Source organism: candidate division TA06 bacterium B3_TA06 (assembly GCA_005223075.1).
GTDB lineage: Bacteria > Hydrothermota > Tepidihabitantia > B3-TA06 > B3-TA06 > B3-TA06.
On record NJBO01000001.1, the window covers coordinates 171,708 to 229,378 of the forward strand.

51 protein-coding genes and 1 tRNA gene (2 of these 52 cut by a window edge) are annotated in these 57,671 nt (G+C 53.3%); 23 read left to right on the plus strand and 29 right to left on the minus strand.

Translation table 11 applies throughout. From position 1 onward, the window contains the following. The 3 genes in view from CEE36_00850 to CEE36_00860 are tightly spaced (at most 32 nt apart) and all read left to right on the plus strand, a layout consistent with a single transcriptional unit that may run on beyond the window. A protein-coding gene (locus CEE36_00850) for a hypothetical protein (protein ID TKJ44320.1) crosses the window boundary here: on the plus strand, positions 1-522 show its 3' portion. 285 nt of this gene lie to the left of the window's left edge; only the last 522 of its 807 coding nucleotides appear in the window; the start codon falls outside the window, past its left edge; the stop codon is at positions 520-522. A 12-nt stretch (positions 523-534) separates the two neighbouring features. Further along, a complete protein-coding gene (locus CEE36_00855) occupies positions 535-1,131 on the plus strand; it encodes a hypothetical protein (GenBank protein ID TKJ44321.1) in 597 nt (198 codons plus the stop codon). Between the two features lie 32 nt (positions 1,132-1,163). Next, positions 1,164-2,543 carry a hypothetical protein gene (locus CEE36_00860; protein TKJ44322.1) on the plus strand — a complete coding sequence of 460 codons (1,380 nt, stop codon included), beginning with the start codon at positions 1,164-1,166 and terminating at the stop codon, positions 2,541-2,543. Between the two features lie 30 nt (positions 2,544-2,573). Here CEE36_00860 and CEE36_00865 read toward each other — a convergent pair whose 3' ends face one another. From CEE36_00865 to CEE36_00875, 3 genes are all read right to left on the minus strand, one after another. Next, positions 2,574-2,927: a hypothetical protein gene (locus tag CEE36_00865; protein ID TKJ44323.1), complete on the minus strand. Its 354-nt coding sequence runs from the start codon at positions 2,925-2,927 to the stop codon at positions 2,574-2,576. A 15-nt stretch (positions 2,928-2,942) separates the two neighbouring features. Then, on the minus strand, positions 2,943-3,821 hold the full coding sequence (locus CEE36_00870) for a hypothetical protein (protein TKJ44324.1): 879 nt from the start codon (positions 3,819-3,821) through the stop codon (positions 2,943-2,945). A gap of 200 nt (positions 3,822-4,021) precedes the next feature. Further along, positions 4,022-4,105, minus strand: a tRNA-Leu gene (locus CEE36_00875). Positions 4,106-4,646: 541 nt separating this feature from the next. Between CEE36_00875 and CEE36_00880 the strand changes: the two genes are divergently transcribed. The 3 genes from CEE36_00880 (at position 4,647) to CEE36_00890 (ending at position 8,033) form a co-directional block, all read left to right on the plus strand. Then, entirely contained in the window at positions 4,647-5,639 is a 993-nt protein-coding gene (locus CEE36_00880) for a hypothetical protein (GenBank protein TKJ44325.1), read from the plus strand. 183 nt (positions 5,640-5,822) lie between these two features. Further along, on the plus strand, positions 5,823-7,028 hold the full coding sequence (gene rocD / locus CEE36_00885; GenBank protein ID TKJ44326.1) for an ornithine--oxo-acid transaminase: 1,206 nt from the start codon (positions 5,823-5,825) through the stop codon (positions 7,026-7,028). 39 nt (positions 7,029-7,067) lie between these two features. Further along, the gene (locus CEE36_00890; GenBank protein ID TKJ44327.1) at positions 7,068-8,033 is read left to right on the plus strand and encodes a hypothetical protein; all 966 of its coding nucleotides are present in this window, start codon (positions 7,068-7,070) and stop codon (positions 8,031-8,033) included. A gap of 399 nt (positions 8,034-8,432) precedes the next feature. On the opposite strand, the gene CEE36_00895 is transcribed toward CEE36_00890, so the two are convergent. Both CEE36_00895 and CEE36_00900 read right to left on the minus strand, forming a co-directional pair. Further along, positions 8,433-9,194, minus strand: coding sequence for an SAM-dependent methyltransferase (locus tag CEE36_00895; protein TKJ44328.1), 762 nt, complete (start codon positions 9,192-9,194; stop codon positions 8,433-8,435). Positions 9,195-9,196: 2 nt separating this feature from the next. Then, the gene (locus CEE36_00900) at positions 9,197-9,937 is read right to left on the minus strand and encodes a hypothetical protein (GenBank protein TKJ44329.1); all 741 of its coding nucleotides are present in this window, start codon (positions 9,935-9,937) and stop codon (positions 9,197-9,199) included. 403 nt (positions 9,938-10,340) lie between these two features. Between CEE36_00900 and purQ the strand changes: the two genes are divergently transcribed. After that, the gene (purQ, locus tag CEE36_00905) at positions 10,341-11,135 is read left to right on the plus strand and encodes a phosphoribosylformylglycinamidine synthase I (protein ID TKJ44330.1); all 795 of its coding nucleotides are present in this window, start codon (positions 10,341-10,343) and stop codon (positions 11,133-11,135) included. Between the two features lie 238 nt (positions 11,136-11,373). Here purQ and CEE36_00910 read toward each other — a convergent pair whose 3' ends face one another. The 3 genes from CEE36_00910 to purL form a co-directional block, all read right to left on the minus strand. Next, a complete protein-coding gene (locus CEE36_00910; protein TKJ44331.1) occupies positions 11,374-11,796 on the minus strand; it encodes a hypothetical protein in 423 nt (140 codons plus the stop codon). Positions 11,797-11,901: 105 nt separating this feature from the next. Beyond that, positions 11,902-12,690 (minus strand): hypothetical protein, encoded by a 789-nt coding sequence (locus CEE36_00915; GenBank protein ID TKJ44332.1) that lies wholly within the window; start codon positions 12,688-12,690, stop codon positions 11,902-11,904. Beyond that, entirely contained in the window at positions 12,690-15,542 is a 2,853-nt protein-coding gene (purL, locus tag CEE36_00920) for a phosphoribosylformylglycinamidine synthase subunit PurL (GenBank protein ID TKJ44333.1), read from the minus strand. The genes CEE36_00915 and purL overlap by 1 nt, the downstream gene beginning before the upstream one ends. Positions 15,543-15,743: 201 nt before the next feature. On the opposite strand from purL, the gene CEE36_00925 reads away from it, so the two are divergent. Both CEE36_00925 and CEE36_00930 read left to right on the plus strand, forming a co-directional pair. Continuing rightward, the gene (locus CEE36_00925; protein TKJ44334.1) at positions 15,744-16,898 is read left to right on the plus strand and encodes a hypothetical protein; all 1,155 of its coding nucleotides are present in this window, start codon (positions 15,744-15,746) and stop codon (positions 16,896-16,898) included. Positions 16,899-16,900: 2 nt separating this feature from the next. Further along, a complete protein-coding gene (locus CEE36_00930) occupies positions 16,901-17,455 on the plus strand; it encodes a hypothetical protein (GenBank protein ID TKJ44335.1) in 555 nt (184 codons plus the stop codon). Here CEE36_00930 and CEE36_00935 read toward each other — a convergent pair. The 14 genes from CEE36_00935 to CEE36_01000 form a co-directional block, all read right to left on the minus strand. Next, complete coding sequence (locus CEE36_00935; GenBank protein ID TKJ44336.1) at positions 17,452-17,901, minus strand: hypothetical protein; 450 nt, start codon at positions 17,899-17,901, stop codon at positions 17,452-17,454. The two genes, CEE36_00930 and CEE36_00935, sit on opposite strands and share 4 nt — an antisense overlap. A gap of 28 nt (positions 17,902-17,929) precedes the next feature. Continuing rightward, positions 17,930-19,945 (minus strand): hypothetical protein, encoded by a 2,016-nt coding sequence (locus CEE36_00940; protein ID TKJ44337.1) that lies wholly within the window; start codon positions 19,943-19,945, stop codon positions 17,930-17,932. A gap of 411 nt (positions 19,946-20,356) precedes the next feature. After that, entirely contained in the window at positions 20,357-21,775 is a 1,419-nt protein-coding gene (locus CEE36_00945; protein ID TKJ44338.1) for a hypothetical protein, read from the minus strand. Positions 21,776-21,993: 218 nt separating this feature from the next. Next, positions 21,994-22,668, minus strand: a complete 675-nt coding sequence (locus CEE36_00950) for a hypothetical protein (protein ID TKJ44339.1) — start codon at positions 22,666-22,668, stop codon at positions 21,994-21,996. Then, the gene (locus CEE36_00955; GenBank protein TKJ44340.1) at positions 22,665-23,924 is read right to left on the minus strand and encodes a hypothetical protein; all 1,260 of its coding nucleotides are present in this window, start codon (positions 23,922-23,924) and stop codon (positions 22,665-22,667) included. Before CEE36_00955 ends, CEE36_00950 begins: the two co-directional genes overlap by 4 nt. A gap of 62 nt (positions 23,925-23,986) precedes the next feature. Continuing rightward, the gene (locus tag CEE36_00960; protein ID TKJ44341.1) at positions 23,987-24,913 is read right to left on the minus strand and encodes a hypothetical protein; all 927 of its coding nucleotides are present in this window, start codon (positions 24,911-24,913) and stop codon (positions 23,987-23,989) included. Further along, positions 24,858-25,802: a tRNA pseudouridine(55) synthase TruB gene (truB, locus tag CEE36_00965; protein TKJ44342.1), complete on the minus strand. Its 945-nt coding sequence runs from the start codon at positions 25,800-25,802 to the stop codon at positions 24,858-24,860. The genes CEE36_00960 and truB overlap by 56 nt, the downstream gene beginning before the upstream one ends. After that, positions 25,736-26,692, minus strand: a complete 957-nt coding sequence (locus CEE36_00970) for a hypothetical protein (GenBank protein ID TKJ44343.1) — start codon at positions 26,690-26,692, stop codon at positions 25,736-25,738. Before CEE36_00970 ends, truB begins: the two co-directional genes overlap by 67 nt. Continuing rightward, positions 26,658-27,017 carry a ribosome-binding factor A gene (gene rbfA, locus CEE36_00975; protein ID TKJ44344.1) on the minus strand — a complete coding sequence of 120 codons (360 nt, stop codon included), beginning with the start codon at positions 27,015-27,017 and terminating at the stop codon, positions 26,658-26,660. The genes CEE36_00970 and rbfA overlap by 35 nt, the downstream gene beginning before the upstream one ends. Continuing rightward, positions 27,017-27,301 (minus strand): hypothetical protein, encoded by a 285-nt coding sequence (locus CEE36_00980; protein ID TKJ44345.1) that lies wholly within the window; start codon positions 27,299-27,301, stop codon positions 27,017-27,019. Before CEE36_00980 ends, rbfA begins: the two co-directional genes overlap by 1 nt. Continuing rightward, positions 27,298-29,445 (minus strand): translation initiation factor IF-2, encoded by a 2,148-nt coding sequence (locus CEE36_00985; protein TKJ44346.1) that lies wholly within the window; start codon positions 29,443-29,445, stop codon positions 27,298-27,300. Before CEE36_00985 ends, CEE36_00980 begins: the two co-directional genes overlap by 4 nt. Further along, positions 29,445-31,133 (minus strand): hypothetical protein, encoded by a 1,689-nt coding sequence (locus CEE36_00990; protein ID TKJ44347.1) that lies wholly within the window; start codon positions 31,131-31,133, stop codon positions 29,445-29,447. Before CEE36_00990 ends, CEE36_00985 begins: the two co-directional genes overlap by 1 nt. Next, the gene (locus CEE36_00995; GenBank protein ID TKJ44348.1) at positions 31,134-31,586 is read right to left on the minus strand and encodes a hypothetical protein; all 453 of its coding nucleotides are present in this window, start codon (positions 31,584-31,586) and stop codon (positions 31,134-31,136) included. It abuts the gene before it with no gap. Then, positions 31,570-33,270: a proline--tRNA ligase gene (locus CEE36_01000; GenBank protein TKJ44349.1), complete on the minus strand. Its 1,701-nt coding sequence runs from the start codon at positions 33,268-33,270 to the stop codon at positions 31,570-31,572. The genes CEE36_00995 and CEE36_01000 overlap by 17 nt, the downstream gene beginning before the upstream one ends. 578 nt (positions 33,271-33,848) lie before the next feature. Here CEE36_01000 and CEE36_01005 point away from each other — a divergent pair. Then, positions 33,849-35,252 carry a hypothetical protein gene (locus CEE36_01005; GenBank protein TKJ44350.1) on the plus strand — a complete coding sequence of 468 codons (1,404 nt, stop codon included), beginning with the start codon at positions 33,849-33,851 and terminating at the stop codon, positions 35,250-35,252. Positions 35,253-35,505: 253 nt separating this feature from the next. On the opposite strand, the gene CEE36_01010 is transcribed toward CEE36_01005, so the two are convergent. Beyond that, positions 35,506-35,691, minus strand: a complete 186-nt coding sequence (locus CEE36_01010) for a ferredoxin (GenBank protein TKJ44351.1) — start codon at positions 35,689-35,691, stop codon at positions 35,506-35,508. Between the two features lie 131 nt (positions 35,692-35,822). Here CEE36_01010 and CEE36_01015 point away from each other — a divergent pair, with 131 nt between their 5' ends. Beyond that, positions 35,823-38,114 (plus strand): hypothetical protein, encoded by a 2,292-nt coding sequence (locus CEE36_01015; protein ID TKJ44352.1) that lies wholly within the window; start codon positions 35,823-35,825, stop codon positions 38,112-38,114. 3 nt (positions 38,115-38,117) lie between these two features. Then, positions 38,118-38,540, plus strand: coding sequence for a secondary thiamine-phosphate synthase enzyme (locus tag CEE36_01020; protein ID TKJ44353.1), 423 nt, complete (start codon positions 38,118-38,120; stop codon positions 38,538-38,540). A 37-nt stretch (positions 38,541-38,577) separates the two neighbouring features. On the opposite strand, the gene CEE36_01025 is transcribed toward CEE36_01020, so the two are convergent. Continuing rightward, the gene (locus tag CEE36_01025) at positions 38,578-39,954 is read right to left on the minus strand and encodes a hypothetical protein (protein TKJ44354.1); all 1,377 of its coding nucleotides are present in this window, start codon (positions 39,952-39,954) and stop codon (positions 38,578-38,580) included. A gap of 181 nt (positions 39,955-40,135) precedes the next feature. Here CEE36_01025 and CEE36_01030 point away from each other — a divergent pair, with 181 nt between their 5' ends. From CEE36_01030 to CEE36_01040, 3 genes are read left to right on the plus strand one after another with little or no spacing between them, the layout of a single operon-like run. Continuing rightward, positions 40,136-41,173 carry a 4Fe-4S ferredoxin gene (locus CEE36_01030; protein ID TKJ44355.1) on the plus strand — a complete coding sequence of 346 codons (1,038 nt, stop codon included), beginning with the start codon at positions 40,136-40,138 and terminating at the stop codon, positions 41,171-41,173. After that, entirely contained in the window at positions 41,170-43,110 is a 1,941-nt protein-coding gene (locus CEE36_01035; GenBank protein ID TKJ44356.1) for a hypothetical protein, read from the plus strand. Before CEE36_01030 ends, CEE36_01035 begins: the two co-directional genes overlap by 4 nt. Continuing rightward, positions 43,107-43,796 carry a hypothetical protein gene (locus CEE36_01040; protein TKJ44357.1) on the plus strand — a complete coding sequence of 230 codons (690 nt, stop codon included), beginning with the start codon at positions 43,107-43,109 and terminating at the stop codon, positions 43,794-43,796. The genes CEE36_01035 and CEE36_01040 overlap by 4 nt, the downstream gene beginning before the upstream one ends. A 244-nt stretch (positions 43,797-44,040) precedes the next feature. Here the strand turns inward: CEE36_01040 and hypE are convergent, their stop codons facing one another. The 4 genes from hypE to CEE36_01060 form a co-directional block, all read right to left on the minus strand. Further along, complete coding sequence (gene hypE / locus CEE36_01045) at positions 44,041-45,048, minus strand: hydrogenase expression/formation protein HypE (protein ID TKJ44358.1); 1,008 nt, start codon at positions 45,046-45,048, stop codon at positions 44,041-44,043. After that, positions 45,038-46,147, minus strand: a complete 1,110-nt coding sequence (locus CEE36_01050) for a hydrogenase formation protein HypD (protein TKJ44359.1) — start codon at positions 46,145-46,147, stop codon at positions 45,038-45,040. Before CEE36_01050 ends, hypE begins: the two co-directional genes overlap by 11 nt. Further along, on the minus strand, positions 46,140-46,373 hold the full coding sequence (locus tag CEE36_01055; protein TKJ44360.1) for a hydrogenase assembly protein HypC: 234 nt from the start codon (positions 46,371-46,373) through the stop codon (positions 46,140-46,142). The genes CEE36_01050 and CEE36_01055 overlap by 8 nt, the downstream gene beginning before the upstream one ends. A 207-nt stretch (positions 46,374-46,580) precedes the next feature. Next, entirely contained in the window at positions 46,581-47,525 is a 945-nt protein-coding gene (locus CEE36_01060; protein ID TKJ44361.1) for a hypothetical protein, read from the minus strand. Between the two features lie 206 nt (positions 47,526-47,731). Here CEE36_01060 and CEE36_01065 point away from each other — a divergent pair, with 206 nt between their 5' ends. From CEE36_01065 to CEE36_01090, 6 genes are all read left to right on the plus strand, one after another. Next, positions 47,732-48,394: a hypothetical protein gene (locus tag CEE36_01065; protein TKJ44362.1), complete on the plus strand. Its 663-nt coding sequence runs from the start codon at positions 47,732-47,734 to the stop codon at positions 48,392-48,394. A 7-nt stretch (positions 48,395-48,401) separates the two neighbouring features. Then, positions 48,402-48,887, plus strand: coding sequence for a hypothetical protein (locus CEE36_01070; GenBank protein TKJ44363.1), 486 nt, complete (start codon positions 48,402-48,404; stop codon positions 48,885-48,887). 209 nt (positions 48,888-49,096) lie between these two features. Continuing rightward, on the plus strand, positions 49,097-50,122 hold the full coding sequence (locus CEE36_01075; protein ID TKJ44364.1) for a hydrogenase: 1,026 nt from the start codon (positions 49,097-49,099) through the stop codon (positions 50,120-50,122). Beyond that, positions 50,119-50,988 (plus strand): oxidoreductase, encoded by an 870-nt coding sequence (locus CEE36_01080; GenBank protein TKJ44365.1) that lies wholly within the window; start codon positions 50,119-50,121, stop codon positions 50,986-50,988. The genes CEE36_01075 and CEE36_01080 overlap by 4 nt, the downstream gene beginning before the upstream one ends. Further along, positions 50,988-51,911, plus strand: a complete 924-nt coding sequence (locus CEE36_01085) for a hypothetical protein (protein TKJ44366.1) — start codon at positions 50,988-50,990, stop codon at positions 51,909-51,911. The genes CEE36_01080 and CEE36_01085 overlap by 1 nt, the downstream gene beginning before the upstream one ends. A gap of 8 nt (positions 51,912-51,919) precedes the next feature. Next, a complete protein-coding gene (locus CEE36_01090) occupies positions 51,920-53,212 on the plus strand; it encodes a sulfhydrogenase 1 subunit alpha (GenBank protein TKJ44367.1) in 1,293 nt (430 codons plus the stop codon). Between the two features lie 101 nt (positions 53,213-53,313). On the opposite strand, the gene CEE36_01095 is transcribed toward CEE36_01090, so the two are convergent. Beyond that, the gene (locus CEE36_01095) at positions 53,314-53,925 is read right to left on the minus strand and encodes a hypothetical protein (GenBank protein ID TKJ44368.1); all 612 of its coding nucleotides are present in this window, start codon (positions 53,923-53,925) and stop codon (positions 53,314-53,316) included. A 140-nt stretch (positions 53,926-54,065) separates the two neighbouring features. On the opposite strand from CEE36_01095, the gene CEE36_01100 reads away from it, so the two are divergent. Both CEE36_01100 and CEE36_01105 read left to right on the plus strand, forming a co-directional pair. Further along, positions 54,066-56,726, plus strand: a complete 2,661-nt coding sequence (locus CEE36_01100) for a hypothetical protein (GenBank protein TKJ44369.1) — start codon at positions 54,066-54,068, stop codon at positions 56,724-56,726. A 696-nt stretch (positions 56,727-57,422) separates the two neighbouring features. Beyond that, positions 57,423-57,671: the beginning of a hypothetical protein gene (locus CEE36_01105; GenBank protein ID TKJ44370.1), read on the plus strand. 528 nt of this gene lie beyond the right edge of the window; 249 of the gene's 777 nt are visible here — the first part of the coding sequence; its start codon is at positions 57,423-57,425; its stop codon lies off the right edge, out of view.

Genomic DNA, 57,671 nt, shown 5'->3' on the forward strand with positions numbered 1-57,671 from the left:
GCCTTTACTGACAGGGTCGGAGAGTACGAAGAAAATGACTTATTCCTTGCCACCGACACCAGCGGAGAGATGGTAGTCCATCGTTTAACCGAACAGGCCGTTAACTATAGATTTCCTGTGATCAGACTCGATGAAAATGACAATGTTCACATAGCCTATTCAGAAGGCGAAGTGGGTGAATTTCACGAGGACTGGATCCATTACGGGTATTTTGAAGAAGGTGAGTTCAGATCTGAGGTTGTGGCTGAACACATGATCGGAACCTACAATTTTGATTTTGTGCTTTCCTCAGACGGAATACCTCATGTATTTTATGGGTTCTATACCGATAGCGATGGAAAAGGTTTAATGCACAGTTTCCGTTCGGTTTCAGCAGAGTGGCGTGAAGAAATAATCCTACAGCATCCCCGGGTGGTGCCTTATAACCCGTCCGCAGCTATAGACGAACACGGTAAGTTTCACGTGTCCTGGGATCTCAATTCGAGTTACATACTCTATGCTACTGATAAAAGCGGGTCTTGACAGGATGAGTGGGTGTCGGACAGCTTCGAAACCTATGGGTATAATCTTGAATCGTGTGTTGCTTTAGATCCCACAGGTAATCCCCACGTGGTCTGGTCTTTTGCCCCGGAAGAGGATGATTTTTACGATATCCACTATTCAAGAAAGATTTCTGGCATCTGGACAGAAGAGCCGGTAACCGAGACACCGGAAAGATACGAAGAATCTGAGGACAACCACTACTTCCTGATCGATGCTGCAGGTTATGGACATATGGTTTTTACAGGCTATGAATTAGCAGGTGAAGACGAGATTGCGGAAATATACTATGCTAAGAGCACCGAACCCCTTGAAAGCAGTTTCATTTGTGAAGACATTCCAATTCAATCTTTGGATAATCTAGAAATCTGTGGTTCATCCGTTGTGTTGGCTTTGATGCGGGAATCAAACGTTCAGATAAATCTATATGATGCGTCGGGACGTTTAGCTGAGATGGTTTTCTCCGGAACCTGTTCCCCCGGCAGTCAATCAATCCCCATTGAGGCTACTGGATTGTCCTCCGGTGTTTATTTCGTGCAAGCCAGAATCGAGGAAAAGAAAACTACTGCCAAGTTTCTACTGATTCGTTGATTTAGAGGGACTTGTATATGTCATTGAGAGTATTGCTTTCATCATTGCTTCTGATAGGCATATCTGTTGGTGTAGAATGGGAAACACAGTACATTCTGGAAGACCCAGACTATTATTACTACAATCCGATGGTGACTTTAGACAATCAAGGCAAGGTGCATATTGCATACATCCATTGGGATCATGCCGTTGATACGGGTAATTTGAATGTCATCTCCAATCAAAGCGGTGAATGGATATCTGAGACTGTTGCATCCGTTAATTATCCCATTCTATGGGGTGACCTTTACGATATCGAAGTGGACAGCCAGGGTAACCGATACCTTTCTTACATTGAGTATATCAGCAAGTTCCGGATCTATCTTTGGTTAGCCACCGATACCTCCGGGGAATTTGAAAGTGAACGGATAGGAACCCCCTTTCCCTATTCTCAAGGTTCACAAAGTATTGAATTAGATGGGAATGATAATCCCTTCATAGCCTTTCTGCAATTCAACTATAACACTTTTGAACTTGAACTACGTTTCGGTTGGTTTGAGCAGGATAGCTTTGTATCCGAAAGGGTAGTTTTAGATAGCGTAGATAATGAATCTTTGGGAAACCTGCTTTTGGAAAAGGACGGCACGCCTCATATCATCTACGTAGGTTATGAACACCGATTATATCATGCGTTTAAAACTGACGAGGTCTGGGATAAGGAGAGAATCTGGTATTTCCTTCCGTTACGGCCTTCAGCAGTGATGGATACCGATGATTTTATTCACGTCATCTACAGGTCAGGGGATTGGTCCATCCGCTACGCCCACAATAGAGAGGGAGAATGGATTGACGAACACATCATAGCTACTTTCAGGTGGGGCTACGACATAACCTGTATAGATATAGATCCTGATGGAATCCCTTGTTTTGTCTGGACACACGGTACTTCAAATGAAAATAGGCAACAAACCGATATCTCTTATGCACGTCAGCTTGAAAATGGCTGGTTCGAAGAAACAGTTACAGAAACCCCTAATGTTGTTGAGATTCCCGGAGAACATAACTTTTTCAAAATAGATAAAGCAGGGTACGCTCATTTGGTGTACGAGTACTGGGACAGAGAATTCAGTAAATTGGCATATGCCAAATCGAAAGCCCCCTTGTTTGTAGCCGAGCAGCCGAATGAGGTCAATCCGTTTGATCTGAGGGTTCGTGGATCGACTGTCCACTTTAGCTTACCTGAGGCTTCCTTGATCCGCCTTGACCTCTACGACGCCGTAGGCCGCAGGGTGCGGTTGCTTGCGTCAGGTGTCTATAACTCAGGCCAGCATTCGATTCCTATCAACTCCACCGGGCTCCCGGCAGGGGTTTATTTCATCCGTCTTGAATCGGCGGATCGCACCTCAAGCGCCAAGTCCGTACTTAGCAGATAGTATCGCTGACAATCAAATTCGGGGGCGCTTCTAGGGACTTGCCTTTACCTCAAGGGAGATGCTTTCAGAGTCTATCCACCCCTCCCCATCGCTCACGGTTACGGTAATCGTCACGATTAAGTTGCTGGTTACCGATTCAGGGGCTGTCCAACGAGCCAACTCGCCGAAATTCTCGATCTTCCCCCAATCGGCCTGCCAAACATAGGTTAACTCAGCCCCCAGCGGATTGTAAACGTAGCAGTGCAGGAGTGTGCTTTCACCCGGCGCAAGAGAAGGGTTATCAGCCGTGACCCTTTCGATCTCAGGACCCACAGGCTCGCAGAAAAGCACAAAAAGAAGCACACTCAAAAGAGCAAGGATCATCCAAACTTGCTTTTGTCTCATCACTTCCTCCTTCCTTCACTGAGGGTAGGTTGAGACAAGCACGGTATAAGGATCGAGATAGTTGAACGCTACCTCGCCCTCGCCGTATGTTGGATAGAAACCTCTGGCGTCCGTTACCTCAAGGAACCAGTCGCCTGGCGAAAAGCCAGAACCGGTAAGATCAAAGACCGCTACAGTATCCTTGATTTCCTCGAACAGCTCTCCATCGGGCAGATAAAGACTCATCAAAGGCTTGCAGTCGCCTCCAAGGTCTTTGATTGTTACGTAAAGATAGGTGGTATCCTCAAGCTCCAAGCGGTAGAAGTCAGGAAGTGAAGCCATAGGCGTAAGGGTGTCTGAGAAGGCATCGCAAAGATAAGCTCCGGTTGTTTCTATTCCCAAAAGCACCGGCGTGGCCGATGCGGTGTCGTCGTCAGGTTCAAGGGGATCGTTGATGTTGGATGAGGTTATCTCGAGGCTGTATCTATAACGGTCGCCTGCAGGATCGCCAATCGGGGTTATGCGAAGGTAGTAGGTCTGGCTGGGGCGGCTGGCAACCCAGGCTGAGGGCAGGAGTTTAGAATCACGTGAAGATACAAGCGGGGTCTGGTTTTCACTTAAGAGTTCAGCTTTAAGGTAGAAGGAGGTGCCGGTCGGTTCGAGGAGTTTGACCTTTACAACGATTACTGAAGCGAAGGCCTTTTTTGGGCCGATGCCGAAGTGAAAGACCTCTGCAGGGTCGTCTGCCGGAATGGTAAATTCCTTTACATAGGGCAGATTGACGTCCCAGGCGGTCTCGATGGTGTTGTTGTCAGTAGGATCAGGCGGCGTAGTAGAGTCGTCGTTATCGCAGGCCAGGACAAACAAGCCGGTTGCCAAGACAAAACTTATAAAAAGCGAGACTTTCCTTTGCAACAAGGCCTCCTTTTACCGATTAACGAGAAAGGATACCCTCTGCTTCTTTGCTGTCAAGGGGATCACTCCTTTATAAGTGAGGCTGAGTTAACGTCGGCCCCTACGTTTTTTATCCTGCGATCTTTTGACCTCTGGTCAAAAGGAGCATTTATTCTCGGGGTCCCCGCGGCGTTACGAAGTAACGGCGTGTGGTAATTAAATGCCGAGAGGGGGAGTTGAACCCCCACGGGGTTGCCCCCACTAGCTCCTGAAGCTAGCGCGTCTGCCTGTTCCGCCATCTCGGCATTATTACAAATCTTTTCGGTAGATGGCTCCTTTTTAGTTCAGGCAACTTCGTCGCCTGCGTTCGCTGCGACCTTCGTCCGCAGCTCATGTCCGCCATCTCGGCATTATTACAAATCTTTTCGGTAGATGGCTCCTTTTTAGTTCAGGCAACTTCGTCGCCTGCGTTCGCTGCGACCTTCGTCCGCAGCTCATGTCCGCCATCTCGGCTATTATTAAATCTTTTTATGTTGATGGCTTCACCCTTTGGTCAAGCAACTGCGTCGCTTGCGTTCGCCACGACTTATACCCGTGGCTCACGTCCTGCCATCTCGGCTTCTATCAGCTTCGAGAAAAGAAGTCTATACAATCATGCCGGAAAGTCAAGCAGCTTAGCCGGTTGCACTCGCCTCGACCTACGGCCCATACTCACGACCTCCATCTCGGCAAGTTCGATGTCGGCACTCTTTGATAAAGCAACTACGTCGCTTCCGCTCGCTCCGACCTTCTCCCAGAGCTCGCGTCAACCCTTGCGTTCGCTCCCCTCTTGAATACAATAAATCAATGTTCCGTGCTTACTCCCGGCGTGTAGATCGACGCCTATTCAGCGCTATCAACCGATGGCTTGCCCAGCGTGGTGACCGCACCGATCCCATAAAGCTTCGCCGCTTCACCGCAAGCGCTGAGAAAGCGAGCCCTGAGGAGTTCTTCTCTCTATCCAAACGAACCCGTGTTGAACTCAAAAGAACCTCGGAGTATCCCCTAAGCTATACGTTCCGTTTCGACTCCCCCTTGTCTTCAGGATACGGTGAGAACGACTTGGCGCAAGGAGAGTTTTTTCCCAAACATCACCTCTCTGCTCCGGCGGTGATAGTGCTTTCAACCTGGCTTGAGGGAGCGACCGATTACTCGCGTTTGGCGCATTGGATCGGACTTTCCGGCCGCAATCTGTGGGCGATGGACCTTCCCTACCATGGGCGCCGCGCACCTCGAGAAACCCGTTCCGGCGAGCTTGCCATCACCGCAGATGTAGTGCGTACCCTTCGAGCCGTCAGACAGGCGGTTTGCGATGCGCGCGTTTTAATAGGCACACTTTGGGAGTTGGGATCAAGGGATATAGCGATTCTGGGTTTCAGCCTGGGCGGCTGGGTTGGTTCTTTGCTTGCACTTGCAGAACCTAAGGTTTCAAAAGCACTGCTCCTCACCCCGGTCGTGCGGCCTGAGGAGCTCTTTCTTAATTCGCCTCTCTTTAGTGCCCTGCGCAACGGCGTGCGAGAGCAAGACAGGGTTCAGGTCTTCAACAAGCTCCGCCACCTCTTTTTACCTGTGCATGGAATGCCGGTGATAGATCCAGAGCAGATCCATCTTATCGGCGCGCACGAGGACCCGCTTGCGCCACCGGACTCTTTAAGGGAACTTTCGTTGGGTTGGGGGTGCGGCGAGGATATACTTCCCGGCGGACACATAACCGTTTATCTCACCGGCCGGCTCTGGCGCAGGATATTCAGCCTCCTACACCCCAACCAGTCGCTACGCAACTGGTCGGGGATCCCTTAAAATGCTCCTTTTGCCTACGGGCACACTTGTTATCTTAGTGCACGGAGTGCACTAAGATAAAAGATCGCGATTAAATCCACGTGGCGTTGTCTAGCGACGGCGTGGGGTAGGTTCGGTTGACATACGCGCCTTCCCTGGCTAGACTTTGCAGGCTCACGAAAGTCCCTAAATCAAGGAGAGAAGATGTCAAAGACACAAGAAATTCTTGCCCAGACAGAAAGATACAGTGCCAACAACTACCACCCGCTGGATGTGGTTTTAAGTAAGGGCGAAGGCGTATGGGTGTGGGACGTAGATGGTGCGAAGTACATGGACATGCTGGCCGCCTACTCCGCGCTCAATCAGGGACACAGACACCCCAAGGTCCTTAAGGCGATGATCGAGCAGACCGAGCGCATCACCCTTACCTCGCGGGCGTTCCACAACGACATAATGGGAGAATTTCTCGAAAAGCTTTGTAAGGTCGCAGGTAAAGAGAAGGCCCTGCCCATGAACACCGGTGCCGAGGCGGTGGAGACCGCGATCAAGGCGGCCCGAAAGTGGGGATACAAGATCAAGGGCGTTCCCCCGGGCGCAGCCGAGATCGTAACCTGTGCAGGCAACTTCCACGGCCGCACCACCACGATCGTCGGCTTTTCCACCGAGCCTCAGTACCGCGACGGATTCGGCCCCTTCACCCCTGGATTTGTGACCATCCCCTACGGTGACATCGAAGCACTCAAGAACGCGATCAATGAGAACACGGTCGGCTTTCTCGTAGAGCCCATCCAGGGCGAGGGCGGGGTTGTGGTTCCACCTGAGGGATATCTAAAAGAAGCGGCTGAACTCTGCAAAAAGCACAACGTTCTCTTCATCGCCGACGAGATCCAGACCGGACTGGGCCGCACTGGTAAGATGTTCTGCTGCGAGCACGAAAACGTTGTTCCCGATATCTACATCCTGGGCAAGGCCCTAGGCGGCGGGGTCTATCCGGTTTCCGCTATCATCTGCAACGACGACATCATGCAGGTCTTTACCCCGGGCGATCACGGTTCCACGTTCGGGGGGAACCCCCTCGGCTCCGCCGTCGGCTTGGCAGCGCTGGATGTTCTTATAGAAGAAAAGCTCCCCGAGCGCGCGGCTGAGCTTGGCTCCTACTTTATGGACGAACTCCGCAAGATCGACTCCCCACACGTTGACCATGTGCGCGGCAAGGGTTTGATGATCGGTGTGGTCATCAAGGAAAGCTCGGGCACAGCTCGTCCCTTCTGCGAGAAGCTCAGAGATGAGGGCATCCTGGCCAAGGAGACCCATCACCAGGTGATCCGGTTCGCGCCGCCTCTGGTTATCACCGCCGAAGAGATCGACTGGGCGCTGAAAAGAATCAAAGAAGTGCTCCTTTTGTCCTAACGGACAAAAGATCGCAGACAAAACAATCTGGAGTGTCTGATGAACCGATTTGTATCTTCCGTTAGAGCCGCGTTTGTTTTTCTGCTGCTCGCAGGATGCGGGGATGATCTTCCCGATCTTGACTTTCGCCAGGAGATGGTGGATTTCGTTATCGAGATCTCTGATTACGCTGAGTCAGAAGACTCTACCTTCCTCATCTTCCCCCAGAACAACCCTGATCTTTGGTCCGAAGAGGGCTATCTTGACGCAGTGGACGGCATCGGACAGGAGGAGCTCTACTACGGATACGACGGTGACGGCGTTGCGACACCTGCCGAGGTCACATCAGAGTGGGAACAGGAACTGAGACACTTCCGGGATGCGGGCAAGCTGGTGCTGACCGTGGACTATCCATTCGACGATCCAGAGACTCCATCCTTCACCCCCCAGATCAGATCAAAGATAGACAGTGCCTACTCCAGATCGCAGACTCAGGGTTTCGTTTCCTACTGCGCGGTGCGTGAATTGATCTCGATCACCGTAAATCCCGGACACGAGCCGGAGCCGAATATGGAACCGATCACCTCCCTTGACGACGTTAAAGACCCCATCTACATCCTTCAGCATGGGGAATCGTTAAGCCGATCAAAGTTCTTGGACTCTTTGGCTTCTTTGTGGTTCGACCTCATAGTTATGGATCATGCGGACGACGACGGACTTTACACATCCGCTGAGATCTCTGGTCTCAAAGAGAAATCCGGCGCCATAATCTTGGCATATATGTCCATAGGCGAGGCCGAGGACTACCGCTTCTACTGGAAGGAGGAGTGGGACCGCAAACAGGATCGGCCGGAGTGGATCGAGGAGGAAAATCCCGACTGGGAAGGCAACTATCTGGTGCGCTACTGGGAGGATGCCTGGAAGCAGATAATCTTCGGTACCGACTCCTCGTATCTAGACGTAATCATGGCCCAGGGTTTCGACGGGGTGTACCTGGACAAGATCGACTCATATAGCTCCTTTTAACCTCCGGTTAAAAGATCGCGGGTTGTTGGAAAACGAAAATGACCGGTTGTTGCGGCCATTACCGATTTTATCCTGCGATCTTTTTCGTCCCTTAAAAGGGCGAAAAAGGAGCATTATATAGTCCCCGCGGTGTTAGGTCCTAACACCGCGGGGCAAAGGAAGCGGCCTATTCCCGCAATCCCACGTCACCCTGCGGCCGCCTCCCGACTCCTCTATCCTAGTTAAGCTTCAAGGAATGTCAAGGCTTGAATGTTCCTTATACCCTGAGAAGGAATCACGGTTTTCTGGCAATAAACAGCATCTCGCCCTTCACCCCACACGGCTGCTTCGCATCCATGCGGGGACCCCGATTTTATGCTCCTTTTTGCCTGTGGCAAAAAGATCGCAGATAGAAATAATTCAAGGTTTTCTGGCGATGAATAGCATTTCCCCATCGTGTCTGAATTCAGACCGCTCATAATCGCCGTAGAGGACCTCGACCTCCAGCCCTGCTTTCTCAAGCAAGAGCTCCGCTTCGAACCGCCACAGGTAGCGAACCGGGAAACGCCATACTTTACGGCGCAGATTGCCATCCTTGTCAGTCCAGTCGTAGATACGTTCTACGTTAATCATCTGGTTGACGTGGTCACGGGTTACCCGCTCGATGCGGGTGAGGAATCCATTGTCCGTTTCTTTGGTCCCTAGTGAGTAAAACATCCTCTTGTTGACCAGCCGCTCGTATGAGGGGGCAAACAGGGAGAGAACGAAGCGTCCGCCCACCTCAAGATGTTTTGCCACGCATGCTAGACAAGCCTCCTGATCGGCCCGGGGTTCCAGATGCTGGAAGGAGCGGAATGGGATGATCACTAACGGGAAAGTCCGACCCAGATCGAACTCCCTCATGTCACCCTGTACCCAGGTCAGAAGCTTTTGAGCGTCTTCAGACAGTTCATGAGCCTTCTTACGGGCAATCTCAAGCATCCCTTCGGATATCTCCAATCCCACCACCTCGAAGCCTGCCCTGGCAAGCTCTGTTGATACCCTGCCCGTGCCAGATGCCAACTCAAGCACTGGCGAGCCTTGTTCCCGCGCTAAATCCAGGTAGAAATCGACGTCACCCACATCGCCGGTTTCAACATCGTATACCTCTGCTACGCGGTCAAACACATGTTCTTGTTCCATGCCTACTCCTTTATAGCCAGAACCTTCTGCCGGCGATTGTCCCAGGTTAAGGGTTCCTTATCCAGGGTTCCCCACGCATCTTTGAATTTCAAGCCATGTCGTGCAAACAGATCAACGAGCTCGTGCAGGGAGTATATCCTGTGTTTGATCTTTCGTTCGACCTTCCTGCCCTTGCCCATAAAGGTCCAGATTGCGGTGGCGTAAGAGGTTGCGAGGTCGAACTCTCGTTCTTCCAGAATGTAGTCGCCTTCGTATTCAGACCAGCCGCGCCTTTGGAAGTTTCTCACGATCCAGTCCCGGTTCACGATATCCATGAGGAAACGACCGCCCGGCTTGAGTGCACGAAAGACACCGGCTATCACCTTCTCGTTCTCCTCACGAGAGCGGAAGAAGCCGAACGAGGTGTAGAAGTTGAAGACCGCGTCCAGTTCCTCGTTAAAGGGCATATCCCGCATGTCGGCCTGCACGAAGTCAACGTTCAGCCCTTCGTTCTTTGCCTCGAGCCCGGCATTTTCGATATAGAGCCCAGTCAAGTCCAGGCCGGTAACGTGCGCAAAACCTCTGCGTGCCAGCTCCAGAGCATGACGACCCATACCGCAAGCCAAGTCAAGGACCTTTGAATCCTTATCTATCTCTAATACGTGGACTATGAAATCCGTCTCCTTTTTGGTTTGTTCGGGGTCGATGGATTCAAGGCCAAGTCTGCCCCATCGTTCATCGAACACTTCTTCCCACCACGCCATATTTATCTCCTTTCGGTTAGGTGGTTTGTTTGTCTTCCCCGACTTCCGATCGGGGTCCCCACACGAGTGCGAAGCAATCGTGTGGGGTGAAAAAAATTACCCCCGCCGGTTTTCATCGCCGGCGGGGGCAGAATCTCCTTACTATCCCGTTAAGGAGCCTCGACCTGACCGGCGCCAGCGGTGGTGATTACCACCACAGCAAGGCACAGCCCAAAATTACCGTCGGACGGCATCTGAAGCCTGGTCAAGTCAATACTTCTCATAGCCCGAATTATACCTAAGGGATGTACGTTGTCAACGTAAATATCTGTATGTTGGAAGGCTCTTGAGTGATTATTCATATCCCACTCGTTAAAGGGTGAAGACAGTGTTGACAAACAAGTCGAGTTAGGTAGACTCGGGTGTGGAGGCATCCTCACTCAAGGTTCTTGTTCTTGCCGGACCCGGCACAAACTGCGACGCGGAGACGCTCTTTGCGTTCCGTCATCTTGGCTGTAATGCCGATGAAGAGACCCTGCGTATGCTCTCTCGTCACCCTGAAAAGCTTGCCGAGTATCAAATCTTGATCTTACCCGGCGGATTCACCTACGGCGACTACGTGGGTGCCGGGATGCTTTTCGCCGCGGATCTGCGCCACACTATAGGCGATGAGATCTTAAGGTTTCTTGCGGAAGGCAAGTTTATCCTCGGAATCTGCAACGGCTTCCAGGTGCTTGTTAAAAGCGGACTGCTGCCGACTTTTGAAAAACCGTTCGAGAAGCCTTCGGTCACGCTTGAGGCAAACAAATCCCTGCGTTTTGAGGATCGCTGGGTGCATCTTAAGTCCGAAGGCAAGAGCTTCTGGACTTGTGGTTTGCCCAAGATAATCACTTTGCCTGTGGCGCACGCCGAGGGGCGCTTTCTTGCCCGTGACAAGAAGGTGTTGCATCGTTTGCAAGCTGAAGGTCGGGTTTTACTCCGCTACTGTGGCGGAGATGGTGCCTCACCTAAGTACCCTGAGGACCCCAACGGATCCGAGGATCACATTGCAGCGATTACCGACTCCACCGGCCAGGTTATGGGCATGATGCCTCATCCCGAGAGGTTCATGCTGCCCCAGCAGCATCCTTCTCACACGCGGGGGGAGTCTCGTGGCAAGCCGGACGGGTATCTTCTCCTATCCAATCTTGTGAAGGAAGCCTGCAGCCGATTCAGCTAGGCGCTCTTGAGGAAAGCATGATCGTTTGCTGTAGATATAAGTGAGGCCGCCATCACCCGCTCTAAAAAATAGGTGGGGGGGCCTAAAGGGCTAAGGGATATCTGGGGTGTTACGGGTGTTATATCCTTAGATGTTCTGGAGCGTTAGCTCCAAGTAATAATGAGAATACCCTATGAGATACAATAAGTATCTCAAGGGGCAGACTCTGCCCCGAAGGGGTACGGGGTGTTACGGGGTGTTACCCTGGGTATGTAGGCGGCGATGCGGATTGATCCGATGCATCCAAAAGATGCAGGAACGTATGAGTGATCTCCTTCGCCGCCAGTTTGATGTGAAGGAAGATGAGGCCCAGCTTGACGTTTTCGTCTGTTACCACCACCAGCACGTTATCCTGACCGGTGTTGGTTATGATGGTATAGCCCCTATCGCCTTTCACGTAGACCTGTTGAAGTTTCCCATGCCGGAACTCCTGGACAGTTCTGTCGCCAAGCCCCAGAAGGGTAGCGGCTATGGCGGCTATGTCGTCGTCGTTCGTTCCTGGCAGCAGGGCGGATGCAAGCATCAACCCGTCCATACTTACCACCGCGGAGGCCTGAATCTCAGGGGCAGCCTGATTGAGTCTTAATAGAAGACCGCGCAGTTTCCCTTCTAGTCCGAGCATCTATCCTCCACTTTTAAGGACTCACTATATTGAAGTATACCTGCTTTGTCAAGTGGGGCTTTCAGGTTTCCAGACGAGGATGTTTGAACGTCTGGTGAACGAACCCTATCCCAAACGGTAGCAATCCGGCCGACGGTCATAAAATAGATGGTTGCAGGAGGTAACATATTTGTCTCCGGCAATGGAAGGATCAATCTCTGCCGTTATCAGCGCCTCCTCCTCGCCGAGCGACGCCAGTATCTCTCCTTTAGTCCCCAGTATTCGGCTCTGTCCAATAAAACGCAGCTCTTCACCTTGGCTTTGTTCTGCACCTATACGGTCTGAGAGCAGATAGAAGACGTGGTTTTCAATCGCTCGTGTCAGGGCGGCTCGAGGGCAGTATGGCAGGACAAGGTTCGCCGGGTGGCAGATGATCTCGGCCCCAGCAAGAGCCAGGGAACGGGCTGACTCCGGGAATATCCAGTCAAAGCAGACCATCATTCCGATCTTGGCTTCCCCCAGATCAAATACAGGAAAGCCCACGTTGCCCGGCTCAAATAGCTCCTTCTCCTTATCAAACAGATGCACCTTGCGGTAAGTCCCCAGATGTCCTTGTAGAGAAAAGAGCACCGCCGAGTTGTAAAGAATCTCTTTCTCCTTCTCAGCCACCCCGCAGACTACATGCCCACCGATCGTTCCGGCAAGTTCGGTAAGGAACTCGCTCGTTTGGCCTCCTGGGAAGGCCTCTGCCAGGAGGGCAAGCTCGGCTTTGGAACCGAAGAGATAGCCGGTTGTGGCAAGCTCCGGTAACACAAGCAGATCAAGTTGTGTGCTTCCACACAGCTTTTTAATCTTTCTAAAGTTGGATTCCTTATCCCCCCGGATTGGCGCAAACTGCAGGAGGGCTGCGTGCATCAGTCAAGAAACCGCGCAAGCCCCTGGGTCCATGCTGCGCGTATCTCATCAACGGAGGCGGTTGCCACCGTGCGGCGACCGTCGTCGGTAAACACAAGACGTTGATCGTTGGTTGTCTCGCCTATCTGCGCGAAGGCCTCTCCTGCCATGATCTTCTCGAACTCCGCAGCGTTGGCTTCTGCGACCTCAAGGAGCATCCGACTCTGGGTTTCTGAAAACAACAGGTAATCTGCACGATCAATCTTCTTTTCGGTGGAAATCGAAGCAAGATGTATGCGCGCACCCCGCTCCCCCCCCATGCACATCTCAGCGATCGCCACCCCCAGCCCGCCGTCGGAAAGATCGTGTGCCGCAAGCACAAGAGCAGCTCGTATAGCTCGCTCGATCTTGCGGTAGAGCTTGCGTGCACCTTTCATATCGACCACGGGCACCCTCGTGCCCAGCTTCTTGTGCATACGCAGATACTCCGAGCCTCCCAGCTCCAGCCTTGTCTCGCCAACAAGATAGATGCGCGAGCGCGGTTGTTTGAAGTCAGTGGTAAGGGTTTTGTGGACGTCGCGTACAAGTGCGAGGCCTGAGATAAGAAGGGTGGTTGGGATGTTTATCTTCCCGTCTTTGGCGGAGGCAAAGAAGTTGTTAAGGCTGTCCTTGCCAGAGATAAAGGGCGTTCCGTAGGCTCTTATCCCGTCCCTGCATGCTTTTGCGGCTTGAACCAGTTCGTAGAGTATGCGTTCGTCCGAGGCGTCGCCTGCGCAGAAGTTATCAAGCAAGGAGATGCGATTAAGGCGTCCTCCCACCGCGATCAGATTGCGGATCGCTTCGTCTATTGCCGCCGCGGCCGAAGCGTATGCGTTAATGAGTGCGTAGCGCGGCGCGAGCCCTGCGGCAACTGCGATTCCTGAATTATCATCCAGCAAGGGCTGGACAACGGTCGCGTCCGAAGGAGCGTCGTGCTTTGTGCCTATAAGAGGTTTGAGAACCGTCCCGCCCTTGACCTCGTGGTCGTACTGCCGAATCACCCATTCCTTGGAAGCAACGTTGATCTGACCCAGAAGGCGCAGGAGCGCCTGGCCCAGATCCCGAGGTGCCACGACATCGCTCTCCTTGCACGGCTTTTGTCCAGGTGGCTTCAACTTGAAGCTTCTTGAAGGTAATCCATTGTGCAGAAAACCCATATCAAGAGCAGCCACTTCTTTATTCCGGTAGCGCAGGTGCAAGACCTTGTCGTCGGTGACCTCCCCGATCACGGTTGCCTCTATCCCTATCTCGTCTGCCAGGCTCATGAACCCCTCGACCTTATCAGGCTTAACGAATATAACCATGCGTTCCTGGGACTCGGAGATCCATATCTCGTGGTGGGCAAGACCGGCATACTTCAGTGGTACGCGGTCCAGATCAACAACGCAGCCTTTGTTTTTGGTCATCTCGCCCACCGCGGATGAGAGTCCGCCGCCACCGCAGTCGGTGATCGAGGCAATCAATCCGCGATCCCTCGCAGCTATCACCAGATCACGCAGTAGCTTCTCCTCTATAGGATTGCCTATCTGGACAGCGGAGCCGTGCTTGGCATGTGAGGAGCCGGCAAGCGAGATCGAGGCAAAGGTCACCCCGTGCACCCCGTCCCTGCCGGTACGCGCACCTGCAAGGATTATTACGTCCCCTTTGGAGACCTTCTTTGCAACCTTTGCTTTCGGTATAATAGCAAGTGTCCCGCAGTAGACCAGCGGGTTTGCAAGGTAGAGTTCATCGAAGTAAAGAGCACCTGATGCAGTGGGGATGCCCATGCGGTTTCCGTAGTCGCGTACCCCTCTCACCACCCCTTCAAGTATGCGGCGCGGCGGGAGCACTCCCTTGGGGAGCTTTCGCGATGGGAAGCCGGGTGGGCCGAAGCAGAAGACGTCGGTGTTGAGGATGGGATCAGCCCCCTGCCCCGTTCCCAAGGCGTCCCTTATAACACCTCCGATTCCCGTAGCCGCGCCGCCGTAAGGCTCGATCGCCGAGGGATGGTTGTGGGTCTCTACCTTGAACGCCACTGCTACGTCAGCAGAAAACTCCACCACCCCTGCATTGTCGGTAAACAGCGAAAGGCACCATGGACGATCGAGTTCCCGCGAGGGCTTCATGATGGTATCAGCAAGGAGGTTGCCGAACTTCTCACCCTCCACCTCAAAGGCGGCGTTAAATGTCTTATGCACGCAGTGCTCTGACCACGTCTGGGCCAAGGTCTCCATCTCGGTAAGGGTCGGATTGCGTTCGAGCTTTGCGAAGTGATTCCTTATCGCCTTTATCTCGGTAAGATTAAAGTGCCAGTCGCGCTTTGTGGAAAGTTCGAGGAGTTCTTTATCCGAAAGCCCGGCAAGTTCGATTTCTTCTATCTTGAATCTTGTCCCTCTATGCCTTGGGAATGGCTCCTCGCCCCTTACAGCCAGATGCTGGATCAACGGATTGAAGAGATGGCGCTCCGCAAATCGCACAAGCTTTGCCCTGGGTACCGACGCCGGGAACATAAAGCGCGTGGCCCTGCGAACATCGTCTACCGCGATCTGGCGGTTCCTAAGGTGGTTTAAGACCCAGTTTGATTCAGGATCGGTTACGCCAGGATGGTACCAAACCTCAACCGCACGCATGCCCGGTGGCTGGGAGCGCCCGAGGGAAACCACCTCGCTTACAGGGTCGGCGAAAAGTTCTGCAGCAAGGGCTTCGATCTCCTTCTTCTCAAGTTTGCTCTTAAGGAAGTATACGCGTATGATGGAAAGCCCTTTTGAGGGTAGCCCCTCCTCGGAGAGCAAGCGTGCAAGACCCTCCACCTGAGGATCGGCGCCTTTTTTGGAAACCTCGATCCTGTAAATCACCACAGATAATAGTCCGCTTGCAGAGGATGTCAACAGGTAAAAGTAGATCGTCGGCTAAATCGGCCTCGCAGACTGGTTTCTTCTTTTTGCGCTTCCGCTTCTTTGCCATTGGCCTCGATTATAAAGGGGTTGGGGGTAAGTCAAGCGTGATGTACGACTGTCGAAGCTTGACAAGAAGGGTAGGTTCTATATATTTAAGTTATGCCAACCATTGAGGTAAAGGTTGAACCTAAGGTCCTAATATGGGCCAGGGAAAGCATTGCCATGAAAGAAGAAGATGCTGCTAAACGGCTAAAGACAACACGGGAAGTAATAGAAGAATTCGAATCTGGGGCGCGGAAACCACGTTTAACACAATTAGAGAAACTCGCCAACCTCTATAAGCGGCCGCTTGCTGCGCTCTTGTTATCTTCCCCTCCCAAGCCATACCCTATTCCAAAGGATTTTCGGACCCTACCCTATAAAAAACCCTTCACTTCTGAAACTTTCCTTGCTCTTCGTCGCGCTAGGCGACTTCAAAATTTGGCGGCTGAATTAGTACGAGAACTTGATTATGAGATAATACGTAACATCAGAGAAATACAGTTGCCTGACCGTGAGAATGTCGCTGAACGAGCGGAAATAATAGCAATTGAAGAAAGAGAGAGGTTAAGGGTCAAAGTAGAAGATCAATTTAATTGGGAGAGCAGTCTCAATGCCCTTGATGAGTGGCGAACTGTAATTGAACTTTTAGGGGTTTTTATTATCCAGATTCGAATGCCTGTAGACCAAACAAGGGGGTTCACTTTATCAGAAGGGAATATACCAATCATTGTACTTAACGGCAGGGACTCCCACAATGGAAGAATATTCACCCTTTTCCACGAATACTGCCATCTTATGCTAAATGATACAGGTATATGTGGTGAAATGTTAAGAAGCAACTTAGATACAGAGATGTTCTGCAACCGTTTTGCAGGTGCATTTCTAGTTCCGAGTTCAGCTCTTTTAAAACATGAATTGATAATGCCTTTTAAAGGTTTAGTAGAATGGGCTGATGATGTTTTGGAAAAAGTATCGAGGGATTTCAAAGTTAGCAAACTAGTTATTTTGAGAAGACTGTTGGATTTAGGCCGTACGCCTAAAGATTACTACAACATGAAATTAGAGGAGTGGAAACCATACAAATCAGGCGGGGGTGGGGGTGGCCGCAATATGGCTAAAGAGTGTCTTAGAAACAACGGTGGGACATTCGTTTCTTTAGTTTTGAGTGCTTATGGGAACGAAAGGATCACATCTGCTGACGTTGCCGATTATTTAGGAACTCGCCTACAGTATATCCCTGAATTAGAACAGCTATTAAGAGCTGTTGATTAATCATGCCTGAGCTTTTTCAAGGATACTGTATAGATACAGCACCGTTGATCGATTTATATCGGAGGAAGTACCCACCTGATATTTTTCCGGGTGTGTTGATTGAAATAGAAACGCTTGTTAAAGAAGGGGTCTTGGTTGCACCAAGACAGGTTTTACGCGAACTTGAGGATTACGAAGAACGAAAAAAGAGAGAAGAGCAAACCGAAGAACCGGATAAACTCCTTGAGTGGGCGAAAAGGCATAAAAAGATGTTTATAAACCCTGATGAAAGTGAAAACAACTACATGGGTATTGCAACGCAAATTATTAATGAAATAATACCAGGCTACGGTAAAACTTTAGTTGATGAAGAAAAAGAAAAAGAGGACGCTGATCCTTTTGTAATCGCTTTGGCAAAACTTAGAGGGTGGGTGGTTATTAACTCGGAGAGTTCTAACCCACCAAACTTAAATGCACGCCCCAAAATACCTGACGTATGCGCATATCATAAAGTGGAGTGCATTGATTTGCTTGAGTTTTTCAGAAGACAAAAATGGGTTTTCAGGCATCAGGGTTAGAAATCTATTATTCTTCTTGCTCCTGCATATCGGTGTTCATAGTAGATGTTGCCTTCCCATTTGACTACTATCACACCCCTAGAGGATGATGCGTGCACCATCTTGCCGTCCCACAGGTAGATGCCCACGTGGTTGATGCTGCCCTTCCTGCCTCTGCGAAAGAAAACCAGATCGCCCATCTTCAGGTTGCGCCTCGAAACCGACCTGCCCATCTTGAACTGTTTGCTTGCCGAGTGCGGCAGCTTCACCCCGAATCTCTTAAGAACCGTCATTGTGAAGCCTGAGCAGTCGGTTCCTTTAGGTGTCGAGCCTCCGTAGAGGTAAGGGGTTCCCTTGAAGCGGCGTATCTCCTCAACAAGGGCGTCGCGCTGTGGCGTGCGTGTGGTTCGCGGCACGCATCCTGCCCCCGTAACACACCACATCACAATCAACAGCATCCCCCCCATCACCAGCACACCCCGGATAAGGGTGAGTCTATTCCTCAAGCAGCGAGTTGATCTCCATGGCCAGGATCTTGTCTATGTTGAGGATGGCCCCTACGTGGTGGAACTGAAGCATGCCCTTAGCATCGATCACCGTATGTGTGGGGATGGCCGAGACCTCAAACATGGTGGAGATTGTCCCTGATGGGTCGATGTAAGCCTCGTAGAGGAATGTGTTGGCGTCCAGGAAGCTATCTACCGTCTGCGGCTCCTCGCTGGAGATACCGATGAAGACCACATCGTCGCGGCCCTGATAGTCCCGCACGAGCTGGTTGAGCTTGGGTATCTCCTCCTTGCATGGAGCACACCAGGTTGCCCAGAAGTTGATAACTACGACCTTTCCTACAAACTCACTGGCGTATACGGTATCGCCGGCAAGGGTGGTTAGCGGAAAATTCGGTACCGTGACGTTCATTCTGCGCCGCAGTGCGATCTTGAGTTCTTCTGCGTGCAGCCACTCCTCGAAGCCCTCGATGTCGCCGTGATCCAGAAGATAGATATCCTGGAGAGCCTTCTGGATGGTGCGATCCTCGGGCTCAACGAGCATGATGTTAAGGAGCGCGATCTGGCGTGCGGCAAGATCACCGGCCTTCTCGCTTACCGTAAGCAGGCGTCTGTAGAGCTCCTCTTCGTAATCCGGGATGCTGGTGAGCAGGGAGTCCGCTACCAGAAGCTCTCCGAGTGCATCTTCGTATTTGCCGTATTTGAACGAAAGCCAGCCGAGGGTGGTGTAGAGGGTTGTCTGTGTTTTGAGGAGCATGGCGCGTCGTTCGCTGAAGTCGCGCCACCAGAGGAGCTTACGGTAACGGTCCGCGGTGGTTTCCGTTATTGCCTTCTTCAGGTACTTTGATGCCTCTGCGAAGTTCTTACCCTTGGTTGTGGCTACTTCTGCAAAGAGCGCCGCGGCCTTGGGGTCATCGGAGTTCTTTACGGCGTTGCGATAGTAGCCAAGCGCGGTTTTCCAGCTGCGGTCCCTGTAGTATTCAGCCAACTGAATGTTGATCTCAGGATCATCGGGATATTTCTTTTGCCACTCGATCATCTCCGCGGCCCAGAGAACGGTTGGTTGTTCATACTTGACCTGAAGCATGGTGATTATGAAGGCAGAGACTAACTCTGATCTCGGGAACTCCTTGATGAAATCCGTTGCTAGGCTTTCGACTCGCTGCTCGCGGCGACCAGCAAGGGCGTAGGTCATAAGTAGAAAGTAAGCGGTTTCCCTTGCATCCCCTTTAAGTAATGGGAATACCGCCCTTTCGTACTCACCCAGACGCTGTGGTGTCTCTGAAATGAAGGCGTAGATGCTATTCTGATAGTCTGTCCAGCGAGAACTCTCAGGATAGGTCTCAGCGCAGAGCGCCATGAGTGCCTCGCCCTTGTCCTTGAAGCCTTGCGATGCGATGAAGAACTCCATCGCGGCAAAGCGTAGGGCCTCGAGAGAGTCAGGTTCCGCGGCCAGAAGAAAGTCAAGCTCGGCAGCGATAGCGGCTTCGGTGGTCTCGCCCGCCTGGAGTTCGAACCTGCGCAAAAACACCAACGCTTCCCAGTTGGTGGGATAATGCTTGAGTTCCAACTCCACAAGCTCGCGCGCACGGCCTCCTCGATCGGCAAGAGGGCCAAGATAAAGCGTTGCATAACTGCGGCTTGCGTCGTAGCGCGGCTTGCCTGAGGAATCGTAGACCGGGGTGGCGAAGAACACTCCGTCATCGTCAAGGAGGGGTTTCTCGTCGTCTTCTATCTTATAGGTGAGGAGGGTTGCTTCCTGAGGCACGGTATATGAGAAGTACCATTCGTCCTGGGAGGGCCTGCCGGGTATTATCTGGACAAAAACCGTATCCGGGGTGTAGGCGGCCAGAAGCATAACCGGTTTGCGGGATTCGTAGGCGAACTCTTTGATCTTCCATGAGACGTTTTGGCCTGCCTGCGGCTTCTCGGGGTTGGGTACGGGAGCCTGTGCCCCGATAAGTAGTCCTGCGATTAAGGCAAGGAGTAGAATCTTCTTAAACACGTATCCTCCAGTCGGCTAAGTAAGGGTTTGTTTGGTGATTATAGGTGGTCAAGACAGGGTGTCAACCACAGATCCTCTTTTCGCCCTGCGGGCGAAAGATCGGAAACTTGTCTGACGAAGAAAAGCAATGTTAAGAGCTTTTTTGTTGGAACTTTTGAACAGACAAGAGTGTCTGTTGTACACAGACTGCTCCGCATCCGTGCGGGGATCGGAAATGATCCATTTACTCTCCCCTTGATGGGGTGCAATGCCACCGTCTGGTAGGAGTAAGGTTGGGGGTAATAACTAATCCCCCTCCCCTTAATCCCCTCCCACCAGGGGAGGGGTATTGTCTTCGGATGCGTCTGCCCCCGATTATCTCCCCCTTGACGGGGGAGAATGCCTTTCCGTAGGAAAGGTAAGAGGGGGTGATTATCTAACTAATACTGCCTTTTTCGTAACCCTGCTCTCCCCCATATCGCGGACGAAGTAGACGCCAGGGCTGTAACCTTGGCCCCAGGTGATCATTCCTGACGCGCCAGCCGCGTGTAGCTCATCCACCTTGCGGCCTGTGGCGTCGAAAATGGAAGCGTGGAAGCCATCAGAGCGATTCTCGTAACGCAGAACTATCTGCGGACCGATGGAAGTGATCACCGCCCAGTTTCCATTAACCTGTGTATGTGACTCTTCCTTTACATCAATGTAGCCTAGCGAATCGGTCTTGATGAGCCAGGCGTCGTTTAATCCTGCACCATAGGAATCCGTCTCTCCGATGAGAATGTAGCCACCATCAGGGGTTTGCCGAACGTGATGACATCTCTCAAACCTTGTTCCGCCATAAGTTCGTGTCCAAATGGTATCCCCATTCTCATCCGTTTTTATCAACCAAAAGTCAGCTCCACCTGCACCAAAGGAGGTGGTCCAACCGGCAAGGATGTAACCGCCTTCGCTCGTTACATCTAGCCACTCACATACTTCTGCTCCATCTCCGTAGGTTCGTGTCCATAATGTATCGCCCTGGGCATCGGTTTTAAGTAACCAAACCGCAGAAGAGTTGTTTAACTGCCGGGTGCCACCCACAACATAGCCGCCGTCAGGTGTCTGTATTACACTACCAGGAGCGGCTATATCCACCGTATCTTCTTCACTTTCGCCGCCGTAGGTTTTAGCCCATACGCTGTCACCCTGGGAATCGGTCTTGAGCAACCAGATAGCCCCTCTCACTCGTGGCGGGGGGGAGAATGAGGGGGGGATACACGCGGTGACGATGTAACCACCATCTGAAGTCTGTTTTACACACGAGGCCTCCTTTACTCCTTCAAACTCTTCATAAGAGTCTCCATACATTTGGTTCCACAGCTCTTCGCCTACTTGGTTGGTCTTGCGCAGCCAAATACCATTCATACTGCGAATCGTATTCCCTACGGTAATATAGCCGCCATCATCCGTTTCCTCTACCCAGGCGCCCGAGTGCAATCGCCAGTCACTGTCATACACGCGAGACCAAAGGCTATCTCCATCGGCGTTCGTTTTGAGCAGCCACATGACGTATCCCACACTAGATGTCATTGATCCAGTAAATATGTAACATCCATCAGAGGTAGTTTGTACACATCTAGCATGGCCGTTAGGGTAAAGTTTTGTCCATAATGTGTGCCCCAAGGAATCTGTTTTGAGCAGATTAAAGGATGGTGTGCTAACGGTAATTATGTACCCACCGTCAGGGGTAGGCTGTGCACAGTGGCCGTAATCGTGACCATCTCCGCCGTAGGTACGTGTCCAGCCTGCGCTGGCTGTTTGGAAGAGTGCCGCAAGCACTGTCAAGATAATAACACACCAGAATCTTTTCATCATTGCCTCCTTTCGTTGGTTAACTTGTTTCCAAAATCCTCACCCTGTATTACACAGCAATTAACGTGCCAGGTTGATTTAGGACTTATCTTACGTAAAACCTTAACTTGTCTAAGTGGATGCTTCCAGCCAATTAACCTTTTGTGTAACCTATTAGCACCCCACGCATCTACTTCGTAGCTGCGCGGGGACCCCGAAATGGTAAAGAAATTTACCTCTTAGCGGCGGATATGTAAGGGCACAGAGAAACGCACTATCTCGGTAGGGGTCCAGGCCTCGAAGGTCACCGAGCTTTTGAAAAGTGCGGGGTCACGGATGCCATCCCTAGGTCGAAGCGGAAGCTCGAATTCTTCATCCGGCGCGATAGCACTTTTGGTAAGCTCAACTCCCTTAAGTACAGCTGGCGCCTCTATAAGCTGGAGGTTGTATCCGGTATCTGAGAAGTTAACCAGCTTAAGTGTAACCTCGTCTGCGAGTGAGTCTATCCGGTTGAAGTGCAGATAGGCAGGCTCCACCTGGAATGGTGTGCGGGAGTAGTCCCCGTAGAGGCGGATGGTTACGTTAACCTTCAAGAGGGAGTCTCGAGGGTCGTTTGAACGTATGTAGGCCCACTTGACGCGCTCCGCGAAGAAACCATGGGTGTCGAAGATGAAGTCGAATGACGTGCTGTCACCGGGTGCAAGCTGGTTGCGCCGCAGCTCGGTAGCGGTGCAGCCGCAGAAGGTGCGGATTTTTTTGATCTCAAGAGGCTCATCACCGCGGTTGTATATCCAGAAGGTGTGGCGGTAGTGCTCTCCTACAAACGCGTAGCCGAAGTCGAAGCTCTGCTCCGAAGCCTCGATCTTCGGCGCACTTACAAGTAGAACTCCTAACATAAGAAGCGAAAAATTCATAACTTACCTCCATTTATTGAAAGAGTTTCTGATTCGTTACCGCGCCATAAGATCCCAATCCATACCAGGGCAAAGAGAACAAGTATCCCACCTGTAGCCAGCAGGACATAGGTAAACTCGACCTTTTCCGCGATGAACCCTGCCGGCACCGCGGTAACCAGAAACGCCAGGCTGGCAAGCGTCTCGCGCCACGCGAATAGCCTACCCCTGGCCCGGGCAGGGATGCGCTCCTGGATTATGGTATCCTGGCTGATGTTGATGGCGGAGAAGAGTATCCCTGCCACAAACACCACCAACCCCATTATAACAGCCATGATAAGGTTAAGTGTGGCGTCTGCAAGCACCCGCTCAAGGCCTACCAAGAGATAGCTTCCTCCTCCGATAGCGAAGAGCAGCCCTGTGAGGATGTAACTGACTATGATGAGGCGGTCCTTGCGGAACGCAGGCCCAATGATGCCGGTAAGCAAGGGGCCCAGGAACATACCACCCGCGGCCGCAGCGGCAAGGAGCGTTACCCCTATGGTTCCCATCGAAAGCGTCTGCTGAACGGTCGGAACGATCACCGTGAACGCCACGCCTGATACAAAGAAAAGTGCCACTATCGAGAGCATAACGAAACGCATCATGCGGGTTTGGGTCATGAGACGGATACCTTCTTTGATCTCTTTCAGGTAGCCCGAGACCTTTTTACCTGTTTCTACCACGGTATCCGCCGCATGCAGGATAATAGGTTTCTCATCGACCTTTATAAAGAGGATGAGTACAAACGAGATCACGTAGGTGATGGCGTCTATGACAAACCCCAGCCGCCAGCCTATCCAGGCTACGAGGAACCCCCCTGCGAAGGTTCCGATGCCGGTGGCCGCGCGCAAAAGGGTAAGGTTCGCGGAGTTGGCCTGCATGAGCTCTTTCTTGTCTACGATCAGGGGCACGATTGCAAGGCGGGCCGAGGAGAAGAAGAAACCGAAGATGTAGACTACGAATGCAACCCCGAGCATCCAGATAAGGTGGCCTGAGAGGAGGTATACAAAAGGCAGGGAGGCGATGAGCAGGGCACGCACCGCATCACTAACTAAAAGCACGCGTTTCTTTCGCCAGGAGTCAAGCAAGGGTCCTGCCACAGGACCGAGTATGATCGAGGGAAGCGTGAAGATCACAGCAATACCCCCGAACGCCGCGAACCGACCGAAGAACTCGGCACCTAAAAGCTCGATGAACGCCATCTGGGTGAAGCGGTCGCCGATCTGGGAGATCATGTTGGCTGCCACGAACAGGGCAAAGTTGCGGTTGCGGAACAGTCGAAAGAACGTCTTGGTATCTATCTTTGAGATAGGACCCTCCTTGCCTGCGCTACATCCTCCTTAACCTGTTCCTTGAGGGCTGCAAGTGATGAGAACTTCCTGTCAGGGCGCAGCCTTTCTACGAAGTGGATAATCGGTTTTGTTTCCTCCTCAGGGGAACCCTCCAACAGATGCGCCTCGATTTTGTGCGTTGAATCGCCGAAGGTTGGGCTTGATCCGATGTAGCATATACCTGGCCGGCGTCCTGTTCCGAACCTCACCGCATAGATGCCGTCCGGTGGCACCAGTTTATGTGTATCGTCAGGTTTTAGGTTCACAGTCGGGGTATCAAGGAGTGCACCTGCCCTGCCAAGTCCTCTGGCTGCCTCGCCTTTGAGTCTGTACTCGTAACCCAGCAAAGCGTTGGCGCGGCAGATGTGCCCCAGAAGCAGAAGCTCCCTTATCCGTGTGGCGCTGATCGGCTCGCCCTCAAACTCCTCCTTGGCAATGACCCTCACATCAAATCCATGCTCCTGGCCTGCACTGCGTAACACCTCAACGTCGCCTGCGCGTTTGCGGCCGAAGCGGAAGCCCTGACCAACCGTTAGGAGTCTTATATTCATCGTAAGAAGTTCATCCGATACGAACCGTTCGGGTTCCTTGTCTACCACCCCTGAGAAACCAAGGAAACGGACCTGGGCTATTCCGGCAGCAAGGAGCAGCTCCTCCTTCTCCTTCTTTGTGGTCAAGAGAAAGTTAAAGTGGGGGTTGAAGTAGAGTGATGGCGGGGGATCAAAGGTTATGGCAACAGACTGTATGTTACGTTTCCTGGCTTCGTCAAGTAGCGCACGAATAAGGGTTGCGTGCCCTTTATGCACCCCGTCGAAGGAGCCTATGACTGCAGCTCGATCAGCCAACGCTTTCTCCATTGTTGTATATAAGGCGTCGCGACCAGAGCTTGCCATCCCTAGGTTCGCATAGGAAAGCCTGACGGTGATCCGTGGAGAAGACTACAGAACTCGGAGCATCAAGGAGTTTGGGGTTGACACCTTGAGATAGCGGCTTGCCCTGCATCAGACGCGATGCGTTCTCCTCCGAGACCTCTGCCTGAGGCAGATGGGAAAGAAGCTTGCGGATCGGGATCATAGACTCTCTTATACCCTCGATAGTGATATTGTCAAGAGGCAAGGCATCCTTAAGTTCGAATCCTCCGATCCGAGTGCGGCAAAGGGCTGCAAGCGATGCCGGAAGCCCCAGCTCTTCGCCAATCTCTCGAGCAAGAGACCGAATATAGGTGCCGGACGAGACCCTTGTACGGATTTCGAGTAAGGGGTTTTGCCATGATAAAAGTTCGATCTCGTATATCGTTACCCTTCGTTCGGGCAGCTCGAACTCCTCACCCGCCCTTGCCAAATCGTATGCCCTGCGGCCTTTTATCTTTACGGCGGAGTAGCGAGGTGGACGTTGCATCCTTTCCCCTTTGAGCCTATCCAGAGCGTTGCGGATCGGTTCTTCATCCAGAGGTGGAACCTCGACCTCCTCCAGCGTCTTACCTTCAGCGTCTAATGTATCCGTTCTTACCCCTAATCTTACCGCAGCCTCATACTCCTTGTCCAGATCCTTCAGGAGATGTTGCACCCTGCTCGCCTCCCCCACGAGGATTAGAATCAGTCCTTCAGCCGCCGGATCAAGCGTGCCCGTATGTCCTAACTTCGTTTTTGTTAAAAGGATCGGCCGCAGCCTTCGGATTACATCGAACGAACTTATGCCTCGAGGTTTGTAGAGCGCTAGCCCTCCGCGCACGCAAGATACCTCTTGGTTTCTTCTATTACCCGTTTCTTCACTTCCTCGTATGAACCCTTGAGCTTGGCCCCAGCCGCCGCCGGGTGACCTCCCCCTCCAAAACGTGAGGCGATCCTGTCCACATCAACCCCGCCCAGGGACCGAAAACTCATCCTGACCATACCCTGCTCGTGCATCTCGCGGAAGAAGATGGCGACCTTTACGCCCGGAATGGAAGAGGGGTAGCGGATAAAGCTGTCTGAATCGTGTTCATCGTGTCCCAATCCCACATCATCAAGCATCTTTTCGGTAAGTTCAATTGTGGCTATCCCGTCGTCGACCGCAAGGGTTGCAAGTATCTCCCCCAACAGCGCCAGATTCCGTTCGTCGCGGGCGGTCATCCTGAACGCTATCTCGGACGCGTTAACCCCATGTTCCATAACATCTGCACAGATCCTTAGAACCTCCGCCGATACGTTGGGCAACACAAACCCACCGGTCTCGGTAAATAATCCGGTGAAGACCATCTCGCCCTCCTGGCTCCCCAACGGTGCGCGGGCAAGGCGCAGAAGCTCGAAAACCATAAGACATGCCGCACCGCGATCAATCTCAAGCCAGTTTACGTCGCCGAAGCGCTCGTTGGATTGATGATGATCTATATTGATCACCCTGGCCCTGGGCTTTGCTAGCGCTACCCTCTCAAGATTCGGGGCGTCGAGGGTTATAATCGTGTCCGGCTCAGGGCCTTCAATCGATTGCTTTATCTTGCCGATTCCAGCGAGGAAAGCAAACTTTTCAGGGATGGAATCGCGAATGTAGAGGGTATAACCCTTGCCCAGATGCTTGAGGAGCCGACCCATAAGGAGAGTAGAGGTTATGGTATCTCCGTCGGGGTCGATGTGACCCGCAACCAGAAACCTATTCCCTTTACGTATCTCTTTCAGTACTTCTCGAGCGTTCATCTTGAATCTCTCTGATTTTTTTCTCTATCATTACGGTTTCATCCCAGATGAACCGCAGATCGGGCATGTACTTGATGACGATCCTTGAGGCCAGTTGACGTTTGATGGTTCCCTTTTCCTCCTCGAGTGCTTGCCGTGCCTTCTCGAGCGGCAGGTTCTGTTCGATGGTTGTGAAGTATAGATCTGCCCGTTTGAGGTCCCTCGTCACGACGCAGTCGGTAATGGTTATCCACCGCATCTCAGGGCGAGTGGAATCCTCAAGGAGAATGGATGCCACGTTCTGCTTAACTAATGATGCTACCCGACGTGCTCGTTCCACAGACATCAGTAAACCTCCCGTATGCTATAGTCTAGAAGCTGCCAGGCGCGGTGCCTGGACTGAATCCTGTTGACTACGCGTTCGAGCTCCTGTGAGTTGTGTCGTGCATCGTTTGAGACCACGGTCACCGCCAGTTTGGTTCGCTGCCAGGTGTCTTGTCCATCGACCTCGGCCACCGCCACGTGGAACTCGGAGTGAAGATTATCCACCAGTCGTTTGAGATCACGTCTCTTGTCCTTCAGGGAACGAGAGGCGTTGTTTAGAAGCTCTATCTCCAAAAGGCCGATCATGTTCTTTCCCGCTTCACGATAGTGTAAAATTCAAGGGTGTCCCCCTCCTCGAGATCGTCCCACTCTGATATTCGTATCCCGCACTCGTATCCGGCCTCGACCTCCTTGACCGATTTCTCGAACCGCTGCAGGGAGGCGATCTCGGATTCGGTAAGCTGATCGTTGCTCCGATAGACGCGCACCTTGGCGTCACGCGTAACCTTCCCTTCGGTGACGTACGAACCGGCTATGGTGCCTATCCTGGATACGTGGAATACCTGGCGCACCTCAGCACGACCCAGGCTTACCTCTTCTTCTTCCGGCTCAAGCATACCGAGCATCGCGGCCCGGATGTCGTCTATTGCATCGTAGATTACGTTGTAGTTGCGGATCTCGATCCCCTCGCGCTTGGCCTGGTCGCGGGCATCGGCATGGGCGGTTACGTGGAAGCCTATGATCACCGCCCCGGACGCTTCAGCCAGGTTCACGTCGGTTACGTTTATCGCTCCCACCCCGGCGTGGATTACCTTCACCTTCACTTCCTCAATGGAAAGGCCCTCAAAGGAAGAGGTGAGTGCCTCGACCGATCCGTAGACGTCTCCCTTGAGAACGATACGAAGCTCCTTGACTCTTCCTTCCTGTATCTGCTGCTGGATAGCCTCGAGTGAGAGCTTGGATGAGGAGGCGAGTGTGCGTTCACGTCGCATGAGCTTGCGTCGCTGAGCCAGCTCGCGCGCGTCGCGTTCCGAGGCCACCACCTCGAACGTCTCACCGGGTTCTACGATTCCACCCACCCCCAGGACCTGAGCCGGCGTTCCAGGCGTAGCCTCAGCCAGGCGTTTACCGTTCTCGTCGGTCATCTCCCGCACGCGGCCGCTCCACTCCCCGCATATGTAGAGATCCGTTCGATGCAGTGTTCCCCGCTTTACGATGAGGGTAGTGATCGTGCCCTTGGAGGTGTTCAGTTTCGCCTCAACCACCACCCCCTTTGCCCTACCCTCGTATGGAGCCTTGAGATCAAGCTCCATGGCCGTAACCTGAATGGCATCAAGAAGGTCGTCCACAGCATCGCCGGTTATGCCTGAGACAGGGACTACTATTGTATTGCCGCCGTATTCCTCAGCCAAGATGTTATGTTCGGTGAGCTGGCTCTTGACCTTATCAGGGTCGGCTGTCTTAAGATCCGATTTAGTAATGGCTACGATTATAGGCAGGTCCGCGGCCTTGGCGTGATCGATGGCTTCTATGGTCTGTGGCTTTATGCCGTCGTCTGCGGCCACAACCAACACCGCAATATCTGCTACCGAGGCGCCTCGTGCACGCATGGCGGTGAACGCCTCATGACCCGGGGTGTCCATGAAGACGATCTTAAAGTCCTTTATCTGCGCGGTGTATGCGCCTATACGCTGGGTAATCATGCCCGCCTCCTGTGCCGCCACCCGTGTTTTGCGGATGTAGTCCAAAAGGGTCGTCTTTCCATGATCCACATGTCCCAGAACCACCACCACGGGCGGCCGAGTTTTCACATCAAGGGATTCTTCTTCGGCTGTTTCCTGCAGAACGGGTTCTTCTTCCACCTCGATCTTAACGTTGAACTCCTCGGCTAGGATAGAGATCGTGTCCATATCCAGACGCTGATTGATGGTTACGAACACACCCATCTGGACGCAGCGTTTGACGATCTCAGCCGGTGGAACCTCAAAGGCGTGGGCAAGCTCTGAAACACTCATATATTCACTGACCGTTGCCTCTCTTAAAGCCCTAGGGAGTCCCTGGGGCTGCTGCTCAAATATCTTGGCTTGCTCCTCTGCTCTGCGAGTCTTGCGAGCCGGACGAGCGCGCTTGCCGCCCCTTTTTTTGGGGCGTTTGTGGTCCATCCGGGCAAGGGTCTGTTTGACTGCCTTCTGGACCGCCTCTTCCGAAAGCCTTCTTGGTTTACGTGCGGAGGATGGACGTCTGGGAGGTTTTGACTTCTTCATCGAGCGCTTTATCCTCTGCTTCTCCTCACGCAGCTTCGCCTTTACCGCCTCGAACTCCTCAGGCGTTATGTAGGATGTGTATCCTCGTTCCTTAAAGCCAAGCCCCTTCATCATGCGACCGAGCGCTTCGCTTGAAAGTTTCAGTTTCTCGGCAGCCTCAAAGAGCTTTAGCTTGCGGGCCGCCACTACTTCTCCTCCTCTTCCGACTCCTTATCCTCACTCTCCTCGCTCTCTTCAGCGGTAGTTTTTTGCTCCTCCTCTTGCGGTGCTGGTTCTACCTCGTTCGATCCCCCCTCCTTTTTCTTTTCAGCCTGCGTTTCCTCGGCTGCTGACTCTTCAGACTGTGGGGCGGCTTCGGATATCTCTGGTTCTTTCTTAGATTTCATAGACTCCTCTGGTTTAACACTACCCTCAGTCTGGGGGGGGGCTTCGGTGTCCTTGATCTCTTCCTGCACTTCGGGCTGTGTTTCCTTCAGGGGTTCAGAGAGAGGTTCTTCTTCTGCTCCCTCCGTGGGTCCCTCTACCGCAGGTTCTTCCTCCTTGCTTTCTTCGGTCATGGCCTTCTCTGAGGACTTGCTCTCTGCCGCCCTCATCTCCTCCAACTTCTTCTTCTCGAAGAGCTTGCGCTCAAACTCACGTTTCTCAAGCTGCTCACGTATCTGGGTCTTGAGTTGCTCTACATGCGTGGGGTCCCAGCCCAGAACCTTGGCTGCCTCTGTAGCCGGTTGTTCGAATAGCGAGACGACCGTTGTGAAGCCCGCCTCAAGCAGTGTTTGCCTCGTTTCTTCAGAAAGGAAGTCAAGTGTTTCGACCATGATCTGGGCCATGCGCTGGCTGAAGAGCCGGTTGCGGTAGTCTGACTCCTTGAGGATATCCAGCTTCGAGCTGGACAGTAGCGAAGCGAGCCATACATTCTGTCCCTTTCGACCGATCGCCTTGGAGAACTCCTCGTCCGGGACTACGACCGTGTAGGTTCCTTCCTCCTCAATAACCTCGTTGACCCGTGCCGGACTCATAGCCCCTGCTATAAAGGCCTTCTGGTCGGAATGCCACTTGATGACGTCTATCTTCTCGCCTGAGAGTTCCTTGGTGACGCTCTGGATACGCACCTTGCGGTAGCCTACACACGCGCCGATCGGGTCTATCTTCTCGTCGTGACTGGTGACCGCAACCTTGGAGCGAACCCCGGGGATCCTTGCCACGTTCTTGATCTCCACGATCCCCTGCTGGATCTCAGGCACCTCGCGGGCCAAAAGCCTCTTTAAGAACTCTGGGTGGGTTCTTGAAAGATAGACCCTGGGCCCGATTGGGGTACGCTGAATCCTGAGAACATAGAACTTGAAGGGTGCCCCGATCTGGTGGTGATCGGTTTTGAGCTGGTCTCGCAGCGGCAGGATTCCATAGATAGGCCCGAGGTTGACCAGGATCTCTTCCTTCTCGAGCTTGTGAATGGTGCCTGATATAATCTCGCCCCTCTTCTTGATGAACTCGTTGAAGAGCTTGGCTCGTTCTGCATCGCGCAGGCGATGGGTGAGTTCATCCATGGTGCGTTGTATGGCAACTCGCCCGACCTCCTGCAGCGGAATCTCGATGCATACATCCTCGCCTTCCTTGACGTCAGGATTGATCCGCCTCGCATCCTCGAGAGAGATCTCCTGACTTATGTCTTGCACGCGCTCGACCGCGGTCTGGACGATCGCTACCTCTATCTCGCCCGTCTCAGGATTCACCTTGACCTCATGCCGCACATTGCGGCCGAAGCGCCGTTTCAGACCGGCTACGATGCTTTCCTGCAAAGTATCGTAAACGTAACTTACCTCCACATTTCTTATACGGGCAAGTTGGGTTATTAGCCTGGTGATCTCGGTTTCCATCTATCTCCTTTTGAAGAGTTCCTCGGTGGCTCGCTGCACCTGGGCCGAGAGGATCTCGTTGTATATAAGCCGACGGCCTGCTCCGGCTTCGATTTCAATTACTATGGCTTCTTCGTTTGCTTCCTTAAGATGTCCCTCAATCACCTCCCCTTCAATCTCTATGCGCAGACGTTCCCCGACGGCGCTGCGGTAGTGTGCTGGTGTGTAAAGCTTGCGCTCAATCCCGGGGGTGGAGACGTCAAGCGCCAGCCTACGCCACTCATCGCGACTGGCGACAAGATTTAAGCTCAGGGCACGGCTTATCTCCTCGCAGTCTCCGAGCGTGGCCCCTCCCTTTTTATCCACGTATACCTGGAGCCAATTGCCTTTGCGCTCCAGATGGTAAAGACTGCATCCGTGCTCCTTGATTACGTCGGCGACCAGTCTTTCCAAACCCTCAGATACCGCTGACATCTTCCTTCTCCTTGCTGAGGAGTTCTCCTACCTTGGTTGCCGCATCTTCCTTGCGAACCGTGATGATCTCGCCCGTTGCCACATTCTTTATATCAACCTTTCCTTGCTTCAATCCACGCGGTCCCACTGTGATCCTGTAGGGGATGCCCACCAGGTCCGCGTCCGTGAACTTGACGCCCGGTGTTACATCACGATCGTCAAGAGCCGCCTGTACGCCTATCTCGCTCAATTCTTTGTATATCTTTGATGAGACCTCCGCTTCTCCCAGGGATATAACCTCGACCTCATAGGGAGCCACGGTCACAGGCCAGGCCATGCAATCATCGGCGTAATACTGATCCACAAGGGCGGCCATTGAGCGCTCGATACCTATCCCGTAGGAGCCCATCACGATGGCGCGATCGGCACCCTTCTCGTCGGCTACCGTAGCACCCATCACCTCCGAGTACTTGGTGCCGAGCTTAAAGATATGCCCCAGCTCGATAGTGCGTTTTTCGACAAGCACCTCATCGCATCTCGGACATATATCACCAGCTTTCACCCTACGCAGATCAAGATACTCTCGGATATTCACCTCCTGTGAAAGGCTTATACCCACGATGTGGTAGTTGTCTTCGTTGGCTCCCACTGCATAGATATCAGAATCCTCAAGGCTCTTGTCGGCGTGGGTCTCTATCTCAACACCCTGAGGTCCAAGGAACCCCAATGAGGCACCCATGTAACGTTCGGCATCCTCATCGGTAGCCGGGACGATATCGCCGCCGAACGTGCGCTTGAGCTTTTCCTCGCTCAGCTCGTAGTCCCCTCTCAAGAGTACCAACAGAGGTTTACCCCCTCTCATATACAAGAGGCTCTTGACCAACTGGGAGGGCTTGACGCCGAGAAAACCTGCTACCTCTTCTACGCTCTTCAGACCAGGGGTATGAACCTTTTCGCGTTTAGCTTGAAGTTTGGGTGCGGGAAGAGGTCTTCCCTCAGCGACCTGGGCGTTTGCCCTGTAGTCGCATTTTGGGCACACAAACGAGATATCCTCACCTGAGGAGGCCTCTACCATGAACTCGGCCGACTCCCCTGCACCCATGATACCACCTGAAGCCTCCACGACAAAGAAGCGATGCCCCATACGCGTAAAAGCACGCGAGTACGCCTCGTGATGCAGCTTGAAGGAACGATCCAGCCCTTCATAATCCAGATCAAAGCTGTATGAGTCCTTCATGGTGAACTGACGGGTTCTCAGCACCCCTCCGCGGGGGCGAGGTTCGTCGCGGAACTTGGTCTGAAACTGGTACCAGATCTGCGGAAGCTCTTTGTAGGAACGAAGCTCCTTGGATGCCATAAGCGCCACGATCTCCTCGTGGGTCGGGCAGAGAGCCATGTCCTGGGCATTACGGTCGCGCAATCGAAACATATCGTCGCCGTAGGCATCCCATCGGCCGGACTTATCCCACAGAGAACGCGGTGAAAGCGCTGAAAGATGCATCTCCTGCCCGCCGATGCGGTTCATCTCCTCGCGGATTATCTGGGTGATCTTCTGCGTCACGCGCAACCCGAATGGCAGGAGATTGTAAAGCCCGGACCCCACGGGTCTGACAAAACCTGCCCGCAGAAGTACCCGGTGACTCAGATTCTCAGCTTGACGCGGGTCTTCACGCAGCGTCGGCACCAGCGATCTTGACCAAATCATCCGATGATTATATGGATGATTATTGCCGCGTCAAGCTTCTCTATTTTAGGGGTTTATCCGATCGAGTTCGGTCGGGATTGTTCGCCTCCCATTGAGCAGAGAGTGTCCATGGTCAATACATCCTTACCAGGCAGTAGAGGGTTGATGGAAATGCCTTTACCCAAGTGCGTGCAGCTAAGGTGCGGGGTGTCACCCCCTCTTTTATTCTACCCGACGGGGGCACTTCGTCCCCCATCAATGGCGAGAAGACGGCAAGGAATTTACTCTCCCCCGGTCGAAGGATGAAGACGGCAGGGAAACCTGTTCTCTTCCTTCGAGGGAAGGGGATGGTAAGCCAACCGCCCTTACATATATTTATTCCCCCTCCCTTGACGGGACAGTGTGCCCCTTGAGTGCCTGGTGCACTCATAGGGTAGGGGGCTAGTGGGAGGGTGACCCTTTAAGAGGAATCAGCCGTTGCGAGGAAGCAACCTCATACCCTGGCAACAATCTTCTGGTGCACGAACTGCAGGAATTTGACAACCCAAGCCAAACGCAGTAGAGTTAGGTATGTTTATCGTAGCGAGGTGACGAAGCAAGTGGCTGGCCTCAAAGAGATGAATCTTAAGCGATTCTCGCGTGAGCCTTTTTGGATTGCACTCGCTTTCGTGGGAGCACTGTCGCTTGCCATTGCAGCCGGAGTTTTTGTCTCAGGTATAACCGGTATTATTATAGCGGTGGCTCCAGTTGCTCTTCTATTGGTACTTTTATGCGTGCTTAATCCATATCCTTTTTGGATCTTGTACTTTGCGGTGGTCCCGTTCGCTTACATGGTCAGCGAGTCTCTACCCACAGGCAGTTTCGTTCGTTTCGGAGGGTTGATTATGGTGGCCCTGTCCGTTCCTTCGATTCTTCTATCCAAGCGTTTTCCAAGATTCAAGGTCACCGCGTTAGGTGGTTCGATTTTACTTTTTTTTGCAGGGTGCGTGCTTTCACTTCTTGCGTTTTTTGAACTCAAAGGAGCCTTCAGGGGAGTTAGCCTTTACTTCGGAAACGTCATGGCCTACTGGGTGTTCGTCAATATCTTTGCCACTGAGAAACGTCTCAGGACCGTCTTAGATGTGTTGATCATAGTGCTTGCAATAGAGGGGATCATAGCGGTGGTTCAAAAAATTGTTAGCACGCCGCTCCTAAGAGCTACTGGAACGCTTGTGGATCCTAATGCCTTTGGATTCTGGCTGTTGCCATTCCTGTGTTTTGCTTTTTACTTTGGCCTCGCTGCCCGAAAAAGATGGCAAAAGTTGCTCTATTTCGGGGCCTACCTTGTAATGACTGTGGCTATCCCTCTAACCTATTCGCGCAGCATGATTCTTGTTCTGCTTCCTGTCCAGTTCATCCTCTATTGGCGTCAGAAGAAGCTCCATATCTTCGCGTTGGTGGCGGCAGCATCGATCGCTTTGCTTTATTTGGGCTTTGCCAAGGTTTTCACTTACGGGTTTAACATTAAATCTTTCTTGACTGCGGCTAGGGCGGCATCCATAGAGTGGCGGTTTTATTTCGCGAAAACAGCGGTAAGGATGTTTATAGACCATCCTATCTTAGGGGTTGGCGCGGATTGTTTTTACCATAAGTTCAGGTTTTATTCAACCATAACCCCTCACATTGCCAAGGAGGTTATCCACAACTCCTATCTCGAGATTCTTTCAGGCACCGGTTTGGTGGGTTTTCTTCCCTTTTTAGCGGTGATTTTCTTCTCCCTGAAGAACCTCTGGCTTACCCGCAAACACTATACAACACAGGGGGACCGTTCCCGCTCTTTGATGACCGAGGGTCTTATTGTTGGGTTTATAGCCTCACTTCTGGCCCACCTGTTTCTCTCTACACAACACCACATCCTTCTGTGGCTTGCCATAGCGATTGCCACAATTGTGGCCAACAACTCCTTTCGAATGCTCGAAGCAAGGCAAGGCCCTGAAAAGGGGAGTTCTTCTCCTGCTCATTAATCACCCAATCCATAAATGGGATTCCGAACAGGCTACAAATAGGGGCTTTTTAGTTAGGTTTTTGGACATCTTACCTGGGAGTTTTGTTACCCGCCTGAGCTTGACACAGGTATGTTAGTGACTATAATAGAAATAGCCCTCCTCAGAAACACCTCCTGTACCGCCCCCAGCCGGGGGCGGTTTTTATTACATAGATAGAAGAAGCGGGAAGCAAAGCTTCCCCGCTTCTTTATTTCCCTAGCCTTTGAGACAACTACTCTTCGATGATAATCGCTTCAGTAGGACAGGAATCAGCCGCCTCCTGGCAACATCCTGCCTCGTCACAGTTCGCACCGGCGATGACTATCGCTTTGTCGTCCGTCTGTTCGAAGGCCTGTGGACAGATGTCCGCACACACGCCGCAACCTATGCAGGCTTCCTCATCAATCCTAACCTTCATTGATAATCCTCCTTCATAAGGTAGAGAATTATAACGCTAGCGTAGTTTTTGTCAACATCATGCCAGCCCCTGGGCAGTCTGATGGTAGTTTGTTTACTTGACAGCGAGCTTGAGTTAGGATAGACTGTGTCGTGAGTCGTTCACTTGAGGAGTTCCGCAAGGAGACTAACCGCGTGCTTCGGAATCTTGACGCGAAGCTTGTAGGGGTTAGCTTCATACTCAACGATGAGGTTTCTGAGTTCGCCGATAGAGGTGTTAACATGGAGGCCTTAAGTGAGGTTTTGGGCCACGCCTCGCAAAAGATTCACGAAGGCAAGCTTTTGCTGGGACTTCAGGGCGCGGGAGGCAGGCTTATAGCCGCCATTTCTGCAAAGGATGAGCCTGGGTTTGATCCTGGAAAGATCTCCGGATTGCTTACCTTATTTTTGCGTAATTTCCTCTTGCAAGAGGAGCGAGATCGGGACGGCCTTACAGGTTTCTTGAAGAAGGAGTCGTTCAGAATCCAGATGCTTGAGATGGCTAATCGGATCAAGAAGGATGCTAAATCCTCCGCCCCCAGGGATCTTAGCCGCAAACCGCGAAGCCCCTCGCTTTCCTTCTTCCACCTTGATCTTGACCACTTCAAGGGGATTAACGATACCCTAGGGCATCGCTTTGGGGATGAGGTGCTGCGCTCCTTCGCCAGGCAGGTCCGCTCCTTCTTTGCCGAGAGCGAATCTGGAGAGGTTCTGCTTGCCCGCCTGGGTGGCGAGGAGTTCGGGGCACTGGTTCCCTATCTTTCCGCGAACGAGGCCCAATCCCTGGGAGAACAGTTGTGTAAGTTTATAAGAAAAGCAAAGATCCCTACCGTAGATGAGCTGGATCGCTACCGGCGGGCCAATCCCGATTTCAAGGCCCTTTCCTTACCCCAGGTGACGGCAAGCATCGGTGTCGCTACAGCGGACAGCGCCGTTATACTCAGGGTACCGGATGATGTCCTTGAAGGGGAACTCGACCAGCTCTACGAGCGGGCCGATGTGGCCACCTACGTGTCCAAGAAGCTGGGACGTGATCGGGTGATGGCCTTCGAGCGCATCCTTGCAGAGGGCGGCACCGTTCTCGATTACGACGAGCGCACAGGCATAGTTACCCTTGACCTTGGTTCGGATATGGGGGTGGATGTGGGAGACGTATTCCGGGTCTACGACAACCGCAAGTTCACCGGCTCGGAGCCTATCATTCAGCCCGGTTCGCAGCAAAAGATCATCGGCTACTTCCCACGACTGGCTCTTGGCGAGCTTGAGGTGATCATGTGCCAGCCCCAGGTCTCGTTTGCCTTAAGGCGCGGAGGCGATACCTTTATCCCTGCCGCGGGGTTCTTCCTGGAGTGGGTTCCACCGTCCGAGCGGGGCAGGCGAGTCTCAGACGACCGCAGAAAACGTGATCGTAGAAAGGCAAGCGGGCTTTCTACGCGTTCGCTCTTTGACGCAAGGCTCAGGGAGAGCCTGAGGCGCGAGAGGTTCATACTGATTCTTTTCTTCTTCGACAATCTGGCCACGATCCGCGAGCAGAGGGGCTCGGCAACCATTAAGGAACTATACAGCAGTCTTGCCGCGGAGCTTGAGAAGCTCTCGGTTCCAGGTGATGTCGTAAGCACCATCTCAAGCGAGTTTCTGGGTTTCCTTCCCTCTGCTTCTGCTCTCAAGCCTATCAAGGAAAAGGTAGCAGAACTCAAACGCAACTTCGCCGCGCGCGAGGGGGCGACCTTCAGTGCGGTGCTATTCACGAGCTCAACTGAAGGAGTTGAGCGCTCGCGCGCCCTTGAGATCGCGCGCAAAGGGGCGGAGATTGCACGGTTCAAAGGGGTGGATCAGATGCTGGTGCTTGATCCCCAGGTGCTTTTATCAAAGCTTTACTTCTATCACGAACACGGTGAGTACGACAAGGTTGCTGCCGAGTTCGGAGAGCTTCACGCGCTCGGGATCTCGGATCAAAAGGCGCTTCTTTACTATGCCGAGGCGCTCAGTTATCTGGGGCGTCTTGAAGAAGCGATGGAAAGGGCGAGCAATGTCCTCAAAAAAGATGAGCACAACCTTACCGCTATCCAGGTGATGGCTTCTTCCGCGTTCGAGCTGGGACGATATACCGAAGCGGTGCAGGCATACGAATCTCTAAGCAAAGAGAAGAAGGGCAAGATCGCTGCGTGGCAGTGGCGTGACTTCGGGATAGCACTGCTTTATCTGGGCGAGACCGAGAAGGCGCTCGACCATCTCGAACGTGCGCTTGCAGCCGATCCCACCGACGCCTCGGTCATATACCACAAGGGCGAGGTTCTTCTGGCACTCGGCAAGAACGAGAAGGCACGGGCGGAGTTCATGCGTGCATTCGAGCTGGGCTATAGAGAACTCAGTCCTCAGGCGGCAAAACTCTTAGGAGAGGGTTAGAGTATGGCGGTTTTCTCAGATAAGATCTCCTTGAGCACCAAGGGGTTCTGTGACGTTCATGACATAACACCAAGGCTGCGAGGGATCCTTACCGAAAGCGGATTACAAGAGGGGATATGCTGCGTGATCCTTGCCGGTTCCACAGGCGGGATAACCACCATCGAGTACGAGCCAGGGGTGCTAAAGGATCTTTGCGAAGTGTTAGAGAAGATCACGCCCTCAGACAAATCCTACCATCACGATGCGGCGTGGGGTGACGGCAACGGCTTCTCCCACCTGCGCTCCGCACTTATCGGAGCGTCTGCCTCAATTCCCTTCAGCTCGGGCAAGCTGATACTCGGGACCTGGCAGCAGGTTGTCTTCTTAGATTTCGACAACCGCCCCCGCGAGCGCACCCTGCACGTCCAGCTGGTAGGCGAGAAGTAGTCCGCTTACCTGTTAAATCCTGGTTATCTGGTCCTCTTTAATCTGGAGGGGATTCTTTTAGCCTCTCGTGTTTCAAGAGCAGCAGGCCGTCCTGTGCAGCCAGTGTATCGTAGCCTGTGGTTAGCCTGCGGGCATCCTCATACCGACTCTCCCACTCGGCAGGGTAGATGTTTCCTTCAAGATCAATCAGCACGTAATCCGCATTCTCGATCTGCGGATAAAGCACGACGTCCTTACGGTTCACAAGATGAGGAGCCAGGTTGTTGCTTACGGAGAGGGAAGCATCGGCAGGAATCCTTTCAATCAACCGGTGAGTTTGCAGACTCCTATTCAGGTTTATCCCCAGCTTAAACGGGTTGGGAAATCGCAAAATCAAAGCAGGGACGGCCAGTCCGACCAGTATCAAGGCGACTGGCAGCTTTATCCTCCTTATTCCTTTTATCGAAGCGAAGAACAGCAAAGGCAGTATCCCTGCCGAGTACTGGTAGGTCAGGCTTGACTGGTGGGGACCATCGGAGAGCAGGTGGGCGAGTAGCAAGGGTAAGATAAGTGCGGCCTCCCATCTTGTAAGGGCGAGGGCCCCAACGGATGCAGCAAGCAAAGCCACTGTCAAGAGTTTTCCAGGTTGTCCAAAGGTCTGGGTAATAAGCACCCAGGGTCTGCGAAGGATGCTTCCAATAATCTCTGCGGCGTTCGATCCCAGGCTCGCGTAGTGGGCAGAGATCAACTCACCCTGGCCGGGTGCACGGAAGCAAGGCAGCACGATGAATAATACGAATGGCAGCCAGGCGATTCCGATCGCCGTCATCAACGTCCCTTGAATCCATTTTCGCTTAACCAGGGCGTAAATCCCCAGGGCCAGGAATACGAGGCCCATCTCCTCCTTAAGGGTCAAAAGGGCGAACGCAGGGAGTAGCGCCCACCAAGCTCTTTCTGTCTCAAAGAGATAAAAGAACCCCAAGACCAGCGGGATAGCGAATACCTCGGGGTGGAAGTCGAAGCGAAGCACATGGTGAAGGAAGGGGTTGGCAAGGAAGATGGCGATGATAACCAGATGTTTTCTGGAATCTTTCACCCAACCCTCAAGCAGCTTGATGAGGAAGAAAAGCCCCAGGGCAACGGCAAGCGCCTGAAGGAGACACAGGAGCAAGGCGTTCGGCCAGAGCCGGTATAGACCGGCAAGAAGGAAACTTATGGGGTGAAAATGGCCGCTGAACCCGTGAAAAGAGTGCAGCGAATCCCACACCCTGCCACGGAACGCGATGTTGTAGCAGATGCTTGCCCTTATCCCCAGATCGTAGGCGTATGTGTTGAAGGTAAGGTGCTGTAAGGTCTTGTAGGCTCCGAGGATCACAAAAACGATGCCTGAGAACGCAAGGAGTCGGCGTTTGCTCCAGAAGCTCTTATTGACCATTTCAGACAAGCATACCCGTCGTGCTTTCTCTGTCAATGCGACTAGGATGTTTATCCGGGGTCCCCATACGAAGGCGAAGCATTCGCTTGGGGTGTTTATTCGGGGTCCCCGTGAGTTTACGTAGTAAAGTCACGGGGTGATAGCATCTTGACAGCAGGCAGGCTCTCCTTATCATACTCCAATGAGATCGAAGGTCTTGTTTTTGCCGGGCGAGGAGAAGTCTGAGCTTCTTGAGCGCCTCCCCTTGCTGCTGGGTCGCCTGATAGATGGAGGCTTCTCCAACGATGCGTTTTGTGGAATGAAGGTTCACGTTGGTGAGAATGGCAACACAACCTTCGTGCCTGCCGATTTTGCACGCGTCGGGGTGCGTTTCCTTAAGGAAGCAGGCGCGCGCCCGTTCCTCTTTGAGACCAACACCCTGTACTACGGGCAGCGGGGTAATACGGTGGATCACCTTAATCTCGCAGCAAAACACGGATTCTCCCTGGAAAAGGTTGGGGCGCCTTTTCTTATAGCAGACGGTATGCGAGGCGAGAGCTCGGCCCGCATTCCGGTAAAAGGCAAGCACATCCGCGAGGCGCAGATCGCATCACTCGTTCCCAACATACCCTGTATTGTGGGCCTCTCGCACTTCAAGGGGCACATGCTTTCAGGCTTCGGCGCCACGATCAAGAACTTCTCGATGGGCTGCGCTGCAAGGGGCGGAAAGCTCCAGATACACAGCCTTTCAAAGCCCTGGATAGATGTCGAGCGCTGCACTCGCTGCGGCGAGTGCCAGAAGCGCTGTCCCGCAGATGCTATCGAGACCAAGGGTGGGGATTTTGTGATAGTTCGTGCTAAGTGCACCGGATGCGCCGGATGCATCGGGGTGTGCACTGCCAGGGCGGTCCGCATCCAGTGGAACGAGGCGTCCGAGTCCGCATCACAGAAGATGGCCGAGTATGCCCTTGCAGCACTTTCGGGCAAAGAGGCTTTCTACGTCAACTTCCTTGTTAACATTACCAAGGAGTGCGACTGTTACGGGGAGAAGATGAAGCCTATCCATGAGGATGTAGGTATCCTTGCCTCGCGTGATCCGGTGGCAGTTGATCAGGCGTGTCTGGATATGGTGGAAGAAGAGATAGGCTCAGCCCATAAAGAGGTTGATCCAGAGATTCAACTTGCTCACGGTGAGCGGATAGGGTTGGGAAAAAGAGATTATGAACTGGAGGAGCTGTGATAGATCTACGTAGGCTGCGAGATGCCGCGATTGTAGGATTTGGTTTGGCATTCATCCTTTTGGTTATCCAGATATTGGTTGGCAATCCCTTCGAGGCTTTAGACAGGCCCATGCACGATGAATTGGAGCGCACCTCACTTCGTCCCAACTCAGACATCGTGCTCCTTGATCTGGATGAGGCGAGCGTGGCTGAGCTTGGCGATAGGCTGTTCTGGCCGGACTTATGGCTGCCCCAGGTGTTTGAGCAGCTGGCGTACGCAAAGGCGGTAGGGGTAACCTTACCCCTCTCTCGCGGGTATTCATTTCCCCCTGAAGCGCAGGGCATACTCCGCCGGGCCAAGGCGGATTCCCTTTCCAGATGGTTCCGTCTGCCTGCTGGCCGCACCGGCGAGATACTGGACAGCCTCTTTGCCTACGCGGAGTGGGACGAGGCGCTTATACACACCATCCGATCCAACAACAATATCTACTTTGGGTTCAAGATGCTTGATGAGAGCTACTCGAATGAGATACTGCCCTTCTCCGAACGGATCCCCAATCGCAGTAAGGACTCGCTTCGCGCTAACACAGGGATTTTGGATAAAGCGGATTTCCTTGCCCCTCCAATGAGGTGGCTGCTTGCCTCTAACGGCATGGGCTACATGGAGGTGATCTATGACAAGGGTGGAGTGGTCAGAAAGGTCCCGCTTATCGCTTTGTGCAAGGGGAATTTCTACACCTCGCTCTCATTGACCCTGCTGCAGGCCGTAGAGGGACGCGAGGATATCGATCTACCGCGCAGTCGGGTTCTCACGCTGGGCAAAGAGGAGATCAGGCTCGCCGAAGGCTACGCCTATCGTATCCACTACACCTCAAACCTTGGGCATTTCACACGGGTTTCGGTATCGGCACTTCTGGGTGGAGAGGTAGCACCGGATACCTTTGCCGATAAAGTCGTCATAATAGGTTCCTCCTTCGAACCCTACGCAATGAGCGTACCCACGCCTGTAGACGGTGCCATGCCGAGGATGGTTCTTGTGGCGAATCTCTTGACAAACCTTATCCAGCGCAGGCAGGCGGCTCCGCCTAATATCGTGGCGACCTTCATCATAACCTTGCTACTTGCAGGGTTGGGGGCGTTTGCGATTATGATCCCCTGGCGCAAGTTTACACTTCCCGCTTTTGCAGTGCTTGTTGCAATCTTCTATATCGTAGTGGCCGTCTCGGCTGCAAACGGAACAAGAATCGCATTCTTTACACCACTTTTTGCATCCATCCTTGCGGTGGTGATCGGCGCATTTATCTATCACTATGCAGAGGGGAGGCGTCGCACCTATGTCAAACAGATGGTCGGGCAATACTTCCCCCCGAACCAGGAGAAGGCTTACATCGAGCGGTTCATGAATTTACCTTATCTGAGGGTCAATCGCGAGTCTGTGGTGATGGCTGTCTACCTGGATTTTCAAAAGAAGGAAAGGAGCCTAAAGGAGGCGCTTGCGAGCTTCGAGGAGTTCCGGTCCACGCTTCTTGAGATCACCCGTAAACATGAGGGTATCAGGGTGTCATTTACAGGCAACTCCAACAGGTTTCTTTTCACAGGTAAGGATTGCTGCGCCCAGGCGTGTCATGCCAGCCTTGAGATACGGCGTTTCTTTACCAACTTTAACGCCAGGTACGTAACCGAAGGCATAGGCGAGTTTAGCCTGGGTATCGGACTTGCCAGCGGCGAGACCTTTGTAAGCACCCTGGGCAAGGTGCCTCTTGTGGATCTGGCGGTGTTCGGGGAACCCCTCGTATGGGCGTGTCAGTTGGCGCTCACGAACTTCGAGCAAAAAACGAAGATGATCCTCATCGAAGATGGTGTTTTCAAACATCTACCTGCCGGCTCCAAGGCCGCCGAATTCGGCGAGCTTGAGATTGCCGGCCAGAAACACACGGTCTACGAGTATCTGCGTTGAGTCCTTACCGCGTTTCGCTTGAGGCCTACGAAGGGCCGGTTGATCTTCTTCTCTACTTCGTTCATCGGGACAAGCTGGATGTGCTTCGCATCCCGGTTGCCCGGCTGGCGGATGAGTTCATAGCCTACGTCCAGACTATGGGTGCGGATCTTTCCGAGCTTGCCGATTTCCTGCTCATGGCTTCTATACTCTTGCGCTGGAAGATGCGGGTGCTCTTGCGGGAGAGCATACAGTGGGAGGAAGAGGAGGTTCTCGAGCCGGTTACACTTTCGCGTATCCTTGCCGAGTTTGCCCGATATCGGGAGACAGCGGCGTTCCTCGAGGAGCGGCGTGAGCATAACCTGCGGCACTATCCCAGGGGGCAGAAGATCACGCCGGAAGGCGAGGGCAAGATCACCGAGCTTCTGCAATCCTTCAGCGTTCTTCTTGAGCGCGAGCGTCCGCGTCAGCCCATGCTTTTGACCCGTGACGACTGGACCATCGAGGAGGCCGGCGATTGGTTGATGGAAACCCTTGCCAGACAGGGGGAGTTTGAATTCTTTGCCACCATGCGCCAGCGGCAATCGAGTCTCTTTGACATGCTTATCCTGTTCCTGGCCGTACTTGAGCAGCTCAGGCTACGCACGGTCAAAGTCACCCAGTCCGAGCCTTTCGCGGATTTTGTGGTGGAATGTATCTCAAGGTGAGTTCCTGCGATCTTTTGCCCCTCGGGTAAAAGGAGCAATGTAGCACAGGCTCTCCAGCCTGTGTGCTTATCCCTTTTCAGAGGAAAGCGTGACAATCCATAGGGCGGGCCGACTTAAAAGTCGGCCCCTACGAAATTTTCCTATCGGGGAAGGGATTGACGCAAAGGGATCAAAAACGACCTGTAGGTTAGTTTCTTGTCTAGGATTGCGATCTTTTCTTCGCAGGAGAAAAGGAGCATCAATATCAGCAGATACGCGGCAGCTGCTCGCCTTCAAGGGTAAGAAGCGGGCGCTCGCTGCCCAGAAGCGTCTCAAGCCACAGCCCCTCAGGCTTTTCCCGCACCTCGCCTATCACTGCGGCTTCCTTGCCCAACTGTTCGACCCTCATAACTTCAAGCGCCCGTCCTGCATCATCCTTACGGACAACGGCGATCAGTCGCCCCTCGGAAGCCAGGTAGTAGGGATCAAGCCCCAAAAGCTCGGCTGTGCCCTTGACCGCCGGGTTGAAAGGAACATCTTGCTCCTTTATGATCATCCCCAATCCGGCGGCCGACGCCATCTCGTTCAGGGTGGTGGCCAGGCCACCCCTTGTCGGGTCGCGCATCGCCTTAACGTCAATATCCGTTTCGATTAATTTCTCTACAAGAGGCCAGATGGTTGCAACGTCGGATTCAATCTTGTGCTCGAACCCAAAATCCTCACGCGCCAGAAGCACCGCTGCCTCGTGGTCACCGATGGTGCCTGAAACAAGAATAGCATCACCCGGCTCGATTCGTTCAGGCGCAAATGTCTTGTCATGTTCCAATGTTCCATATCCGGTGGTGGTGATGTAGCAGTCGTCAACCTGGCCCTTCTCGATCACCTTGGTGTCGCCGGCAATAAGCTGGACTCCAGCTTTGTTTAACTCCTCGGCCATGGATTGCACGATTCGCTCAAGCGCTTCTATCTTCATCCCTGCGCGCAGAACGAAGCCCGCGGTCATAAAGCGCGGCCGCGCTCCCTTCACCGCGAGGTCGTTCAATGTCCCGCACACGGCAAGCTTACCGATATCCCCGCCAGGGAAGAACAAGGGGTACACTACGTGGCTGTCGGTTGTTAATGCTATTCGCCCCCTGTCTGAAGGCAGCTCTGCCGAGTCCTCCAACCGTTCTAGAATGGGGTTGCCCAGATACGTAAGGAAGAGTTCGCGTATGAGCCTTGCCGTCTTCCTGCCGCCCGAGCCGTGGGCCAAGCCTATTACGTTATCTTTCATATTTGTAGTAGGCCGAGCACGCGCCCTCGCTTGAAACCATACAGGGCCCTATTGGATTTGAAGTGGTGCAGGCTTCAGCAAACAAAGGACAGTCAGGCGGAATTATCTTTCCCAAAAGCACCTCTCCGCAGCGACAGCCCTTGGCATCTGCGGTTTCCTTATACTCCATAGGGGGCAAGGAGAGCTTGTGCTCCGCATCAAAATCCTTCCAGGCCTCTTTCAATTTCAATTCACTTTCAGGGATCGTTCCCAGCCCTCTCCACATCGAATCCTTTACATCACACATCCCTTCCATAATCTTGAGTGCTGCTTTGTTTCCCTCTTTGGTTACAACGCGCTTATATTGGATCTCAAGACAGGGCTCGCCCTCCTTGATCTGATCGGCTATCATCAGGATCGCTTGAAGGATATCCGCGCCCTCGAAGCCCGTAATCACACAGGGTCTTTTGAACTCATCTGCGAGGAACCGGTAAGGCTCTGAGCCTATCACCGCGCTCACGTGGCCCGGCAGTATGAGGCCTTCGATGGCCAGGTCGGGGTGTGCGGCAATCATCCGCAGCGCGGGTGGTATCAGCTTGAACGCGGCGTAGATCGAGAAGTTGTTAATACCTCTTCTCCTGGCCTCGGCCACCGTGGCAAGGATTGCAGGCGCGGTGGTCTCGAAGCCAACGCCCAAGAAGCAGAACTCCTTGTCCGGTTCCCTTTCGGCCATCGCAAGCGCGTCAAGCGGTGAGTAAACGATCCTTATGTCCCTGCCCTGATCCCTCTCATTGGCAAGGGAGCTCTCTGATCCGGGCACGTGCAGCATGTCGCCGAAGGTGGTTACCACCACATCCGGCATCCGCGATAGCTCAATAAACCGGTCTATATCCGCATCCGAGGTCACGCACACCGGGCAGCCCGGGCCGGATAGGAGCCTTACCTTTCCGGCAAGTGCTCTTCTGATGCCTGTTTTCGATATGGCGTGGGTGTGCGTGCCGCATACCTCCATCAACGTCAGGGGTTCCTTGATGTGTGCACAAAGTTCCGCTAACAATCCTTGTATTAGATCGGCGTCGCCTTCTATGCGTTTAAGGATTTCTTCTAGGTTTTCAGCCATCAAGCTCTTTCTCGACCCTCACCATCTCCTGGATCAATCGCAAGGTCTCCTTGGCATCTACCTCCGAGAGCTTCTTTATTGCGAAGCCCGCGTGAAGGATAACGTAGTCACCCACCTTCACATCGGGCAGCATGAGAAAAGATGTCTCGCGCTTCACCCCCTGATAGTCCACCTTACCAGAGGTTCCGGAAATCTCTATCACCTTTGCAGGAATTCCTATACACATGGTAGAATTATAGAGACGCCTGGGATTAGGTCAAGCGCAACAAGGAGGATTCTAAGATTACAAGATTTAAAGATTAGAGCTCCCTACGGTCGCTCTCCTTCGGTGGAAGATTGGGTGGGATTTGCCTGCTGGAAGTCGGCAGCTCCTAGTGGGTACGTGGTGAACACCCTCTCAGGGTGTTGCCGTAATTGCTACTACTTGCTCATTTCAAAATGCAAATTGGCGCGCGGTGAGCGGGCAGGCGTCGTACCCCCGGTGGCGCAGGGCGGTTGCAAGTTCACGGGCGTAGCCGTGGGTTGTCCAGACTTTTTTTGGCCTCACCTTATCTACGTACCGCAGGAGTTCCCCGAAATCCGCATGGTCGCTTAACGGTATCTGGCTTGACCCATCATTCCAGCGTCTTGTCAATGCCCAACCTGAGACCGTAGCGAATCTTGGATTGTCCGCCTCCACGTACCGCGCTTTCTGTGGTGGCACTATCAGTACACCGGGCACATTCCCCTCATCGGCATACAATCTGTACTTCCCCAGATCAACCCCAAACTCCTCGTAAACTTTAGACATTTGCCAGACCGTCTTTGAAACCCACACAGGGATCTTTTCTCTTGCAAGTAATGCCAGAAGTTCCTGGCTTTTGCCCAGTGAGTAGGCCATGAACACTGGGGTACGGCCACCGATCAGGCTTTTTTCGATGAAGTCAAAGATCTGCTTCTCGATTCTCTCCCGGGCGGGCCATTGGAAGAGATGGGTACCAAAGGTCGCTTCAACAATGAGGTTCTCCGCCTGCGGAATCTCGATCGATCGGCAGGAGTAGCCCGCTCGCAGCTTGATATCTCCTGAGTAAAGCAAGCTGGTTTGAGGGGTTTCTACGAGTACCTGTGCAGAGCCCAGGATGTGCCCAGAAGGGTAGAGAGTTACATGCATCTTCCCCAAAGACATTCGCTTGCCGTAATCAAGGCTCTCGGCAGTCTTTACCCCGTATCTGACCTCAAGCAGCCTTTTGGTTTCAGGAGAGGTAATAATCCTTCCCTTTCTTACCGCATGGTCGGCGTGGGCGTGTGAAAGCACGATCGGTTCGGCGTTGCGTCCGGCATGATCCAGCATCACGCTGAAATCCTCGAACTCGACCCTGCCTTCAGGATGTATGCGCATCAATAATTCTACTTGACCCAGGGGTTCCGTCAAGGAAAAGAAACACTAACTCTGCTGTAATTATTAAGGATCACGCAGAAGAGATATCCATCTCCTAGTTGTTCAAGATGCGGCGTAACTAGCCGGATGAGCTTTTATTATCCTACTTGACATCTTCCTATATCTCATTATTATAAGGCCGCTTAAAACAACAAAAAGGAGAACCGATGAAGAAGTTAGCAACAAAACTGATTATCGCAGCCGTTGTTCTTTCGGTGACCACGATTCGGGGCGGCCAAGCACAAGAGGCGCTTGCAAAGATGCGTAGCGCGTGGAAGTCAGTGGACCAATACACTGTGCGCCTGGTTTCCCACCTGGAGAAGGACGGCAAAACCAGCAACTCCACCATCAACCTCAGCTACAAGCGACCCGGATGGGTGAAGATCGAGGTGATAGAAGGAGACAAGAAGGGTTCGGCAGGGCTCTATGACCCCAACAAGGACCGCATCCAGGTTAGATGGGCCGGGATAGCCTTGCCTGTGTATCTTTCACCGGACGCCAAGATTGCAAAAAGCCTGCGCGGCGAAAAGATATACTCGATAACCTTTGAGAAGATGCTCGAGCACGCCGACTGGTATCTGGCCAACGGAAGCCTTAAATGGATCGGGGAGGAGACCTTCGAAGGGGCCTCCTGTGCGGTGATCGAGTTCAAAACCGCTTCTGTGGATAAGAATCTGGGCATCGCCAGGGAGCGCTGGTGGCTGGACAAAAAAACAGGGTTCATTCGAAAAACCAACGGCTTCGACGCCAATGGAAAGAAGGTGCAGCGGGCAATCTACAGGGACCTGAAGCTTAACCCCGATCTACCGGAAGACCACTTTAAACTGTGAGGTCTGAATGAAGAGAGCCTTCTGCTTGATTGTCGCGGCATCTTTATCGTTATCTATACTTGCAGGATGTAAGGATAGGGCTGCCGATCCCCTCACCGTGGTAAACCGGTACTTCGCCGCGCTTGACAGGGGGGATATAGATGAGGCTTACGGGTATCTGTGTGACCGTTCTCTTGTGATCAGAACCGCGAATGGTGAGGAGATGCCTTTTCTGGCAAGGCCGGATCTTGAGACATACAAAACTCTGGCTGAGAAGGCCCCCAAGATTAGCGTTACCGAGATCAAGCGGATGCCTGAGCTTTCCCAGGAGAATGAACTTGAGGTTTTTCAGATTACGGCGCGCACCAAGGAGCGAGGTCGCAATGTGGAGCGTGCATCTGCTCAGTTTCTTCTCTATCTTGCGCCCAACAGCGAAGGCCGCTGGTCAGTGCTTCTCCCTGTTTCGGCGAAGATAAAAGGTACGATAGCGGACAGTTCGGCGCTTGAACCTTAACACAGCAGATCACGTAGCGCTGTCTCTGAGATCTCGATAGATGGGGGGATGGGTAGATAGAAGTCAGGATGGGCTAACCTCCAGTTACTTTAAGTCCCCGTTTTCCGGCTAGTTAGGAGACAGGGCAGGGTTGACAAATTCGGTTTCACGCGTATCCTTCCTATAGGATTTCGCAAATCTTCAATTCAGCAATCTTGGAGGCAGATTAGATGAAGGCACTTAAGCTGAAGAAGGAGGATCTCTACACCTACCTTGAGTCGCTTAAGAGCTACGGCGAGCTCTGGGGACCGGTGAGTCGCGGCGAGCACTACTCCTACGCCAAGCTAGCCAACGTTCGTGACGTTGCACTCCAGGCGCTGCGTACCATCATCCCACCGAAGAAGTTCTTTGTTCCCCCTCGCTTCAACATGTTCCGTTACTCGCAGGGTACATACTCAGAGACCTTTGAGGATGTTAGGCCAAGGGTGTTATTTGGTATTCATCCCTGTGACATACACGGATTGATGATTCTTGACGAGCTTTTCCTGGACCGCTTTCCCGATCCGTACTATAAAAAGCGCCGCGAGGCTACCGCCATCCTCGGTCTTTCCTGCATCCCGGACGATAAGTGTATGGCGCGTTCCACCAACACCCACGCCGTAGAGGGAGGCTTCGACCTGGCTTTCAACGAGCTGGGTGAGAAGTATCTTGTCTGGGTTGGTTCCTCGCTTGGTGATGACCTGGTGCGGTTGAACATTGATCTGTTTAGCGAGGAGATTGAAACCAGCGACGTGCAGAAATATCTCGAGTGGCGTCGCAAGCGTGACTCCCGCTACAAGCTCAACTTCGACCTCACCGGCATGCCTGACATAATGGAGCTCTCCTGGGATTCCCCGCTTTGGGATGAGTTGGCCGATCGCTGCCTTTCCTGCGGTTCCTGCTCCATGGTCTGCCCGACCTGTAACTGCTACAACATCCGTGACGTAAGCGACCTCTCGTTTACCTCTGGTGTTCGCCAGCGTCGCTGGGACAGCTGTATGAACAAGGAGTACGCGCTGGTTGCGGGCGGTCACAACTTCCGGGAGGCGCGCGCCGAACGGTTAAAACTCTACTACACCCACAAGCTCAAGGCGTTCATCACCGAGTACGGCAAGCCCTCCTGCGTGGGCTGCGGCCGATGCATTGATACCTGCCCGGTCTCGATCAACGTCGCCGAGGTCATTCGCGGTCTCAAAGGGCAGGAGGTGAAGCTATGATTAATATGCCCCACACTTCCGCTAAAGGCGCCCCTGCCAATCCTTTCATGCCCGAGCAGATGCGTATAGTGCGGCGCTACGATCTTACGTCTGACGTTCGCTTCTTCCAGGTGCGGCCGGTGGATATGGAGCGGGCGCTCTCCCTAGACTACAAGCCGGGTCAGTTCATGATGATTTCCCTCGCCGGTGTGGGTGAGGCGCCCTTCTCTATCTCCTCCACCCCTTCCCGTCCTGGGATGGTTGAGTTCTGCATCCGAAAGGTGGGCCGGCTGACCGAACAGCTATTTAGGTATAAAGAAAACTCCATCATCGGTGTGCGTGGCCCTTACGGAAACGGCTTTCCATTGGAGAAGATGGTCGGCAAAGATATACTCATCGTGGTAGGAGGTCTGGGAGTGGCACCCCTGCGTTCCCTTCTTCTATACATCCTGGACAACCGCGACCAGTTCGGTAAGTTCTACGTCCTGCACGGTGCACACACGCCTGCAGAGATGCTCTTCCGCAAGGAGTTCTTCGAGATCAAGGAACGCGACGATTTGAATTGTCTCTTGACCGTGGACGAGGACACTGTTGGAGAATGGCCCTTCCGCAAAGGTCTTGTTACCGATCTTTTTGAGGAGATTGATGGGCTTGATCCGGACAACACCTACGGCACGGTATGCGGTCCTCCGGTGATGTACAAGTTTGTGGTAGCCGAGTTCCTCAAGCTGGGAATCCCCAAGCACCAGATACTCATGACCCTTGAACGGCGCATGCACTGCGGGATCGGCAAGTGCGGTCACTGCGTTATAGGCTCGATCTACACCTGTCTCGACGGCCCGGTCTTTTCATACTGGGACGTTCTCCACATGAAGGATCTGATCTAGTGGGGATGATGGCATCCAAAACTCAAGCGGCAAAGCCCAAGGTCGGGTTCTACGGATTTACCGGGTGCGCCGGTGATTTGCTTGCGATTCTCCACTGTGAGAATGAACTCCTTGATATCTTCAATGCGGTGGATGTTCGTTCGTTCCTCATGGCATCAAGCGAGGTCCACGACGACGAGGAACTGGACATCTCGTTCCTCGAAGGTTCTATCACAACCGACCACCAACTTGAGTCACTTGCCGACATCCGTAAGCGTTCAAAGATTCTTGTCGCTATTGGGTCGTGCGCATGTTTCGGCGGCCCTCAGGCTGCTCGCCTTGGCTACGGCGATTGGAAAGAACGCTTCAAGAAGGTCTACGGCGCAGTAAAACACACGGTAGCTAAGCCCTTTGAGTCACATCCTGTCGATGAGTACGTGAAGGTCGATTATCACATACCTGGATGTCCCATAGACCGCTACCAGTTCTTCTTTGCGCTTACCCGTCTGGCTCAAGGGATGTCTGTAGAGCTCACCACCTTCCCTGTTTGTTCCGAGTGCAAGTGGAACGAGAACGAGTGCCTGCTTCTTAATGCCCAGCTTTGTCTGGGCCCGGTGACCGCAGGCGGCTGTGACTCGCGTTGCCCCAGCCACAATCTGCCCTGCATAGGATGCTGGGGACCTGCCGCTGAAGCCAACGTGGCTTCCGAGATTGATCTCCTCAAGGAGCGCAACTTCTCCTCTGAAGAGATCGTGAGCAAGCTTCGTTTATTCGGTGGAGCCGCCATGGTCCGGCGCTTTGCTGATCTTTTGGGCATCAAGGCCGAAGAGCCTGCCAGGAAGCCTCGTCCAAAGAAGGTGCGTGAGCCTATCGTGGCCGGCAAGGCAAAGAAGAGAGCTAGTACTAAGAAACCCAAGGCTAAATCGCGTACTAAAAAGAGATAGGAGCTGGGATGAGCCTTAACAGAATAAAGATCGAATCCCTTGCCCGGGTTGAAGGCCACGGAGGGATCACGGTCGACTTCAAAGACGGTGAACTTTCCAAGGTCACCGTTGACATCCACGAGGGTCCCAGGCTTCTTGAGACAATTGCGCAGGGCCGGGTTCCCTCAGAGGTGGTAAGCCTTACCTGTCGAATCTGCGCGATCTGTACCCTTTCGCATCGCTACGCCGCTTTGCGCGCCATGGAGAAGGCGCTTGAGATAGAAGTGCCCCCCAAAGTCCGGCTCATGCGTGATCTAATGCACTGCGGCGAGATGATCGAGTCCCACGCGCTGCACGTCTTCCTTTTAGCCCTTCCCGACTACCTCGGTTACCCCTCGGCGGTGCACATGGCGCCTGAGTATCTGGAGGATGTTCAGGCTGGGCTGCGAGTCAAGCGCTTCGGCGTTCGACTCATGGAGCTTACTGCTGCACGTTCCATCCACGGTGAGAATCCGGTGATCGGAGGCTTTGGTCGCTATCCATCAAAGAGCGAGCTTTTGCGCTTCAAATATGAAGCCGAGTCCTTGATCCCTGACGCCGAGCGCGGGGTGGAGATACTTCGCAACCTGCGTCAGCCCACCTACATGGAAGAAGGTATGACCTTCATGTGCACCAAGCCTGAGCACGACCGCTACGGCTGGGTTGCCGACAGGATACTCGTCTCCAACGGCCAGGAGTTCAACGCCTGGGATTACCACAAGCTGACCAACGAGCGGGTGGTGCCGCACTCAATGGCCAAACGCTCGCGGTTTCAGGACAAGCCCTACTTCGTTGGTGCTCTTGCGCGCTTCAACCTTCTGGGCGAGCGTCTTGACGGCGTTGCCGGCGAGCACTTCCGCCGCTGCTACAACCTGTCATGGATTCGCAACCCGATGTACAACAACGTGGCGCAAGCCATAGAAACCGTGTGGGCGCTGGAGGAGGCTCCACGTATCATAGACAAGCTCCTCACCCACGAGGAGGATCCCGCAATCGTTGCACCCTCCCGTGACAAGGGTGCGGGTTCAGCTGCTGTCGAGGCCCCGCGCGGAACGCTCTATCATCACTATGAGATAGCTGAAGGCCGCGTCGTGCACACAGATATCATCACCCCCACCGCCCAGTTCCTGGATATGATGGAATCCCATATCAGGGTGGCTGCAAAGAATCTGACCGACGAGGGTGATACCGATAACATCGAGCTCAAGCTTGAGATGGTTGCACGTGCCTACGATCCATGCATCTCATGCGCAACGCATCTGGTCAAAGTGAGAGGTTTATAATCACCCCACGCCGTTCCTGCGGAACGCCGCGGGGACCCCGAGATAAATAAACCGTAGGGGCGATGCATGCGTCCCCCTTACAAATGAATGACACCCTCCTGTTATGCGAAGAAAGGAGCATCTATAACTATCTGCGACCACGTCTCCAGGGTTTCTCTTCGCTTCCGTAACTCCTCAAGTGTCAAGAACTCAAGAGAGGTGATGGAGCGCTCCTTTTTGACCACCTTTGGTTTAGCCAGTTTCCATATTACAAGAATCCCGAGGTGCACCCTGCCTACCGGATTGGAGTCGTCGTTTATTAATCCCGCCACCCGCTCCGCGAATTCGGTTTGAACGTCCACCTCCTCGGCTACCTCACGCCCGAGTCCTGCGGCAAACACCTCCCTAATGTCACGCTCAAAAAGGCTGTGATCCGTTACGCTTATGTGCCCGCCGATCCCCACAGAACCCAGCGACCTCAATCTGCCTTCTTCTGTCTTTTTACCCCTCACGTAGAAAAGGATCTTATCGGACCAGACCATCACAACATAGGGGATGAGTTGCTTGAAGGATGGGTCTTCTTCTGCCTTTGCCCGCTCGATGAATCTTGCCTTGCCGCTTGCAAGGATCTGCTCCAGTAACGTGCCATCATCAGAGCGAAATCCCTGAAAGCCGCCAAGCTCGTTCAATAACGATCTGGGAAAGCAAAGCACCCGCTCGTGTGAGATCTGCATACCTTCACTGACTCCTGGTGAGGCACACTGGATTTGCCTTGATTGGAATCATATCTCCGATTTTACTCACACCTTCGCTGGTTTCAACTTGACTAAGCCTTATGTTGCGGTAAAATCTCCTGAAAGCTTAAGGAGGATCAATGGTGTTCGAGGAAATTCTGGTAAGGTCCAACGGGGCTAATTCATGCTGGGCGGACCTTGCTGTAAAGACCCCGGCTTCACCCGACTACAAGAGGCCACAGGATTTCGATCCATCATCTGCAAAGTCCCGCGAAGAGATTATAGACAAGATCATCACCGCCGCGCTGGATAAGGATGTGAGGCTTTTAGGAACAGCAGACTACAACCTGGGGCTTGATGAACGAGGAATCTGGCTTGACGAACTTGGGAAGAAAGCCCGCGAGCGTGGGGTGAGTGTTTATCCTGGTGTTCGATTGTTGCTTGAGGAGGGGTTGGATTTAGTGGCTCTCTTTGAGCCTGGGCATCCCCAAAAGGAGATAGACAAGTTCCTAACCGATCTTGGCCTTCCAGGTAATGCACGTTTCTACCGCAGCAACAAGCCGGTGCAGGTGGCACTCTCGCCGCGCGAGGTGGTTGCGCGAGTGCGATCCGCCAACGGTATGGTGCTAGTTATCCACAACGCTGCCATTAAGGAGCACCCGGCGGTGGTCTCCGATCCCTGGGTGTGGGGGGTGATTCTTGCTCGAGGCCCCGAGGCTCTCTCCCCTGAAGAGGACGCTGTTCTCTACGGCAAGCGCAAGGGCTTTGAACGTAAGCTCCCTCTTGCACGCCTTGCCGGTTCCTTCGCCTCAAGACCTGAAGATGTGGGAACAAAGCGTGTCTCAATAAAACTCGGCGCGCACAACCTGGAGGGTCTGAGAATCGCGCTTCTTGACTCCAAGGCCAAGGTGCGTTTCCCTCACGAGATCGAGAAGCGCTTCTACTCGCGTCTTCTGGGAGCTCGCTGGGAAGGAGGCTTCCTCGACGGGCTGGCGATTCACTTTAACCCCGGCTTCAACGCCATGATCGGAGGACGCGGCACAGGCAAGACCACCGTCATCGAGACCCTGCGCTACGCGCTGGATGAGCCACCCAAAACAGACCGGAACCGTGAGAACCACGAGCAGATCCTGCGCGACGTGTTCCTGCCCGGTTCCAAGATCTCGCTTCTGGTTGAATCACACGAACCAAGACCCAAGCGCTACCTCATAGAACGCATCTACCCCTTCGATCCGGTGGTGCGCGACGCACAGACAGGCGAGAAACTAAAGGTAAATCCCAAGGATATATTCCGGGCCGAGGTATTCGGAAACAAGGAGATTTACGAGATCTCCAAACAGCAGGATTTTCAGGTTAACCTGCTTGAGCGTCTGTGCGAGAAGGACCTTGTTGCACTTGAGGCGCAGGAGAGACTTCTGATCGATAAGCTTGAGGAGCAAAACCAGGAGATAGCTGCTCTGGCCGAGGAGCTCTCCAGGCGTGACGCAGAGCTCGGCAAGTTATCTGCGGCAGAGGAGAAGCTCTCCCGGTTCCTTGAGATGGATATGCCTTCAAAGATCGATGAAAAACGAGGCTTAGAGCAGGAAGCCCACGTCTTTGAGCGCGGCGAGGGGGTGCTTGCAGATATCAAGAAGATGCTTGCCGGACTCATCAGCGAGACCTCGGCAAGGCTCAAATCCTTGCAGGAGGAGGAGAAGGCCCCGCTTAATCCCCAACTTCTCGACGAATACACAAGCTCATTAGTCGAGTTCGTGGGGGACTTCGAGCGCAGCGTGCAAGGGCTGGTGGAGAACCTGCAAGGAACCGAAGAAAAGCACCGCGGTTTCCACGAGCAGTGGCAAAAGCTCTATAACGAGGGTGAGGAGCGGTTCCAGGAGAGCCTGCGCAGTTTGCAGGAGCGTTTCCCAGGCGTGGACGTAAACGAATACATCACCCTTGAGAAGGAGGTTATGCGTCTTCGCGAGCGCAAGGCCGAGCGCGACGCGGTGGCCTCAAAGCTTTCCATGCGGCGCGACGAGCGCAGGGCTTTGCTCGGTCAGGTGCAGGAGCTGCGGGCTTCGCGGTTCGAGATGCTCAAAGGGCGAGCGGACGGATGGAACTCCGAGCTCGGCGGGAAGATACACGTGGGGCTTGTGGCCAAGGGCGATCCGCAGCGCGTGGCCGCGGAGCTGCGGCATTTCATGCCTGGCTTAAACAAAGAGAATGCCCTTCGTATTGTCTCTGACGAACGGTTCAGCTTTGCAGAGCTTGCCAGACGCTCACGTTCAGGCGACCGCGACGGCGTGGCCGAGCTCCTTGGGCTCTCGCCTGAGGAACTGGTTCCATCCTTTGACGAGGAGATACTCTGCCGCATGGAGATGGTTTCCATCCCACCTGAGGTCGTAATAAAGCTCAATCTCGGCACCGACAAAGACCCGAACTACCGCGACGTCTCGCACCTTTCCGACGGCCAGCGGTGCACCGCCATCCTGGGCATCCTTCTTCTGGAATCTCCCTATCCTTTGATCGTTGATCAGCCTGAGGAGGATCTGGACAACGCCTTCATTGTGGAGGAGATCGCCGACCGGTTACGCGACCAGATGGATAAGCGGCAGTTCCTGATGGCTACCCACAACGCGAACATACCGGTGCTGGGCGATGCATCACAGATCTTAGCGCTTGAGGCGGACGTGGATCACGGATATCTACACGAGGGCCGCTACGGCTACATAGATTCGCCCCAGATCAAGGAGACGGTGGAGAAGATTCTCGAAGGCGGCCGCCGCGCCTTCGTGATCCGCAAGGAGAAGTACGGGTTATAAAGATGCTCCCTTTTTGCCAGAGGCAAAAAGGATCGCAGGAGTGGTAGGAAGGGCTGTAGCACAGAATCTTACCGGAGGACGGACATAGGTAGTTGTATTTTCACCCCCACCCTACCCTCCCCCATCAAGAGGGAGGTGGAATAGGAACGAGGTGTTTATCCTAAATTACCCCTCCCTTGATGGGAGGAATGGGTTAGGGGAGGTGGAATAGGAACGAGGTGTTTATCCTAAATTACCCCTCCCTTGACGGGAGGGGGTAGGGGGAGGGTGATGGGTCAAACAGGAGAACAATGTAAGTGGTTGTATTCTCACCCCCACCCTACCCTCCCCCATCAAGGGGGAGGTGGAATGATGCTCCTTTCATCGGCAGGACGAAAGATCGCAATAGGAATTTAGGTATGTTTGCTTATCCGGGGTCCCCGCTCAGCCGCGAAGCGGATGAGTGGGGTGATGGTTACCCCTCCCTCGATGGGAGGAATGGGTTAGGGGAGGTGGAATATGAACCAGAGGGCACTCCAAATTACCCCTCCCTTGATGGGAGGGGATTAAGGGGAGGGTGATATAGCTCCGAAGAAAAAATGGCTGTGGCCGACCGTCCGCGTTGCCCTACCGATTGTTATTCCGCTTGGCGGCCTTGTTTTCATTATCCTTGCCATCCGCAACCAATGGATAGATGCCGACTCCGCCCGCTACCTCTTGTCCGCTATTGTCCAAGCCTTAGCTGCGCTCCTAGCAATAATATTCGCAGGCGTGGCGATACTTTGGGGGCAGGAGTCGCAATCTTTAAACAGGCTCGAAAGCCTTCGCTCCAAATATATAGAACTTCTTCAAAACCCACATCCTAAGAAAAAGGAACCTTTTATAGAAACCATTAGAAAATTGCTATTCAAGGAGTTCTCAGGGAAAGGAAATCTCACCCCAAGACACGACTTATCGATAGCACAT

What these genes read in the sequence shown, in the direction of transcription:
- CEE36_00865 (TKJ44323.1), bottom strand. Translation starts at nt 2,927, where the DNA reads ATGAGACAAAAGCAAGTTTGGATGATCCTTGCTCTTTTGAGTGTGCTT.
- CEE36_00880 (TKJ44325.1), top strand. Translation starts at nt 4,647, where the DNA reads ATGTTCCGTGCTTACTCCCGGCGTGTAGATCGACGCCTATTCAGCGCT.
- rocD (TKJ44326.1), top strand. Translation starts at nt 5,823, where the DNA reads ATGTCAAAGACACAAGAAATTCTTGCCCAGACAGAAAGATACAGTGCC.
- CEE36_00890 (TKJ44327.1), top strand. Translation starts at nt 7,068, where the DNA reads ATGAACCGATTTGTATCTTCCGTTAGAGCCGCGTTTGTTTTTCTGCTG.
- CEE36_00895 (TKJ44328.1), bottom strand. Translation starts at nt 9,194, where the DNA reads ATGGAACAAGAACATGTGTTTGACCGCGTAGCAGAGGTATACGATGTT.
- CEE36_00900 (TKJ44329.1), bottom strand. Translation starts at nt 9,937, where the DNA reads ATGGCGTGGTGGGAAGAAGTGTTCGATGAACGATGGGGCAGACTTGGC.
- CEE36_00910 (TKJ44331.1), bottom strand. Translation starts at nt 11,796, where the DNA reads ATGCTCGGACTAGAAGGGAAACTGCGCGGTCTTCTATTAAGACTCAAT.
- CEE36_00915 (TKJ44332.1), bottom strand. Translation starts at nt 12,690, where the DNA reads ATGCACGCAGCCCTCCTGCAGTTTGCGCCAATCCGGGGGGATAAGGAA.
- CEE36_00925 (TKJ44334.1), top strand. Translation starts at nt 15,744, where the DNA reads ATGCCAACCATTGAGGTAAAGGTTGAACCTAAGGTCCTAATATGGGCC.
- CEE36_00930 (TKJ44335.1), top strand. Translation starts at nt 16,901, where the DNA reads ATGCCTGAGCTTTTTCAAGGATACTGTATAGATACAGCACCGTTGATC.
- CEE36_00935 (TKJ44336.1), bottom strand. Translation starts at nt 17,901, where the DNA reads ATGGGGGGGATGCTGTTGATTGTGATGTGGTGTGTTACGGGGGCAGGA.
- CEE36_00945 (TKJ44338.1), bottom strand. Translation starts at nt 21,775, where the DNA reads ATGAAAAGATTCTGGTGTGTTATTATCTTGACAGTGCTTGCGGCACTC.
- CEE36_00950 (TKJ44339.1), bottom strand. Translation starts at nt 22,668, where the DNA reads ATGAATTTTTCGCTTCTTATGTTAGGAGTTCTACTTGTAAGTGCGCCG.
- CEE36_00955 (TKJ44340.1), bottom strand. Translation starts at nt 23,924, where the DNA reads ATGATCTCCCAGATCGGCGACCGCTTCACCCAGATGGCGTTCATCGAG.
- CEE36_00960 (TKJ44341.1), bottom strand. Translation starts at nt 24,913, where the DNA reads ATGGCAAGCTCTGGTCGCGACGCCTTATATACAACAATGGAGAAAGCG.
- CEE36_00970 (TKJ44343.1), bottom strand. Translation starts at nt 26,692, where the DNA reads ATGAACGCTCGAGAAGTACTGAAAGAGATACGTAAAGGGAATAGGTTT.
- rbfA (TKJ44344.1), bottom strand. Translation starts at nt 27,017, where the DNA reads ATGTCTGTGGAACGAGCACGTCGGGTAGCATCATTAGTTAAGCAGAAC.
- CEE36_00980 (TKJ44345.1), bottom strand. Translation starts at nt 27,301, where the DNA reads ATGATCGGCCTTTTGGAGATAGAGCTTCTAAACAACGCCTCTCGTTCC.
- CEE36_00990 (TKJ44347.1), bottom strand. Translation starts at nt 31,133, where the DNA reads ATGGAAACCGAGATCACCAGGCTAATAACCCAACTTGCCCGTATAAGA.
- CEE36_00995 (TKJ44348.1), bottom strand. Translation starts at nt 31,586, where the DNA reads ATGTCAGCGGTATCTGAGGGTTTGGAAAGACTGGTCGCCGACGTAATC.
- CEE36_01000 (TKJ44349.1), bottom strand. Translation starts at nt 33,270, where the DNA reads ATGATTTGGTCAAGATCGCTGGTGCCGACGCTGCGTGAAGACCCGCGT.
- CEE36_01010 (TKJ44351.1), bottom strand. Translation starts at nt 35,691, where the DNA reads ATGAAGGTTAGGATTGATGAGGAAGCCTGCATAGGTTGCGGCGTGTGT.
- CEE36_01020 (TKJ44353.1), top strand. Translation starts at nt 38,118, where the DNA reads ATGGCGGTTTTCTCAGATAAGATCTCCTTGAGCACCAAGGGGTTCTGT.
- CEE36_01025 (TKJ44354.1), bottom strand. Translation starts at nt 39,954, where the DNA reads ATGGTCAATAAGAGCTTCTGGAGCAAACGCCGACTCCTTGCGTTCTCA.
- CEE36_01030 (TKJ44355.1), top strand. Translation starts at nt 40,136, where the DNA reads ATGAGATCGAAGGTCTTGTTTTTGCCGGGCGAGGAGAAGTCTGAGCTT.
- hypE (TKJ44358.1), bottom strand. Translation starts at nt 45,048, where the DNA reads ATGAAAGATAACGTAATAGGCTTGGCCCACGGCTCGGGCGGCAGGAAG.
- CEE36_01050 (TKJ44359.1), bottom strand. Translation starts at nt 46,147, where the DNA reads ATGGCTGAAAACCTAGAAGAAATCCTTAAACGCATAGAAGGCGACGCC.
- CEE36_01055 (TKJ44360.1), bottom strand. Translation starts at nt 46,373, where the DNA reads ATGTGTATAGGAATTCCTGCAAAGGTGATAGAGATTTCCGGAACCTCT.
- CEE36_01060 (TKJ44361.1), bottom strand. Translation starts at nt 47,525, where the DNA reads ATGCGCATACATCCTGAAGGCAGGGTCGAGTTCGAGGATTTCAGCGTG.
- CEE36_01065 (TKJ44362.1), top strand. Translation starts at nt 47,732, where the DNA reads ATGAAGAAGTTAGCAACAAAACTGATTATCGCAGCCGTTGTTCTTTCG.
- CEE36_01070 (TKJ44363.1), top strand. Translation starts at nt 48,402, where the DNA reads ATGAAGAGAGCCTTCTGCTTGATTGTCGCGGCATCTTTATCGTTATCT.
- CEE36_01075 (TKJ44364.1), top strand. Translation starts at nt 49,097, where the DNA reads ATGAAGGCACTTAAGCTGAAGAAGGAGGATCTCTACACCTACCTTGAG.
- CEE36_01080 (TKJ44365.1), top strand. Translation starts at nt 50,119, where the DNA reads ATGATTAATATGCCCCACACTTCCGCTAAAGGCGCCCCTGCCAATCCT.
- CEE36_01090 (TKJ44367.1), top strand. Translation starts at nt 51,920, where the DNA reads ATGAGCCTTAACAGAATAAAGATCGAATCCCTTGCCCGGGTTGAAGGC.
- CEE36_01095 (TKJ44368.1), bottom strand. Translation starts at nt 53,925, where the DNA reads ATGCAGATCTCACACGAGCGGGTGCTTTGCTTTCCCAGATCGTTATTG.
- CEE36_01100 (TKJ44369.1), top strand. Translation starts at nt 54,066, where the DNA reads ATGGTGTTCGAGGAAATTCTGGTAAGGTCCAACGGGGCTAATTCATGC.